The organism is Melioribacteraceae bacterium, assembly GCA_030584085.1.
GTDB lineage: Bacteria > Bacteroidota > Ignavibacteria > Ignavibacteriales > Melioribacteraceae > SURF-28.
This window is the reverse complement of the sequence record CP129490.1, coordinates 1557130-1614800: the sequence shown is the minus strand read 5'-3', so window position 1 is coordinate 1614800 and position 57671 is coordinate 1557130. Positions and strand designations below refer to the sequence as shown.

General features: G+C 35.1%; 60 protein-coding genes (2 of these 60 only partly in view). 16 read left to right on the top strand and 44 right to left on the bottom strand.

What is annotated here, in order from left to right:
* The 22 genes from QY331_07335 to rfbB form a co-directional block, all read right to left on the bottom strand.
* Positions 1-312, bottom strand: the 5' portion of a protein-coding gene (locus tag QY331_07335; GenBank protein ID WKZ71063.1) for an L-2-amino-thiazoline-4-carboxylic acid hydrolase. It extends 153 nt beyond the left edge of the window; the window shows 312 of its 465 coding nt (coding positions 1-312); the start codon lies at positions 310-312; its stop codon lies off the left edge, out of view.
* Between the two features lie 42 nt (positions 313-354).
* A complete protein-coding gene (locus tag QY331_07330) occupies positions 355-1467 on the bottom strand; it encodes an N-acetyl sugar amidotransferase (GenBank protein WKZ71062.1) in 1113 nt (370 codons plus the stop codon).
* Positions 1468-1525: 58 nt separating this feature from the next.
* Positions 1526-2716 carry an N-acetyl sugar amidotransferase gene (locus tag QY331_07325; protein ID WKZ71061.1) on the bottom strand — a complete coding sequence of 397 codons (1191 nt, stop codon included), beginning with the start codon at positions 2714-2716 and terminating at the stop codon, positions 1526-1528.
* Between the two features lie 3 nt (positions 2717-2719).
* Positions 2720-3385 (bottom strand): imidazole glycerol phosphate synthase subunit HisH, encoded by a 666-nt coding sequence (gene hisH / locus QY331_07320; protein ID WKZ71060.1) that lies wholly within the window; start codon positions 3383-3385, stop codon positions 2720-2722.
* Positions 3382-4236, bottom strand: coding sequence for an imidazole glycerol phosphate synthase cyclase subunit (locus tag QY331_07315; GenBank protein ID WKZ71059.1), 855 nt, complete (start codon positions 4234-4236; stop codon positions 3382-3384). Before QY331_07315 ends, hisH begins: the two co-directional genes overlap by 4 nt.
* Positions 4237-4258: 22 nt before the next feature.
* Complete coding sequence (locus QY331_07310) at positions 4259-5320, bottom strand: nucleotidyltransferase family protein (GenBank protein WKZ71058.1); 1062 nt, start codon at positions 5318-5320, stop codon at positions 4259-4261.
* On the bottom strand, positions 5317-6450 hold the full coding sequence (gene neuC / locus QY331_07305) for a UDP-N-acetylglucosamine 2-epimerase (GenBank protein WKZ71057.1): 1134 nt from the start codon (positions 6448-6450) through the stop codon (positions 5317-5319). The genes QY331_07310 and neuC overlap by 4 nt, the downstream gene beginning before the upstream one ends.
* Before the next feature lie 153 nt (positions 6451-6603).
* A complete protein-coding gene (gene neuB / locus QY331_07300; GenBank protein ID WKZ71056.1) occupies positions 6604-7608 on the bottom strand; it encodes an N-acetylneuraminate synthase in 1005 nt (334 codons plus the stop codon).
* A 2-nt stretch (positions 7609-7610) separates the two neighbouring features.
* A complete protein-coding gene (locus tag QY331_07295; protein WKZ71055.1) occupies positions 7611-8249 on the bottom strand; it encodes an acetyltransferase in 639 nt (212 codons plus the stop codon).
* Positions 8246-9424 carry a LegC family aminotransferase gene (locus QY331_07290; GenBank protein ID WKZ71054.1) on the bottom strand — a complete coding sequence of 393 codons (1179 nt, stop codon included), beginning with the start codon at positions 9422-9424 and terminating at the stop codon, positions 8246-8248. The genes QY331_07295 and QY331_07290 overlap by 4 nt, the downstream gene beginning before the upstream one ends.
* On the bottom strand, positions 9417-10388 hold the full coding sequence (locus QY331_07285) for an NAD-dependent 4,6-dehydratase LegB (GenBank protein ID WKZ71053.1): 972 nt from the start codon (positions 10386-10388) through the stop codon (positions 9417-9419). Before QY331_07285 ends, QY331_07290 begins: the two co-directional genes overlap by 8 nt.
* 1713 nt (positions 10389-12101) lie before the next feature.
* Positions 12102-12320, bottom strand: a complete 219-nt coding sequence (locus QY331_07280; GenBank protein ID WKZ71052.1) for a DUF2283 domain-containing protein — start codon at positions 12318-12320, stop codon at positions 12102-12104.
* A 2-nt stretch (positions 12321-12322) separates the two neighbouring features.
* Positions 12323-12550, bottom strand: a complete 228-nt coding sequence (locus QY331_07275) for a DUF4258 domain-containing protein (GenBank protein ID WKZ71051.1) — start codon at positions 12548-12550, stop codon at positions 12323-12325.
* 1383 nt (positions 12551-13933) lie between these two features.
* Positions 13934-14407, bottom strand: a complete 474-nt coding sequence (locus QY331_07270) for a Cthe_2314 family HEPN domain-containing protein (protein WKZ71050.1) — start codon at positions 14405-14407, stop codon at positions 13934-13936.
* Positions 14404-14697: a nucleotidyltransferase domain-containing protein gene (locus tag QY331_07265; protein ID WKZ71049.1), complete on the bottom strand. Its 294-nt coding sequence runs from the start codon at positions 14695-14697 to the stop codon at positions 14404-14406. The genes QY331_07270 and QY331_07265 overlap by 4 nt, the downstream gene beginning before the upstream one ends.
* A 731-nt stretch (positions 14698-15428) precedes the next feature.
* A complete protein-coding gene (locus QY331_07260; GenBank protein ID WKZ71048.1) occupies positions 15429-15722 on the bottom strand; it encodes a hypothetical protein in 294 nt (97 codons plus the stop codon).
* Positions 15722-15937: an addiction module protein gene (locus QY331_07255; protein ID WKZ71047.1), complete on the bottom strand. Its 216-nt coding sequence runs from the start codon at positions 15935-15937 to the stop codon at positions 15722-15724. Before QY331_07255 ends, QY331_07260 begins: the two co-directional genes overlap by 1 nt.
* A gap of 311 nt (positions 15938-16248) precedes the next feature.
* Positions 16249-16695 carry a hypothetical protein gene (locus QY331_07250; GenBank protein ID WKZ71046.1) on the bottom strand — a complete coding sequence of 149 codons (447 nt, stop codon included), beginning with the start codon at positions 16693-16695 and terminating at the stop codon, positions 16249-16251.
* Complete coding sequence (locus QY331_07245; protein ID WKZ71045.1) at positions 16643-16846, bottom strand: hypothetical protein; 204 nt, start codon at positions 16844-16846, stop codon at positions 16643-16645. Before QY331_07245 ends, QY331_07250 begins: the two co-directional genes overlap by 53 nt.
* A 261-nt stretch (positions 16847-17107) precedes the next feature.
* Complete coding sequence (locus tag QY331_07240) at positions 17108-18082, bottom strand: sugar phosphate nucleotidyltransferase (GenBank protein WKZ71044.1); 975 nt, start codon at positions 18080-18082, stop codon at positions 17108-17110.
* Positions 18083-18586: 504 nt separating this feature from the next.
* Entirely contained in the window at positions 18587-19159 is a 573-nt protein-coding gene (locus QY331_07235; protein WKZ71043.1) for a hypothetical protein, read from the bottom strand.
* A gap of 525 nt (positions 19160-19684) precedes the next feature.
* Positions 19685-20737 (bottom strand): dTDP-glucose 4,6-dehydratase, encoded by a 1053-nt coding sequence (gene rfbB / locus QY331_07230; GenBank protein ID WKZ71042.1) that lies wholly within the window; start codon positions 20735-20737, stop codon positions 19685-19687.
* A 116-nt stretch (positions 20738-20853) separates the two neighbouring features.
* On the opposite strand from rfbB, the gene QY331_07225 reads away from it, so the two are divergent.
* A complete protein-coding gene (locus QY331_07225; GenBank protein ID WKZ71041.1) occupies positions 20854-20982 on the top strand; it encodes a hypothetical protein in 129 nt (42 codons plus the stop codon).
* Between the two features lie 116 nt (positions 20983-21098).
* Here QY331_07225 and QY331_07220 read toward each other — a convergent pair whose 3' ends face one another.
* The 9 genes from QY331_07220 to glgP all read right to left on the bottom strand — a co-directional run bounded on the left by QY331_07220 (position 21099) and on the right by glgP (position 31940).
* Complete coding sequence (locus tag QY331_07220) at positions 21099-21506, bottom strand: four helix bundle protein (GenBank protein WKZ71040.1); 408 nt, start codon at positions 21504-21506, stop codon at positions 21099-21101.
* Positions 21507-21661: 155 nt separating this feature from the next.
* Positions 21662-22210: a dTDP-4-dehydrorhamnose 3,5-epimerase gene (gene rfbC, locus QY331_07215; protein ID WKZ71039.1), complete on the bottom strand. Its 549-nt coding sequence runs from the start codon at positions 22208-22210 to the stop codon at positions 21662-21664.
* 196 nt (positions 22211-22406) lie between these two features.
* On the bottom strand, positions 22407-22778 hold the full coding sequence (locus QY331_07210; protein WKZ71038.1) for a GxxExxY protein: 372 nt from the start codon (positions 22776-22778) through the stop codon (positions 22407-22409).
* Positions 22779-22933: 155 nt separating this feature from the next.
* Positions 22934-23524: a DapH/DapD/GlmU-related protein gene (locus QY331_07205; protein WKZ71037.1), complete on the bottom strand. Its 591-nt coding sequence runs from the start codon at positions 23522-23524 to the stop codon at positions 22934-22936.
* A 174-nt stretch (positions 23525-23698) separates the two neighbouring features.
* Positions 23699-24649 (bottom strand): Gfo/Idh/MocA family oxidoreductase, encoded by a 951-nt coding sequence (locus tag QY331_07200; protein ID WKZ71036.1) that lies wholly within the window; start codon positions 24647-24649, stop codon positions 23699-23701.
* A 167-nt stretch (positions 24650-24816) separates the two neighbouring features.
* Positions 24817-26199, bottom strand: a complete 1383-nt coding sequence (locus QY331_07195) for a nucleotide sugar dehydrogenase (GenBank protein ID WKZ71035.1) — start codon at positions 26197-26199, stop codon at positions 24817-24819.
* A 362-nt stretch (positions 26200-26561) separates the two neighbouring features.
* Entirely contained in the window at positions 26562-27731 is a 1170-nt protein-coding gene (locus tag QY331_07190) for a DegT/DnrJ/EryC1/StrS family aminotransferase (GenBank protein WKZ71034.1), read from the bottom strand.
* Between the two features lie 740 nt (positions 27732-28471).
* Entirely contained in the window at positions 28472-29368 is an 897-nt protein-coding gene (locus tag QY331_07185) for a hypothetical protein (GenBank protein WKZ71033.1), read from the bottom strand.
* A 4-nt stretch (positions 29369-29372) separates the two neighbouring features.
* The gene (gene glgP, locus QY331_07180) at positions 29373-31940 is read right to left on the bottom strand and encodes an alpha-glucan family phosphorylase (GenBank protein WKZ71032.1); all 2568 of its coding nucleotides are present in this window, start codon (positions 31938-31940) and stop codon (positions 29373-29375) included.
* Positions 31941-32447: 507 nt separating this feature from the next.
* Here glgP and QY331_07175 point away from each other — a divergent pair.
* From QY331_07175 to groL, 5 genes are all read left to right on the top strand, one after another.
* Positions 32448-33104: a glycerol-3-phosphate acyltransferase gene (locus QY331_07175; GenBank protein ID WKZ71031.1), complete on the top strand. Its 657-nt coding sequence runs from the start codon at positions 32448-32450 to the stop codon at positions 33102-33104.
* Positions 33091-34272, top strand: coding sequence for a trypsin-like peptidase domain-containing protein (locus QY331_07170; protein WKZ71030.1), 1182 nt, complete (start codon positions 33091-33093; stop codon positions 34270-34272). The genes QY331_07175 and QY331_07170 overlap by 14 nt, the downstream gene beginning before the upstream one ends.
* Positions 34265-35569: an adenylosuccinate lyase gene (gene purB, locus QY331_07165; GenBank protein WKZ71029.1), complete on the top strand. Its 1305-nt coding sequence runs from the start codon at positions 34265-34267 to the stop codon at positions 35567-35569. Before QY331_07170 ends, purB begins: the two co-directional genes overlap by 8 nt.
* Before the next feature lie 658 nt (positions 35570-36227).
* A complete protein-coding gene (groES, locus tag QY331_07160) occupies positions 36228-36524 on the top strand; it encodes a co-chaperone GroES (GenBank protein ID WKZ71028.1) in 297 nt (98 codons plus the stop codon).
* A gap of 65 nt (positions 36525-36589) precedes the next feature.
* Positions 36590-38227, top strand: coding sequence for a chaperonin GroEL (gene groL, locus QY331_07155; protein WKZ71027.1), 1638 nt, complete (start codon positions 36590-36592; stop codon positions 38225-38227).
* A 130-nt stretch (positions 38228-38357) separates the two neighbouring features.
* Here groL and QY331_07150 read toward each other — a convergent pair whose 3' ends face one another.
* The 8 genes from QY331_07150 to QY331_07115 form a co-directional block, all read right to left on the bottom strand.
* Positions 38358-40622, bottom strand: coding sequence for a polysaccharide biosynthesis tyrosine autokinase (locus tag QY331_07150; GenBank protein WKZ71026.1), 2265 nt, complete (start codon positions 40620-40622; stop codon positions 38358-38360).
* A 16-nt stretch (positions 40623-40638) separates the two neighbouring features.
* The gene (locus QY331_07145) at positions 40639-41157 is read right to left on the bottom strand and encodes an SLBB domain-containing protein (protein WKZ71025.1); all 519 of its coding nucleotides are present in this window, start codon (positions 41155-41157) and stop codon (positions 40639-40641) included.
* Between the two features lie 18 nt (positions 41158-41175).
* Positions 41176-42048 carry a permease-like cell division protein FtsX gene (locus tag QY331_07140; GenBank protein WKZ71024.1) on the bottom strand — a complete coding sequence of 291 codons (873 nt, stop codon included), beginning with the start codon at positions 42046-42048 and terminating at the stop codon, positions 41176-41178.
* A 6-nt stretch (positions 42049-42054) separates the two neighbouring features.
* On the bottom strand, positions 42055-42480 hold the full coding sequence (locus QY331_07135) for a hypothetical protein (protein ID WKZ71023.1): 426 nt from the start codon (positions 42478-42480) through the stop codon (positions 42055-42057).
* A gap of 70 nt (positions 42481-42550) precedes the next feature.
* Positions 42551-43123 (bottom strand): hypothetical protein, encoded by a 573-nt coding sequence (locus tag QY331_07130; GenBank protein ID WKZ71022.1) that lies wholly within the window; start codon positions 43121-43123, stop codon positions 42551-42553.
* Positions 43120-43854 carry a class I SAM-dependent methyltransferase gene (locus QY331_07125; GenBank protein ID WKZ71021.1) on the bottom strand — a complete coding sequence of 245 codons (735 nt, stop codon included), beginning with the start codon at positions 43852-43854 and terminating at the stop codon, positions 43120-43122. The genes QY331_07130 and QY331_07125 overlap by 4 nt, the downstream gene beginning before the upstream one ends.
* On the bottom strand, positions 43854-44450 hold the full coding sequence (recR, locus tag QY331_07120) for a recombination mediator RecR (GenBank protein ID WKZ71020.1): 597 nt from the start codon (positions 44448-44450) through the stop codon (positions 43854-43856). The genes QY331_07125 and recR overlap by 1 nt, the downstream gene beginning before the upstream one ends.
* Before the next feature lies 1 nt (position 44451).
* On the bottom strand, positions 44452-44778 hold the full coding sequence (locus tag QY331_07115; GenBank protein WKZ71019.1) for a YbaB/EbfC family nucleoid-associated protein: 327 nt from the start codon (positions 44776-44778) through the stop codon (positions 44452-44454).
* 139 nt (positions 44779-44917) lie between these two features.
* Here QY331_07115 and QY331_07110 point away from each other — a divergent pair, with 139 nt between their 5' ends.
* The 10 genes from QY331_07110 (at position 44918) to QY331_07065 (ending at position 52869) form a co-directional block, all read left to right on the top strand.
* Entirely contained in the window at positions 44918-45565 is a 648-nt protein-coding gene (locus QY331_07110) for a phosphatidylserine decarboxylase family protein (protein ID WKZ71018.1), read from the top strand.
* On the top strand, positions 45566-46318 hold the full coding sequence (pssA, locus tag QY331_07105) for a CDP-diacylglycerol--serine O-phosphatidyltransferase (protein ID WKZ71017.1): 753 nt from the start codon (positions 45566-45568) through the stop codon (positions 46316-46318).
* A gap of 11 nt (positions 46319-46329) precedes the next feature.
* Positions 46330-46581, top strand: coding sequence for a phosphoribosylformylglycinamidine synthase subunit PurS (gene purS, locus QY331_07100; GenBank protein WKZ71016.1), 252 nt, complete (start codon positions 46330-46332; stop codon positions 46579-46581).
* Positions 46578-47273, top strand: coding sequence for a phosphoribosylformylglycinamidine synthase subunit PurQ (gene purQ, locus QY331_07095; GenBank protein WKZ71015.1), 696 nt, complete (start codon positions 46578-46580; stop codon positions 47271-47273). The genes purS and purQ overlap by 4 nt, the downstream gene beginning before the upstream one ends.
* An 11-nt stretch (positions 47274-47284) precedes the next feature.
* Positions 47285-47488, top strand: a complete 204-nt coding sequence (gene tatA / locus QY331_07090; GenBank protein ID WKZ71014.1) for a twin-arginine translocase TatA/TatE family subunit — start codon at positions 47285-47287, stop codon at positions 47486-47488.
* A 7-nt stretch (positions 47489-47495) separates the two neighbouring features.
* Positions 47496-48902 carry an Asp-tRNA(Asn)/Glu-tRNA(Gln) amidotransferase subunit GatA gene (gene gatA, locus QY331_07085; GenBank protein WKZ71013.1) on the top strand — a complete coding sequence of 469 codons (1407 nt, stop codon included), beginning with the start codon at positions 47496-47498 and terminating at the stop codon, positions 48900-48902.
* A 155-nt stretch (positions 48903-49057) separates the two neighbouring features.
* The gene (sucD, locus tag QY331_07080; protein WKZ71012.1) at positions 49058-49984 is read left to right on the top strand and encodes a succinate--CoA ligase subunit alpha; all 927 of its coding nucleotides are present in this window, start codon (positions 49058-49060) and stop codon (positions 49982-49984) included.
* Between the two features lie 147 nt (positions 49985-50131).
* Entirely contained in the window at positions 50132-50563 is a 432-nt protein-coding gene (gene ndk / locus QY331_07075) for a nucleoside-diphosphate kinase (protein ID WKZ71011.1), read from the top strand.
* A 19-nt stretch (positions 50564-50582) separates the two neighbouring features.
* Positions 50583-51800, top strand: a complete 1218-nt coding sequence (locus tag QY331_07070; protein WKZ71010.1) for a DUF1343 domain-containing protein — start codon at positions 50583-50585, stop codon at positions 51798-51800.
* A 10-nt stretch (positions 51801-51810) separates the two neighbouring features.
* Entirely contained in the window at positions 51811-52869 is a 1059-nt protein-coding gene (locus tag QY331_07065) for a DUF6263 family protein (GenBank protein WKZ71009.1), read from the top strand.
* 30 nt (positions 52870-52899) lie between these two features.
* Here QY331_07065 and QY331_07060 read toward each other — a convergent pair whose 3' ends face one another.
* The 5 genes from QY331_07060 to QY331_07040 form a co-directional block, all read right to left on the bottom strand.
* Entirely contained in the window at positions 52900-54213 is a 1314-nt protein-coding gene (locus QY331_07060) for an NfeD family protein (GenBank protein WKZ71008.1), read from the bottom strand.
* 11 nt (positions 54214-54224) lie between these two features.
* Positions 54225-55115, bottom strand: a complete 891-nt coding sequence (gene speB, locus QY331_07055) for an agmatinase (GenBank protein WKZ71007.1) — start codon at positions 55113-55115, stop codon at positions 54225-54227.
* A gap of 239 nt (positions 55116-55354) precedes the next feature.
* Positions 55355-55666: a preprotein translocase subunit YajC gene (gene yajC / locus QY331_07050; protein ID WKZ71006.1), complete on the bottom strand. Its 312-nt coding sequence runs from the start codon at positions 55664-55666 to the stop codon at positions 55355-55357.
* On the bottom strand, positions 55667-56815 hold the full coding sequence (tgt, locus tag QY331_07045; protein WKZ71005.1) for a tRNA guanosine(34) transglycosylase Tgt: 1149 nt from the start codon (positions 56813-56815) through the stop codon (positions 55667-55669).
* 153 nt (positions 56816-56968) lie between these two features.
* Positions 56969-57671: the 3' portion of an MATE family efflux transporter gene (locus QY331_07040; GenBank protein ID WKZ71004.1), read on the bottom strand. 740 nt of this gene lie beyond the right edge of the window; only the last 703 of its 1443 coding nucleotides appear in the window; its start codon lies beyond the right edge, outside the window; it ends in the stop codon at positions 56969-56971.

Below are 57671 nucleotides of genomic sequence, written 5' to 3'. Positions count from 1 at the left end.
TTCAACAAATGGACATCTCAGGAATTGAACCTTTAAATATGTTTCAGTGGACTCTATCACTTCACAATACGAACTTTTTAAAGAGTGTTGAAGATAATGCTCTCTAAACCTGTCAAAACGTTGTTGTGAAGCCGGCTCAGTACCATCAAAAACTTCTTCGTAATAAGTAATTAAATAGTTAGCAGCAGCATAATCGGCGATTTCAATAGCTTTTTGTAATGGCAAGTTTGAGTCTATTGCTTTAAGAAAACTTAAAGTAGAAAGCAAATTCTTTTTCTTCTCTAAATACACTTTGTCTCTGAATATTTTCATATTACTTTTCTTTTTTATTTTTAAAGGAAAAAGATATTTAGTTTAATGTGCAGGCACTTTTAATCTCCAAACACCATCCTTCTTCTCCACTATTTCCTTATTTGCAAATTTATCAACTGTATCCCAAAACTCCTTTTCAGTAATACCTGTAAAAGAAAGAAAATCATTAAGCATTTTTTTGTCCAGTTTATATTCTTCTGCATTGACATATTTAAGTGCTTCGTCACGAGTCATTTTGCCTTCTCTTATATAGAGCGAGGCATAATCAGTGGAAATCCAATGTCCAAACTTCACAAACTTCATCCAAGTGTGAACTAAATATCCGATTGTATCAATTTGATCATATTGATTTATAAAGCCATCGCGTATCCACTCGCCAGTATCTTCTAAAGATTTAAAACCCCTAGATTTAGCGAATTCATAATTGCCGTGACTACTCCAAGGTACGTAATAACTTAAAAACACTGGGTTAAGTTTTGCATTTGCGATCAGTTCTTTCGATGGATAGATTGCTGGTTGCACGTCCTTCAGTTGAATTTCGTTATCTAGCCATTCTTCCCAAGGTACAGGTTTTACCACGTCGTTATTAATCTGCTCTAATGCGCTCGGTGAATCGGTGTTGACAGCTCCGCCCCTCTCATAATTAGTATTTTCACCATAGATTATTAAAGGTATCCCTAATTTGATTGCAATTTGTAAAGGATAAGCGTATATAGCAAGATCAAAGTACCATGTGGGTGAACCAAGTTTGAAGAATGCTTTACGAAACATTTTTTTACAAACCTGAGGATTGAGTGACATAACATGAGCATCCACTCCGAAAGTTGTCAACAAATTAGACCAATTTTTCCTTCCTGTTTCTGTCCATGAAAAATTATCAATTGACACTATTAATGGGTTCATTTTGAGTTTTTCTTTGAAAATATATGTTTGATAATGACTATCTTTTCCACCACTTGCTGTTATAATACAATCATAATAATTTCCATTACTACCTCTATAAGTATTAGCAAGTTCCTTAAGTTCAAACCACCTCTTATCCCAATCTATAGTCTGTTTTCTCTGATGGTTTTTACATGGGGCACAAATTCCATCTTCATGAAAGAAAATATTTGGTCTTGTATCGGGCATGATACAGTTTTTGCAATATTTCATATGAATCACCTAAGTTATTATTATAAAATTTATATTACTCAGTATTTGAGCATCCATATTATTCGTACTCAAATCTCAATTTCCATTCCCCATTTTCTTTTTTCCATATATGAGGAAGTCTCCAGCAATCAATTACTTCCCAAAAATGTTCTTCGGTTATCTCTAAATATTCTAAAAAATCATTAAAATATTTTTTGGGAAATTCACCTTCATACTTTTTTATCAAAGCGATACCCTCTTCACGGGTTAGATGCCCATCTCTAATTTCGTGAGCCGCATCTTCCATAGCTCTTCCTAACCCAAATTTTATATATCTTAAATAATAATGCATTCCATCCATCTTGTCATCAAGGCTAGCATATTTTGAGTAAGTTCCTTCGGTACGCACAGGATTTGCTTTAAAACCCATATTTTCAGTAACGTAATAATAGTTTTCTTGAGGGATCCATTTCTTGTAATATGAAAAAAAGTGTTTACCAACAATCCCAATCTTTTTCATATCTTCAATTTTGGGAGGTTCATAAAAAGTCAGGTCGGATTCATCAAAGTCATCCTTCGTCAAATAGTCTTTGTTTTTAACTCCGTATTCCAATAATTCCCTGAAAGTTACTCCCTTAAAAAAATGATCAACGAATTCTTCAACAGGTTTATATGGTTTATCAAAATATTTTGGATCTCCACCATATTCAGCCTCACCATTCTCTCCATAAAATATTAGATTTACTCCATGCTTAACAGCCATATGAAAAGGATATGAGATTTGACCAAGTACAAAAACATGGAAAGCATCACCTAACTCTTCAAAACATAATCTTGCGAGTTTGCGTTGAAATCTACCATTTGGAGTGCACAGAATATTCTGAAATCCTGCTTTAATAAAAGATTGAAGGTTTTGGAATCCAATTTCAGTATATTCAAGTGGACTCCATGTAACAGTAAGGGGATGCATACCATATTTATATTTTAACTGATGTGCAACATATCCTGAATCTTTACCTCCGCTACTTGGAACTATGACATCAAATGATCCATCGTTTTTTCTATGTTTGTCTAGAAGTTTGATTAACTCATTCTCTCTTTTATCCCAGTCAATTGTATTTTTATACTGATTGTTTTTACAACCACTACAAACACCGTCCTCGTCAAAAAGTATTCGTGGCCTTTGATTACTATAGCCACATAATTTGCATAATTTGACGACTTCCGGTAATTTTAGTAATTGCCTTTCAAGATTACCACGTTCAAACATTTATTAATCTCCTATTAGATTATTCATTTCTAAAAAATTATTTAAGAAACTTAGCCCAACTGATCCACTTTTTTCTGGATGAAATTGAGTCGCTATGACATTCTCATGCATTACGGCAGAACAAAATTTAAAATCATCGTAGAAAGTTTTTCCAAGAGAGATAGATTCTAATTGTGGTTTAACAAAAAATGAATGTACAAAATAAAAAAAATCTTCTGATGCAAGTCTACGCAAAAATGAAGATTTTGAATCACTATTATTTTCAAAATAAACTTTATTCCAACCAATATGAGGTATTTTTTCCGTTATTATATTTTTTTTCAGTGACAATACTTCACCTTCGAAGACACCTAATCCTTTATAGAAACCAAACTCAAAACTTTCAGAAAACAAAAGTTGAAAACCAAGACAAATGCCTAAAAAAGGCTTCCGGCTATCGATAAAATCATGAATCGGAGAAATAAAATCAAGTCGATTTAGACTGTTCATTGCCTCTTTAAAAGCGCCTACACCAGGCAAAATTGCTGCATCAGCACTTGCCAAATCATGAAAATCACTTGAAATAATGACTTCAAGTGGGAATAATTTAAGAGCATTTTGAACACTATAAAGATTACTCATCTTATAATCAATTATAACTATTTTTTTCTTTTTGCTATTCCTTATCATGATCTACAATTAATACCTTTGTTGAACAAGTAGTTTTTAATCTCTAATAAATTAGTTGAGTCAATTCGTTGATTTTCTTTACCGCTTTTTAAAAAATCTATATTTCCTTCTTCATTAAATCTATCCATCTCTATATTATAATCTTTAATAAAATTATAATGTAGAATTGAAGAAATGGCTACTGCATCAGCTTTTCCAGCTATAATAACCTGGTAAATATGGTGAATATTTCCAGCTCCACCATGTGCGATAACTGGAATACCCACGGCTTCAGAAACTCTCTTTACCAATTCCAAATCAAACCCTTGCCCCGTCCCCTCTCTATCTACAGAAGTGATTACTATCTCCCCAGCTCCTAACTCTTCAACTCTTTTTGCCCAATGAACTACCTCAATTCCAGTATAATCTCTTCCATTGTCAGTAAAAGCTAAATAGTTGCCATCGGGTTGTTTGATAGCTTCGATGGAAATAACTATTGTTGAAGAGCCAAAATATTTAGAGGCAGATTGAATAATTTCGGGATTTTTTATTGCCGTAGTATTTATTGCTATTTTATCTGCTCCAGCAAGTAGGACTTTTTGCATATCATCGATAGTGCGTAACCCACCTCCAACCGTGAGTGGAATAAAGATTTCTTTAGCTATCTTTCTTATTAGATCATCAAGATGATTTCTCCCATAGAGACTTGCTACTGTATCTTGATAAAATAATTCGTCAGCTCCATTTTCATAATAAAATCTCCCCATTTCATCAGGTTTACCTAATACCCGAAGACCTTCTAGATGCACTCCCTTGACCACATTAGGTCCTTTTATATCTAATCTAGGAATAATTCTAATATTTTTTGACATATTTAGTCTACTGCTTCTTTAACTACAATAATTTGTTTAGAGCCTTTTTATATTCGGTCATCTCACCAATATCAATCCAGGAGTTTTCACTTATTGGATAAATACCAATCTTGTGAGTCGATTTTATTTTTTCTATCAAATGTGTTATGTGAAAGAACTCATCTTTTGGAATATGTTTTAGAACTTCAGGTTTGAGAACGTACATACCTGTATTAACCAGAAGGTCATATTCCGGTTTTTCTTTAATGTCAATAAGTATTCCACCGTTCTCAATTTCACATATACCGTAAGGAATATTATAATGTTTTAATGAAGCAACAATTGTTATATCATTTTTTTCTTTAATATGATGCTCTAAAATATCCGTATAATCTGCTTCTATAATTATGTCACAATTAGTTAGAATCATATTCTTTTTGATTTCGCCATCAATTTTTTTAAGAGCACCGATTGTTCCTAAAGGTTTTTCCTCATCAATATATTTGATTTTATAGCTTGGTTGTATTTCTTCAAAATAGGATTTTATTATTTTGGCTTTGTGGTTAACTGATATATAGAATTCATCTTGTTGATAAGCTGTGAACTTTTCAATTATTACTTCAAGTATTGTTTTATCGCCAATGGGAATAAGTGGTTTAGGAAGAATTTTAGTGAATGGATCCAATCTTGTCCCCTTACCACCAGCCATGATAACAACTGCGGCATCAATTTTATTTTTTATTTTACGAATAATTTTCTTGTCAAACAAATTATCCCACGTTAGAAATTCGACTATTATGTGATCATCATTAACTACCGGTACATAAGAAATTTCTCTCTTGCGTATTTCTCTCTTAATGTTATCTATGTTATAATCATGCTGGACAAAGAATGTACCTTTGAAACAAACCTTGTCCACTTCAATTGATAAATCACCATCTTTAAGAATCCAGCGTCTTATATCACCATCTGTAACAGAACCGATAAGTTTATTGCTCTCATCAACGACAAAAAGAATTTTTTCTAAATTTCTATCAAGCTGCTTAATAGCATCTTTTGCAGTCGCTGTTTTGTCAATTAAAATATTTTTGAATTGCTTTTTCATACCAATTGGTTTCCAGGTGAGAAATAAAATCTTTTTACTATTGAAATAATTTTATCAGCTGTATTACCCTCACCGTAGATATTTTTTTTATCTAAATCCGGCATTTTTTTTATTTCTTCAATTTTCTTTTTTATTTGATTTGCGTCAATTGGAGTATCAATTATGTTTTCCCCTCGGTCACGACCTTTCTGACGATCACCGATATTTATTACGTATTTTCCAAAAGATGCTGCTTCAATAATACCACTTGATGAATTACCAATCACTGCATAACAATGCTTCATACAAGAGTAATATTTTAAAGGTCCAAGTGCATCAAAGGCGAAAACATTTTTATTAGTTTCACTAAATTTCAGCAATTCTTTACGAATATATTGATTAGAAGTATCATTGTTTGGAAGCGTAATCAAGATTTGGTAGCCAGATAGCTCAATTGCTTTAATAAATTCTTCTACCAACTTTGAGTTTACATTTAAATTAATGGTTTCAGGATGAATCGTTGCTAGCAGTGTTGGTTTTGTAAAATCTATCTCAAGTTCTTTTTTCAATTCATCTATTGATAATAACTGCATTTCCGTAATATTATCTAACGCAAGTGCACCCACATTATAAACAAACTCATCAGAATCAATTAATATAGCTACTTTCTTAGCATGATTTTCAGTTGAAGTAAAATGATACTTTGACATCAATGTAATAGAATGCCTAAATTTATCATCAATTGCACCTAACGTACTTTCACCGCCGTGAATATGAGCTACAGGAATGTTAAATGGAACTGATGCAGATACTGCTGCAAACATTTCAAATCTATCTCCTAAAGCGAAAATCAAATCATAATTTTCTTTTTCATAAATATGAGCAAATTCTTTTATTGTATTAGCCATACTTATTGCTATTGATTCCGGTGAAAAATCGGATTCAAGAGCGCTTACAATGTATTTAGCTTTAAAACCATCTTTTTCAATAAAATCTACTGTTCTGCCAAATTCTTTATAAGGATGGGAGCCAAAGGCAATAATATTAAGGTTTAAATGCTTTTCAGAAACTAACTTTTTCATAAGGGGTAGATAAATACTGTAATCTGATCTACCCGCAGTTAATAATGCGATTTTTATTTGTCGTTCCAATTTAGTTAATCTTATTTTAGGAAGAAATTTTAAGAATCAATGAAATAACCATTGTATTCATTGTGTGACTTTGTGTTTCCTCTGTGATACTTGGTGAAACAAAAAAGAAGCGTCACAAAGTTACACTAAGTTTTTCACAAAGTTTCGCGAAGTTTATAATTCAATCAAATCATCTAGTTCAAAATCTCTTCGGGCAGTTTTTCCTATTACCTCTTCCCATCTCATCGGTGATATTCCATTACCGGGTCTTTTTATACCGACATTCTCTTCAGTAAATTTTTCACCATTTTTAATATCTTTAATAGCAACCAGACTTTTTCTGGCAATTGGCTTATTTTTTAATTCGGAATTAGAAGGTTTTTTGATACCGCTACCTAAAGCATTTTCGATGTTTCCAATAGCCGAAACCATCTGTTTTAACTCATTAGGTTCCAGTGATGCCTTGTGATCCGGTCCTTTCATACTTCTATCTAAAGTAAAATGTTTTTCAATTACTTCGGCACCAAGAGCAGCAGCTACTAATGGTATCTCTATTCCATTCGTGTGGTCTGAATAACCTACTTTTACTTTAAAGGCGTTCTTTATTGTCAACATTGCTTTGAGGTTTACATCTTCAAACGGTGTGGGATATTCAGTATTACAATGAAGAACGGTAATATTTTTTAGATTTGTTCCGCTTTCGGTAAGAACATCAATTGCATCTTCAATTTCACCCAGATCTGCCATACCGGTTGATAGAATAATATTTTTATCAAGTTTTCCAATTTTTTTCAAATAAGGTAAGTTTGTAATCTCACCGGACGGAATCTTAAAAATACCTAAACCAAGTTCAATTAATAAATCGATGCTTTCAAGATCGAAAGGAGAAGATAGAAATTGAATACCTATTTTATTGCAATATTCAAGTAGCTTTTTATGATCATCAACCGATAATTCCAACTTTTTGATCATCTCATATTGTGATTCAGATGCGTCAGTGGTCTGTTTTTGATATTCAGCTTTATCAGCTTTTGTGGATACTAACTTATCAGCTTTAAATGACTGAAACTTTACAGCATCAGCACCTGCTTCTTTAGCGGCATCAATTAACTTAAAAGCCAATTCGATAGAACCATTATGATTTACACCGGCTTCCGCTATAATAAATGTTTTGTTCATAATTAAATCTCTTTTATTAAACTAGCAGGGTTGCCCCTGTAAATTCCATTTTTAATAATAGATTTTAATACAGTACTACCCGCAGAAATTATTGTATTATCCGGAATACTTATTTGTTGAATTATGTTTGAACCCGTTCCAATTAAAACATCGTTACCAACATTTACTTCACCCGATAAAGTTACTCCAGGTGCAATATGTGTGAAATCACCAATCGAACAATCGTGATCAATTGAAGCATTGGTATTAACTATTGAGTATTCACCTATTGTCGAACCGCTATTTATTGTTACACCATCCATAACTACAGTCCCAATTCCTATACTAACATCTTCATTTATTATGGCATTTGGTGATACAATCGCCGGTAAGTTAAAACCAATTCTTTTACACCTATCTACTAATTTTCTTCGAAGAGCAGCAGATTTAATTTGACCTAAACCAATTACTGCATTTATCACTCCATCACTATAAAGAGAGTTTAGTCTATCATCATTTCCTAAATATGGAATACCTAGAATTTCACCTTTGTTTTCCAGATCAGTATAGCCCACGATATCATATTTATATAATTTCTTGAGAATTGAAATAATAACTTTCGCGTGTCCACCGCCACCAATAACAACAATTTTATCTTTCATTGATTTCTGTATCCACTCGGTATATTAACAATCCTATCTTCAAGCCATTCTGAATTATTAATATTTCCTTTTTGACAATCTTTGTACATATCCAACTTATTCATCAATCGCCAAATAGGTCGTGTCATTACTCCGTTTGAGTTTGTTTCTTCGAGGAATTTATCGCGTAGCTCTCTATTTTCTAATTGAACACAGTTTAGCCAATAATTGGAGAGAGAGTTTGCAGGCTCGGAGATGAATTTAATTGTCGAATTGTCGAATTGTCGAATTGTCGAAAAAAACTTTTTATAGTGCTCTGCTGTTTGGCGTTTATTTTCTAATATTTTATCTAGGATTTCCATTTGTGCTACGCCTATTGCTGCTGTTACATTTGTCATACGATAATTGTAGCCGACTTCATCGTGGATGTATTCCCATTTATGCGGTACTTTGGCGGTTGTTGTAATATGTTTTGCTTTCTTAGCGAATTCTTCATTGTCAGTAATAATCATTCCCCCGCCGCCGGTGGTTATGGTTTTATTTCCGTTATAGCTTAGGACTCCGGCTAAACCAAAAGTTCCGGTATGCTTATTCTTATAATAGCTACCTAACGATTCTGCTGAATCTTCGATAACTGGTATATTGTATTTATTTGCTATTTCAACTATTTCGTCAATTCTGCAAGGGTAACCGAAAGTGTGCATGGGGACGATGGCGCTAACGCGCTGCATTGTTGCATTGTTGCATGGCTGCATGGTTGAAAAACCAGAGACTTGTTTAAATACAATATTTTTGGAAAGCCAGTCTTCTAATTTTTCTGGGGACATTCCCATTGTGTCTTTATCAACATCAATGAAAACCGGTTTTGCACCGCAGTGTGAAATTGCGTTTGCGGTTGCAACGAATGTTAATGGTTGCGTTATTACTTCATCTCCAGGTTTAACTCCAGCAACTTGTAAAGTAATTTGAAGAGCTGCCGTTCCATTTACAACTGCAACAGCGTATTTAGAACCGGTATATTTCGCTGTCATTTCTTCAAACTGTGTTACATATTTTCCAACGTAAGATACAAAAGTGGAATCGATGCAGTCATTGAGAAATTTTTTCTCATTACCAAAGAAAACAGGTTCATGCAGTGGAACGGGATTCTTATGAGGATATAAAGATTTAATAAAATCTATTACTTCGTTATACATTGTAGATATCGTGTTTATAACTTGTCAAATTATTCTTTAGCCATTCAATTGTCTCGGATAAACCTTTATCCAAGTCGTAATCAGGTTTCCAATTGGTATTTTCGATTAGTTTTTTGTTGTTGCAATATAATCTTTCTACTTCACTTTTATCAGGTCTCACTCTTTCTTCTTCGGTGATGATCTCAACTTGTTTTCCGACTAAGGATGCAATTTTATTTACTAAATCTCCGATAGATATTTCACTGCTCATACCAATATTTGTAATTTCTCCAAATAATTTATCAGATTTAAATATTTCATAAAATCCTTTGCATGTATCTTTAACAAAAGTTAGATCGCGCGTTGGTGAAAGATTACCAAGTTTAATTTGGTCTTTGCCGTTTAGCAGTTGTGTTATTACAGTCGGTATTATTGCTCTAGCGGATTGTCGTGGACCGTATGTATTAAAAGGGCGAACAATTTTAACAGGCAATTCAAAAGAACGATAATAACTTATTGCAATTTGATCAGCAGCAATTTTTGATGCAGAATAAGGTGACTGTCCAACCATTGGATGGACCTCATCTATTGGTACATATTGTGCGGTACCGTAAGTCTCACTGGTAGAAGTAGTTAACAACTGCTGAACATTAAGTTCTCGACACGACTGTAATATATTGTAGGTACCGGTTATATTCGTCTCGATATATGCTTTTGGTGAAACATAAGAATAAGGTATGCCAATTAATGCTGCTAAATGAAAAACTGCATCGGTTCCTTTAACAGCATTGTAGACTGAATCATAATCACGGATATCACCGGTTATAACTTCAATGCTCTTTTTTACATCGGATCCTTCAAGCCAACCCCAGTTATTTTGGGAGTTGTAATGTATAAATGCTTTTGCCTCGAAGCCTTGCGAGACAAGGTATTCGGTTAAATGTGAGCCGATGAAGCCGGCAGCGCCCGTTATTAATATTCGCATGTTATTACTTAGTTTTTTGTTAATAGGTATTTATTTGGTATCGAATAGAAATTTCAAAGGATGAGAAAAGTTGCTCAACTCTCAATAGTAAATACTTACTTGTAAATATCAATTATGAATTACAGATTAAGTTACAGCTTCGCCCGGTCAGTCACATTGCTGAGAACAATTGTCATTTTTGGTGACAAAATTGAGTCGGATTTTTAATAATGTTCTAATTTGGTTGTAAAAAAACGAAGTCATAAATTTAATCAAAGTCCATTAAGATCAAAAATATATTTTGTGATTATTGTAACTTATTATTTTTAATAATATGTTAATATCTGAAAGGAATAAAGAATTGAGGGAGTTGTTTTTTTTTCTTGTAAAAGGTTTCTCGCAGCTATCTTGATACATAAATAAATCTACTTCTCTTTACTTTTGTCTTGATACAAAAGTAACAAAAAATCAAGGCTTGAAAAGAATCGTCTAAAATTCAATTCCGCTTCACTAAAGAAAATAAACTCCCCCGATAAATCGGGGTCAAACCCACCTTCGTCTTTGAAACGACTACGGCGGGCAGGCAGAATTTTCTTTTTAACGTTTCGCTCCATTGAATTTCTTAACGCCGATTCTTTTTAGGCCGTATTTTTTTAAAAGATTTAAAAAACTTTATAGCTAAAAACGATTCCGCCAGTTACTAAAATTTTCATAATAGTTTGCTTACCTGTTCTTTTCTCTTGAAAGAAAAGAACCAAAAGTTCAAGACTCCAAAAAAAATCCTAAAATTATTCTACATTTCGCTACAGAAAAATAACTCTCTTCGTTCAAACAGATTTTTCTGTTTAACGCTTCATTTCGAATAATTTCTAAACGGATTTTTTTTGAGGTCGTTTATTTAATTCCTTTAAGTTAACTAAATAATTCCAAACAATTTCTTAAGGAAAATTCTTTTTAGGCCGTTTGTTTTTATGTTTTTTAAAAAAATACTTCCTCTCTTTTTAAGAGAGGATTTAGGTGAGTTGGTTTATATTTTTCTTCAAAAAGATTTCTTGCTTTGGTTATTATATCCAAGCTAAATGAGTTCCTTGTACTTTTCTCTTGATAGAATCCCGATATAAATCACCGGGATGCAGAAAACGCAAAGTAACAAAAAATTCCCGCTTAAAAGCAGCCGGGACAGGCAAGGCTGGAAAAGAATCGTCTAAAATTCAATTACGCTTCACTAAAGAAAATAAACTCCCCCGATAAATCGGGGTCAAACCCACCTTCGTCTTTGAAACGACTACGGCGGGCAAGCAGAATTTTCTTTTTAACGTTTCGCTCCATTGAATTTCTTAACGCCGATTCTTTTTAGGCCGTTTGTTTTTATGTTTTTTTTTAAAAAATACTTCCTCTCTTTACAAGTTGAAAAACCCGCTTGCGGGGAGAGGATTGAGGTGAGTTGGCTTTATTTAGTATCGAGATGTAAGTATCGAAATAAATTTAGCGAATTTGCGAATTGCCGTATTACCGAATTTATAAATTAGCAATTTGGTAATTGAGCAATGTAGCCATCTTTTTAGTATAAAGTATCGAGACACAAGTATCGAGATTAAAAACAAGGACAAAGAATAAATTTCAAATGATAGAGGGCAACCACGCCAGAGGCGGGCAAGAGTTCAAAGTCGTGTTTTGTTATTTGGTTATTTAGTTATTGAGTTATTAATTTATAACAGAAAGCTAATTTGAAAACTAGATTGCCTTATTTAGAAAATCCGGTGTAAATTCGTAAGAAAGAAAAGATTTAAGCGGGATTTTCTTTCCGGCATTTAGTAGTTCAATGCCAACAATTATACCATCTTCTGTTACATCGAGGTTAACACCCTCTTTAACTTCTATAACACCTTCCGGCTTCTTATCCGAGAGTTCTATATAGACCGCATCTGCTTCTTGATCGTATGATACTTTCATTTTCAGATTCCTTTCTTTAGCGGGTAACATGTAATAATAAGATAATCATTATCTACTATTTTACAAACAACTTTGAGGGGGAGTTTCCTATCATTAACATTATGCACAAATTCTAATTTCCCTTCGCTGGCTTTAGTCTTTTTACCAAGTTCAATAGCTGCCTTAGTTTCAGCGTCGGTAATTTTATATAACTTCATTCTGCGTTTAGCGTGACGAGTGTATTTTATCATAAGAAACTTTAAGTATTAAGCTCAAAGTCGTGTTTTGTTATTTGGTTATTTAGTTATTGGGTTATTCTTATTTAGTATCAAGTATCGAGTATCGAGATTAAAAACAACCTCGCCAGAGGTCGGGCAAGTTCGTTACGGAAAATGAACAAGTTACTCTTACTTTTGTCCCCGCTAAATGGAAGCGGGGTCTTCACTTCGTTTCGACTTGACATCCCGCAAAAAGTTTGCGGGACAGGCTCCAGTAAGCAAAAAATCAAGGCTGGAAAAGAATCGTCTAAAATTCAACTACGCTTCACTAAAGAAAATAAACTCGACCCGTGAAAACAACGGGTCTCAGACCCGCCTTCATCCTAGCGGATTACGGACGGGCAGGCAGAATTTACTTTTTAACCCGTCAGAGCCGGGCAGGCGTTTCGCTCCATTGAATTTTTATACGTCGATTCTTTTAAGGCCGTATGTCGTTATAGTAATTCAAATTATTTTTTCAAATAATGTGAGTAAAGTAATTTTATTCAATATTTATGTACTTTTCTCTTGATAGAAAAGTACCAAAAGATCAAGACTGCAAAAAAAATAGCTAAAAATTATCTCCGTTTCGTTACGGAAAATGAATTCGTTCCGATATAATACATCGTCACTCAGACAGCATTTTCCGTTTAACACTTCACTTTGATAATTTTCTTGACGCAATTTTTTTGAGGTCGTATGTATTTATTTGTTTTTATGTTTTTTTAAAAAATACTTCCTCTCTTTCTAAGAGAGGATTTAGGTGAGTTGGTTTATATTTTTCTTAAAAAAGAATCCTCACTTCGGACATTAAATCCATGTTAAATCTGTTCCCTTTACTTTTTGCTTGATCAAAAAGTAACAAAAAATCAAGGCTGCAAAAAAATCGTCTAAAACTGTTCACACTTTCGGTGAAAATTAAACTCCTCATCCCGAAAAGCTTTTAAATAATATATGGCGGGATTCGTCAAACAGTAATTTTCACTTTCTCGAAAGCTTAGAACATTTTTTTTACGCCGATTTTTTTGAGGCCGAATATTTAATTCCTTTGTGCTAACTAATTATTGCTAATCAAATTCTTAAGATCGATTCTTTTAAGGTCGTTTGTTTTTATGTTTTTTTAAAAAATACTTCCTCTCTTTTTAAGACCTGCCCGCCGCTTCGCTTTGGTATGGCGGGGAGGATTTAGGTGAGTTGGTTTTTAGTATTCTTCAAAAAGATTAATGCTTCAGTGATTATCTACAAGCTCAATGAACACAGAATTCAGAAATCAGTAGTCAGAAGACAGAATAAAAACAAAGGATAAAGTCAAAGGGTAAAAGGAAAACGTCAAAAGTGAAAGACGCAGTAAAAAGTATTTTTTTTATTGTCCAATTTCTAGATTAATTCCCTAGCCGTTAGATATTTTAAAATGTTATTGAAGTAGTCTTCTAAATCTGATTTTCTTTTCATTAAAGAATTTAATTTCTCTGCAGTCTCACTAAGATCCTCTTCATACTCATGTGCCAATTGGTTTCTAAGTTCACGTAATTCTTTCCATTTTTCAAAATCTTCGATTATACCAAGTTGTTCTAATCTATTAAATATATCAATTGCCGGCTTATCGGTAACTTGTTCACCTAAAGAAAATAAAACTGATTTAAATAGCTTCTGTGCAATTGCATCTTGTAATTTTGTAAATCGGTAAATTAACTGGTCGACATGAGCAATATTTTCATTATTAAGTCTTTCAATCCTATCTTTTGTGATCGGAGCGAGTAAACTTATCTTATTATAAGCATAATTCATCCGGCTTAAGTGTTTTGCACATTCATCAACAATAGCTTTTAATATATATTCATTCTTTTTCAAAGCATAATTCCATCTTGCTTAGCAATTTCATAAATATATTTTTGGTTTGAATAATTATTAATAACAATATCTATTTTCTGTTCACCAAGATAATCATGTAGCAGTTTTAACATTTCAATTTTCTTTTCAAAAATATTTGTCTTTTGGTTTGTTTCGATATAGATATCAATATCCCCACCCCTTTTGTTATCATCAACCCTTGATCCGAAAAGATAAACTTGTGAATTTTCTCCAAATAACTCTTTAGCTGTTCTTTTTATAAAGTCGATATGTGTTTTTTTTAGTCTCACGCTATATTATTTCTATTTGGTTCAAAATAAAAATTTAGTTATTAAGAAAAAAGTACAAAGGACAAAGTAGGAATAAGAAGCCAGAATTAAGTAGTAAGAATTAAGAATAGGAGCAAAGGACAAGACAAAGGACAAAGTTCAAAATTTATGTATAGCTTTAACTGAAAATTCGCTAATCCGTTAATTCGAGAATTCGCAAATTATTTAATTGGTTTCAACCAGTAATCTTTGTAATTATTTTTGTATTCATTAGCAAAACAGTAATGAGTAATCTGTGATCAGTGAGCTGTGATCAGTAATCTGTCATGAGTTAACAGTATTAAATTGATTTAATTAATCCAATTAACAGTTTCGGAAACAGAATTAAGAAGCAAGGAGCAAGAATTAAGAACAAATACTCAATGATGAATTTTTCCCCGCCAGGGCGGGATTTTCGCCCCGCTGTGGATCGCGGTATGCAAAAGTCGCACTTCGCTACGAAATTATGAATTTTGAGCCCTCTTTAATAACTGGCGGGCAGGATTTGAATTGTTAATTAATATTTTTTATTCGACTTTTAATTTGTGCATTGGTGGCGAAAAACTTTAGCCACGAATTCACGAATAATTATAAAAAACAGTGAACTGTGATCAGTAATGAGTAAACAATCGGAATTAAGAAGTAAGTTGTAAGAATTAATAATATAACGAGTGCTCAACCGCGCCAGTGGCGGGCAAGAGTTCAAATGGAAATCAATAATCAAGTCGCTTTTTAATCCAACTCGGGTTTCTTCGGCAATCTAATACTGCATTGACTAGTATATCATTTTCATTGACAAGATAGTAAATTGCAAAGGGAAATCTTTTTGAAAGTAATCTATAATGACCAAATACTTTGTAATGCATTCCGGCGTAAAGCTTCAATGAATCAATATCTGAAAAGAGAGAATCCAGAAAGAAACTGCCTAATCCTTGTAATTGACTTTCATAAAATTCAAAACCGGCAGACAGATCATCGATCGCCGAGGGAAGAATTTTAATATTCATTAAAAGTTATCTCTTAGTTCCTTTTTAGCAGATTCCCAATCCTTGTAATTTTCTTTACCTTCTTTAATTCTAGTTGCTCGCAGTTCCAATACATCTTTATGCCAATCGGGTGAAGGGTAAGAATTTTCATCACTTGTTAAATCTGCCCATATATCTTCCATAATTTTCAGTTTATCTTCGAGAGTCATATCAGTTAAAGGTAAATTAACGTGCATAGCTACCTCGTTTTTTCTTACTAGTATGTTGATTTACAAAGTTAAAATCAAGGATAAAGGATAAAAAACAAAAGCAGAATACAGAATACAGAATACAGAATACAGAATTCAGAAGTTAGGAGTCAGAATAAAAACAAAAGCAATAACACAGAGTTTCACAGAGTAAAAGCAGAATACAGAATTCAGAATACAGTACAAGGGCAAAGGATAAAGGACAAAGCCCTCCTTCGCTACAAAGCAGCTACGGAGGGTAAATTCAAAGGAAAAAGTACAAAGTATAAAGTATGTAGCAGGCTACTTTAGTTCGTGAATCAAGAATTTAGCAATGATTCTAGATCGGCGATGTCCTTTTTACGGGATGATGCTTTTTTGTTTTTTATCAGATGATCTTTTGAAATAAAATCAGCTGTTGTATTGCCAAATTTATTGGAGTATTTATCTTTATAGGCATCATTAAAATCGACACCAGAAATGGAAGTTAATATATCAATTCTTACAGGCGGAACTCCGAGTTGAATAACGTTATTTTCGGTTTTAAAATCTGATTTTGTTAAACCCAATCCTTCAAAACCGAAATCGGCTAATACTTTTAGTATGCTATTAACATTTTCATCGGTTCTATTAATAAATATATCAATGTCGCCCGTATTTCTTGGTTCAGCATAAAGAGCCAATGCATAGGCACCAACTATCAAGTATTCTACTTTATGATTGTTTAATAACTTTATAAAATCTGCGAAGTCTTTTTCGACTTTCATTGTATTCTTTTTGTTTATTAAATAAAGTAATGTATTGCTCTCTTATTCTCTGCATTGCATCGAGTTTTTCGTCACTAGTTTTGGAGTTCCAATATTTTAGATTATTCTCTGTCTCTTCGCGTTGATTTATTATTTTTACTGTTTTTTGCATTGTTTTTTTTAGTATCAAGTTATGAGATATGAGCTTGTCCGCAATCAGTTGATATCGAGACTAAATCATGGATAAAGGATAAAAACAGAAAACAGAATTCAGAATACAGTAGTCAGAAGATAGAATAAAAGCAAGGACAAAGCCCTCCTTCGCTACAAAGCAGCTACGGAGGGTAAATTCAAAGGATAAAGGACAAAGTTCAAAAATAATGTATATCTTAATTCGGTAATCCGTCAATCCGAGAATTCGTCAATTCGAAAATTATTTAATTAATTTCAGTAAATAGTCTCTATAATTATTCTTGTATTCGTTAGCCAGCTTAGTAAGCTGTTCTTTGTCGATGAATTTTTTGTAGTAAGCAATTTCTTCGAGGCATGCGACTTTGAGTCCCTGCCGGCGTTCGATAGTTTCAATGAAGCTGGAGGCTTCGAGTAATGATTCGTGAGTACCGGTATCGAGCCAGGCGTAACCGCGACCCATTAATTGTACGGTTAATTTATCTCGTTTAAGATATTCATTATTGACTGATGTGATTTCTAATTCTCCTCTTGCTGAGGGTTTAATATTTTTTGCGATATTTACGACGTCGTTCGGGTAGAAATAGAGTCCGACTACAGCGTAATTACTTTTGGGTACTTTAGGTTTTTCTTCTACCGAGATAACTTTACCGGTGGAGTCGAATTCTACGACACCGTATCGTTCGGGGTCGTTGACGTAATAGCCGAAGACTACTGCTTGGGCCCCCTCTAAATCTCCCCCCTTCTCACGGAAAGAGATTTCTGATTCCGGCTGCAAATTGGATTTCCCTCCTTCGCTGTCGCTGCGGCGGGCAAGTTGGAGTATTGGATTGTTCTCAACTTTTAACCTTGCACTTTCCAATAATTCAGTGAGTCCGTGGCCGTAGAATATGTTGTCGCCGAGAACGAGGCATACGTTGTCGTTGCCGATAAATTCTTCACCGAGGATGAAAGCTTGTGCGAGTCCGTCGGGTGAGGGTTGAATTTTGTATGATAATTTTAGACCTAATTCCGAACCGTCGCCGAGGAGCTGTTCAAATCTGCTTGTGTCTTCGGGAGTGGAGATGATTAGTATTTCTTTTATCCCCGCCAACATAAGGGTTGACAGCGGGTAGAAGATCATGGGTTTGTCGTAAATGGGCAGGAGCTGTTTACAGATAGTTCTGGTAACCGGGTACAATCTAGTTCCCGATCCTCCTGCTAATATTATACCTTTCATATTTTTAGACCTGAGATATGAGACATGAGATTTGAGACTATATTTTTCATTAAGCTAAAGAACTTAGCGATACTTTGTGTGTACTTAGAGTAACTTTGTGAAACGATTTCTTACTACTATGAAAGCTTTTGGTCACAATGTTTCACAAAGTTTTCCACGAAGTTTCACAACGAAAGTCAAGAATTACTTTGTGTGTGCTTGGAGTAACTTTGTGAAACTATTTCATATTACTATGAAAGCTTTTGGTCACAAAGTCTCACAAAGGATTCACAAAGTCGCACAATGTTAATTAATTCTTTGGATTCCGGATCAGCACTTCGACTCCCCTCCAACGAAAAGGCTGGCAAGTGAACCAAGGACAAAGGATAAAGCCCTCCTTCGCTACAAAGCAGCTACGGAGGGTAAATTCAAAGGACAAAGTGTTTTTTAATGTTAGATGCTCAATGATGAATGTTCAATTTAGAACTTACTAACTACTGTCTCGTTAATTCTGCCTTTTACTTTTCAATTTGCTTGCGGGTCGATATTAATGTTATTGTAAATATCTTCGACGTTATATTCAATTAAAAAATCTTTCAGGATTGCGTGATCAATTAAGTCAAAAGATTCGTTGAGTATCCCTTTTATATCTGTTAAATGTTTTTCGGATCTTCCCTCTTTGTAAAAAAGTAATTTCTTTACGATTATATATTCGGGAGGCGCAACAGGTAAAATCAGGTTGTCAAACTCAATTTCTTTTTTATTATCAAAAGCCCATGTCTGGAGATTATCGTTACCGACAAAATAAATATCAGCTTTGAATCCGGTTGAATGATGAATAATATTAAAATGTCCTTCAGCCCCTCTTTTTAATTCAGTATGAATAACATCTTCAGGCGGAGAGTAAAATTCGTCAATAGGAAAATTTTCTATTAATGATTTGACTTCATCTTTATTGAGAAATAAAACGAGATCAATATCATGCGTTAATCTGGGTTCACCATAAACGATGGAAGCGACTGAACCACCGATGAAGAATTTAATTTCTGCATTATTAAGTCTATCGACGAAAATGGAAAAGAGATTAATTTCGTGCATTGCCAAAGACTGCTTTTAGTTTAATTTCTATTTCTTCCGAGCTTAATTGAGGATAAAACTTTTTTAGAGACGATTTTTTTAATTCTTTAGCCAAGAAGTAGAGTTTAATCGACTGATGCAATTTTTCCGAAGGTGTTATGTTTTTGTAACGAGAAATCATTTTAAGAGTAATCTTTAATGATGAATTTTTAATTAGAGGTTTAAAAAGCTTTTGGTCACAATGTTTCACAAAGTTTTCCACAAAGTTTCACAACGAAAGCTAAGAATTACTTTGTGTGTGCTTGGAGTAACTTTGCGAAATTATTTCTTACTACTTATGAAAGCTTTTGGTCACAATGTTTCACAAAGTTTTCCACAAAGTTTCACAACGAAAGCTAAGAATTACTTTGTGTGTGCTTGGAGTAACTTTGCGAAATTATTTCTTACTACTTATGAAAGCTTTTGGTCACAAAGTCTCACAAAGGACTCACTAAGTTGCACGACGATAATTAAAAAATGGGCAATCAAAATTCATAATTGCCTTTTTTAGCTCAGTTTTCCAAGGCGTTCTAGTTTGTATTTGTTTTGCATAACTGCTTCGCACCAGTCGAGATTTTCGAGGTACCATTGGACTGTTTTGCGGATGCCTTCTTGGAAGTTATGAGCCGGTTTGAAGTTCAGTTTATTTTCAATTTTTGTCGGGTCTATTGCATAGCGTTTATCATGTCCGGGTCTATCCGTTACAAATTTAATTTGATCTTTATATGAGTCGGAACCTTTAGGTTTTAGTTCATCCAGAATATCACAGATAATGTTTACTATGTCGATATTTTTAATTTCGTTTTTACCGCCGATGTTGTAGGTCTCCCCCACTTCGCCTTCGCTCAGAACTAAGTAAAGAGCTGCGGCGTGGTCTTCCACGTAGAGCCAGTCGCGTACGTTATCACCTTTACCGTAGATTGGGATATCTTTTCCGTTGATTGCATTGAGGATAACAACGGGAATAAGTTTTTCGGGAAATTGATACGGTCCGTAATTGTTTGAACAGTTTGTAATCATTGCAGGCAGACCGAATGTGTGCTGCCATGCTCTAACTAAGTGATCGGAAGATGCTTTGCTAGCAGAGTATGGTGACTTTGGATCGTAAGGAGTAGTTTCGGTAAAGAATCCGGTTTCTCCGAGTGAGCCGAAGACTTCGTCGGTTGAGACGTGAAGGAAGCGGAAATTATTTTTTCTATCTCCTTCCATTGATTTCCAATAGTTGAAGGAAATCTGTAATAGGTTATACGTCCCGACAATATTTGTTTGAATAAATTCTCCGGGTCCATCAATTGATCGATCTACATGCGATTCTGCTGCGAGGTGCATTACTGCATCGGGTGAATGTCTGGTGAATAGTTCTCGGACATTGTCATAATCGCAAATATCAACTTGTTCGAATGTGTAGCGGTCGTTGTCTTCGATATCTTTTAGTGAAACTAAGTTGCCGGCGTAGGTTAGTTTGTCGACATTAACAATCTCGTGGTTGGTATTTTCGATTAGGTAGTGAATGAGGTTGCTGCCGATGAAGCCGGCTCCGCCTGTTAGTAATATAGTCATTTTATATTCTTGTTTGTTTATAGATCATAAAAAGTAAAAGCGTTGCACAAAGTTCAAAGGATAAAGGACAAAGGACAAAGTTCAAAGGAAAGGTCACAGAGTTACACAGAGGAATAATGGGAAAAAGGAACAATGGAATAATGGGAAAAAGGAACAATGGAATAATGGGAAAAAGGAACAATGGAATAATGGGAAAAAGGAACAATGGAATATTGGAATATTGGAAGAAAGGAATAATGGAATAATGGAAAAATGGAAAAATGGAATATTGGAAAAAAGGGAAACTGGAATATTGGGAAAATGGGAAAAAGGAATATTGGAATTAAGGAAAAATGGAATAATGGAATATTGGAAAAGCAAATTAGAATTCTGTTTCCCATTCCTTGGTTTTTTGTTTCCGCTGTAGTGATTTAATCAATTGTAATAATTCATTTTCAACTTGATAGTGTAACTCATCGAATTTTTCAAAATCGTTTTCAGATATTTTTTCAATTTCTTTCAAACAATATATTCCAGAAAATAATTCACCAATCGAGCCTAAAGCTATGTTAAGAAAATTCAAATATTCTTTGAGATTTCTTCTACAATACCCTTCTGATATATTTCTATGTATTGAATGAGCAGCATCAATTAAATTACTTTTTGTTTTTGATAGTTCATAAGGTAATTCTTTTAATAACTCGTAAACTAATTTGAATAAGGTTATTGAATTTTTCCAAACTCTAAGTCTTGTATAACCACGATTTATATTTTTTCTTTTTAAATCCATCGATGCATATTAATCATATAGAAAATTTTATGTGGAATAATGGATTTGTGGAGTGTTGGATTATTACCCCGATAAAATACATCGGGATTTCGCTCTAAAACGCTCAAGATTAACACCATATTTCCACTCTTCCAACTTTCCAGTATTCCTATTCTTTATTCAAACAGTTCTGCATTTTGCAACTTTGGTAAATTTTTGTCTTTGTTTGAGATGATTAGTTTAGAATCATCTATGGGTAAATTTATGTTTAGTGCCGGATCGTTGTAAATTATTCCTCTATCATGTTGAGGTGAATAGTAGTTATCTACTTTGTATTGGAATATTGCTTCGTCGCTTAATACAAGGTATGCGTGAGCGAATCCTTGCGGGATGAACATTTGCAATTTATTTTCTTCGGATAATTCAACCGCAACATATTTACCGAAATATTCTGATGATTTACGAATATCGACTGCTATGTCGAGTACCTTACCCTTGATTACACGAACCAGTTTTGATTGTGCGAATGGGGGCAGCTGGTAATGGAGTCCGCGTAAAACTCCAAATGAAGATTTTGATTCGTTATCTTGAACGAAGTTTATTTTTCCGATTTCTCTTTCGAACAGATCTTGGCGGAACGATTCGAAGAAGTAGCCGCGATCGTCGGAATGGACTTTGGGAGTTATTAGTTTTACATCAGGTATGTTGGTTGATTTAATAAGCATGAGAAAAGTAGGTCACAACGTTACACAAAGTACATCACAAAGTTTCACGAAGTTATTTATTTCATTAATATACATTGCAAAACGAAAAATCAAACAATTTACAAATGCTGGGTTACTAAGCTATTTATTTTACGTTGTGGGACTTTGATTACAAGAAAATAGGTCACAGAGTTACACAAAGTACACACAAAGTTGCTCAAAGTATTAAGCGTTTGATTCCATTCTTAAGAGATTTTACATTAAAATTTAGTAACAAGCCAAGCTTACAGTCGGAAAGCTTCATGTAGGTCAACGTTTGAGCGATATGAACTTCATTGAATGCATCAACTGACTTTAGTTCTACTACTACTTTTTTATCTACTAATAAATCAATTCTATATCCGCATTCAAGTTTAATTTCTTCGTAGATAAGTGGCATTGGTTTTTCTTTTTCAACTCGCAATCCAGTTTTAAGAAGTTCGTAAAGCAGGCATTCTTTGTAGGTATTTTCCAGTAAACCAGGACCAAGATTTGTGTGGACTTTAAACGCACAATCGAGAATTATTTTGCTGATTTGGTTTTCAGTCATTGGTTTAAGAACTTGGGTCACAAAGTTTCACTAAGTACACACAAAGTTACACAACAAAATTTAATTGGCTATATAGGTATTTACTCTGTGGTACTTTGTGTTTCCTTTGTGATACTTGGTGATACGCAAACTCAAACAATTCGTAAAATTAACTTTCATTCCAGTTCAGTTACTTTATTATTTTCCAGTTTGTAGGTTTTGTTGGATTTAGAACAATGGGCGATTCCATCTTTATCGAATGATAATCTTTTTCCGGCTTCGGAGACCCAGCCGATTTGTTTGGCAGGTATGCCGACCATTAAAGCGTAATCTGGTACATCTTTTGTCACGACACTCCCCGCTCCGATCATGCAATGTTTACCTAGTGTATTACCGCAAACTATTGTGGCATTGGCACCTATTGATGCTCCTTCTTTAACCAATGTCTTAACATAGAACTGCGCACCGACTTGGGGGTATTTGCATTTCGGATCGAGTATGTTGGTGAATACCATTGAGGGTCCGCAGAATACATAGTCCTCTAAAGTTACTCCTTCATAAACGGAAACGTTGTTTTGGATTTTGCAATAATTGCCGATGGAGACATTGTTGCCGACGTTTACATTTTGTCCGAGTACACATTTTTTACCTATTATTGTACCGGATTGTACGTGGCTGAAGTGCCAGATTTTAGTTCCTTCGCCGATGGAGACGTTTTCGTCGACTACGGCGTGTTTATCGATGTAGTAATTTTGGGGTTGATCCATTATTTTCTCAATCCATTAATTGAAAGTTTTTAGGTCACAAGGTTACACGAAGTACACCACGCCAGAGGCGGGCAGGCACAGAGTTTCACAAAGATAATAATTATGGTTTACATTGTGAGACTTTGAGATTACTTTGTGAAACGTTGTGATACAAAATCTCAAACAATACGAAAATTATTTAAGGTTTGGATGCAGATTTTCTTTTTCTGACTTTACTAGAACTTTGGCGTTTCTAATATTGTGTACAAGTTCTATTGAGGGGCGGGCGTGTTCGATTCCGAAGCCGCTGCCGTTTAAAACATTTTGATAGATTAGTGTATGTAAATCCGTGAAGCCTTGTGTGAATTCGACTTCATTATCATCAATTAGAATCGATCGATAAGTTCTTTGTTTTGCATCAATAGCTGACTTTGGTAAATCATTCCCATCGATTGAGAGGAACCATTTTACATTTGCATTAGGGAGTTCTATGAATCCCCCCATTTTATCATCTTGATTAATATGCACTTCTGAATGAACCGGTTTACCGAAGAACCACATAAGAAGATCGAAGAAATGGATACCGATGTTAGTCGCCACCCCACCCGATTTTCTCACATCACCTTTCCACGAAAAGTTGTACCAGTTACCTCTTGAAGTTATGTAAGTCAAGACAACTTCTTTTTTCTTATCACTGTTATCTGCATCAATTTTATTTTTCAATTCAATTAAAGCAGGATGCACACGTAACTGCAGAACAGTATAAATTTTTTGTTTGAATTCATTTTGAAGATTTTCAAGAATATCGAGATTCCACGGATTAAGAACTAGGGGTTTCTCACAGATTACATCGGCACCTAAGCGGAGTCCAAGACGAATATGTGCATCGTGAAGATGATTGGGAGAACAGATAGAAAGATAATCTAGTTTATTTTCAGGCTCCTCACGACGTAATTTTTCAAGGTGACGATCGAAGCGTTCGAATTCGGTGAAGAAGCTCGTCTCAGGGAAATATTGATCGAGAATGCCAACGGAATCATGTGGATCCATGGCAGCGATTAAGTTGTTGCCGGTTTCCTTGATTGCTTTAAGATGTCGTGGTGCGATATAGCCGGCAATGCCGGTGAGTGCGAAGTTTTTAGTCAATTTAGAATTTATAATTTGGTTATATAAAATTTTGGTTCACAAAGTCGCACTAAGTACACACAAAGTTTCGCAAAGATTTTTTACAATGTGAAACTTGGTGAATAACTTTAAGTTACTTAGTGGTACTGAATCTGAATCAAGTTACAAAACTATATTATTAATAAAGGTTAAGCATCGAAGAGTTTTTCGCTTTTGATGCTGTGTTTGGTGAATGCGTTTCTTGTATCGATTACTAATTTTGAATTTTGGATAATGAATTCATAATCATAATCATCGTGATCTGTGGATAATAATACTAAATCATATCTACCGAGATTCGGTTTAGTTAATTCGACCGAGTTCATATCATAATTATATTTACGAGTCGCAGGAAGTTTAGGAACGTAGGGATCGTTGTAATCAACTTCGGCACCTTTAGAGCGAAGGATTTCGATTAATTTCAGTGACGGTGATTCACGCATATCATCGATATTCTTTTTATAAGCCGCTCCGAGAATTAAAACTTTCGAATTTTTTAGAGACTTACCGTGGTCATTAAGAATGTCCATAGTACGGTTAACAACATAGTAAGGTTGAAAGGTATTAATCTCCCCTGCCAGTTCGATAAATTTAGTATTGACTTCATATTCGCGAGCTTTCCAAGTAAGATAGAAAGGGTCGATCGGGATACAATGTCCGCCCAGACCCGGTCCGGGATAAAACGGGTGATAACCAAATGGTTTTGTGGATGCCGCATTGATGACTTCCCATATATCAATATCCATACGATGGAAAACCATTTTAAGTTCGTTAACCAATGCAATATTAACCGATCGATAAATATTTTCTAAAAGTTTAGTTGCTTCTGCTGCGCGGGGTGAACTTACAGCGACAGTTTGATCGAGAACAGCGTCGTATAAAGCTTTAGAGACTTCGAGGCAGTCGGGTGTAACACCACCAATTACTTTCGGGATGGTTTTAGTCGTGTAACTGGGGTTGTTCGGGTCTTCGCGTTCGGGTGAGAATGCGAGGAAGAAATCTTGGCCCACCTTAAAACCCCCCTCTGTGTCTCCCCCCTTGGTAAGGGGGGAGATTTCTGATTCTTTCTGAACTTGTGGAGCGTTTTGGAATAGTGGGAGTAAAATTTCTTCGGTTGTACCGGGATAAGTTGTTGATTCGAGAGTTACAATTTGTCCTGGTCTCAAATACCGTTGAATTGTTTCCGCAGTATTTACGACGTATGACATATCCGGTTCGCGATGTTCGTCAAGCGGAGTCGGCACACAGATAATTATAGCATCAACTTCGGGTAAACGTGAGAAATCGGTAGTCGCATCGAATCTTCCGGTATCGACCGCTTTTTTGATTCTTTCGTGTTTGATATGTTTGATGTAGCTTTCCCCTTTTAAGAGAATGGGAATTTTTCTTTCATCAACATCAAAGCCGACAATTTTGAAACCACTTTCAATGAATTCGAGTCCGAGCGGAAGCCCGACATAACCGAGTCCAACAATGCCCACGACGGCTGATTTGTTGTTAATTTTTTGTAGAAGTAATTTTTTGTTTTCCATTTTTTATCATTGAGTTATTTGATTTAGAAATGGCCACAAGGTATCACAAAGGAAACACAAAGTAGCACCAAGATTAATTATTAATTATAAATTCTCAATTATAAATTGCCTTTAGATACAGCTTCGCCAAGTAAGTCACAATTTGGACTCAATCATGGTCGGAAGTAATTAGTGTATATGTTTATTTATAATCTCAGTCAGTGAGATTATTGCCCTAGAAAATAAGTACAATTAGAATTGTGTATCTCAAAAAAAATCAAGATTTAAGATAACACATCTTCGATTCTAAAAAAAGTTTAATGTTATTGGTATGACCTATCTCAATGCGCAAAGAAAGCATTTGCAATTGAATGTCCAACTCCTCATTTCTTTGACAAAAACTCATGAATTTTTTGAACGACAAATTCAATTTGTTCATAAGAAAGTTCCGGATAAATCGGAAGAGCCAAGGATGAATCAGCACAGAATTCGGAAACCGGGAAATCACCTTTTGCATAATTGAGATAAGAAAAACATTCCTGTAAATGGAAAGGAATAGGATAATAAATTTCCGTGCCGATTGAATTCTCGGTTAAAAAGGCTCTTAATTCATCTCTTTGTTGAACTCTTACAACATACTGGTTATAGATGTGGTAATTTTGCAACATATCAGATTTATAAACCGCAGCTGGTAGAAGAATTTTATTGTCGGCATCAAAATTTATCATTCCCTCTTGTTGCGCTAAACCTTTCTCAATAAAAAGTTTTGTATAAAGTTTTGCATTATTTCTTCTTCCCTCCGACCAAGAATTAAGATGAGGATGTTTTACACTAAGCACAGCAGCTTGAAGAGCATCAATTCTAAAATTACCACCGATTACTTTATGATAATATTTCGGATCGCCGCCATGCACACGCATAATTTTTAATTTATATGCAAGATCATCATCGTTGGTTGTAACGAGTCCACCGTCACCAAAACATCCTAAATTTTTACTCGGGAAAAATGAGTAGCAGCCAATATGTCCTATAGTTCCGACAGATCTGCCATCTTTATATTGTGTACTAATAGCTTGTGCGGCATCCTCGATTACGAATAAATTATATTTTTCAGCGATTGCCATAATAGGATTCATGTCGGCACTTTGTCCATACAGATGAACAGGAACGATAGCTTTAGTTTTATCCGTAATTCTTTTTTCTATATCGTTTGGATCAATATTGAAAGTAACCGGATCACATTCGGCTAGAACCGGAACCGCGTTTAATCTAGCGACAACACCTGCAGTCGCGAAGAACGAATATGTCGGAAGAATTACTTCATCACCGGGTTCAATTCCAATTGCCATCAATGCAAGTAAGAGTGCGTCTGTACCGGAGGAAACTCCATATGAATGTTTTGCTCCAAGGAATTCGCAGAATTCTTTTTCCATTTTTTCTACTTCGGGTCCGAGTATAAAGTACTGTGATTCGGCAACTCTTATTAGTGCTTCGTCTAGTTCTTTTTTAAGTGAATTGTATTGAGGTTTGAGGTCAAGTAAAGGGACTTTCATAAAATTCTCCGTAAACGAAAAATGATAAATTATAAGCTTTAAGTTACAGGTTTGGAGAGAAATATTCTAATTTCATTTTAAGAATTTTTTTTAAGTAGAAGAGGAAGAATTCAGGAAAGTCAAGTTCAAAGGATAATGGACAAAGGATAAAGTTCCGTCTTCGCCAAAAAACGGCTACGACGAGACAGGCAAATGTGAAACGTGAGACGTTAAAGGCAGAAATAAAACTCAAAGTGGAAAACCCAAATTGTAAAGGAAAAAGTGAAAGGCAAAGTCAAAAGCATTACACAGAGTTTCACGGAGAAGACACAGAGTAAAAGCAGAAGTCAGAATTCAGAAGTCAGGAGTCAGAATAAATAAAAGCAAAGGCAGTGGAGTCAAGTTCAAAGGACAAGGGATAAAGGACAAGGGACGAGGGACAAAGTTTTTAAAACAGAAGACAGAAGTCAGATAAAGCAAAGGCAAAGGGCAAAAGGAAAACGTCAAATGTGAGAAAGCAGAAGTCAGGATTCAGAAGTCAGAACTCAGAATTCAGAAGTCAGAAGTCAGAAAAAGCAAAGGCAGTGGAGTCAAGTTCAAAGGACAAGGGATAAAGGACAAAGTTATTAAAGCAGAATTCAGAAGACAGAAGTAAGGAGTTAGAATAAAAGACAAAGTTCAAAGGAAAAAACAAATATGAAATTCGTGAATTCGTAAATCCGAGAATTCGCTAATTCATGCTATTAATGATTAAGGGCGACTCACTTGTTTTTTTCGAGTTTTAGTATGAAGGATTGATTTTTACGTGATTCTAGATCGGAGAATTTAGCAGTACTTTTAAATAGATCGAAGAGTGATTCGTTTGGAGTTGATGAAGATTTTTTTTGTTCCTCAACTTCATCGTCAAGGACTTGCGAATTCTTTGCTTGGTTTATGCCGAGCGCTTGCTTGAGTTTATCAATTTTCTCATCGCGTTTCAAATTACTATGATCCGCGTTTGCAAATTTGGCTTTGGAAAGTTTTTCTTTAATAATAGAATTCTCTTCGGAAATATTTTCGAGTCTGGTAATACCTTCACTCTTAAAATCTTTCGCTAAATCGACATGTAATTTTTGTTCAATTAAAAAATCATCATCAATATCTTCATCTTCATCAATATAAGAATCATCGAATGCAAAAATCGCATCGGCGAAAATTTTATCGTTTTGGTTTTGTGCTTCGTGAGCTTTTAAGTCAAAGGAAAATACTTCATCATAATCGGCTTCATTGCCTTGAACACGATTAGAAGAAAGTCCAAGCTGTTGAATTTTGAATCGGAATAAATCGGGATCGAAGTCAAACCTTAAATGTCTAATATCTTTAATAGCAAAAACCGGATCGAAGTAAATCAATTCCGGTTTGCCGTTAATTTTTATAAAGTAACCATACTTAGTTGAATAGCCGTCAAGTTCGGATACATTTGTAAGAAGTCGATACACAATTAAATTTTTTGGGATAGGATCTTTCACAATTTCGCATACATCGAAGTAGCTGATTTTTCTAGGACGTTTTATTTTATGTGATTTATTAATTATTCTAAAATTGTCATTAAAATCAAAACGATTTTGGGAGAAAATCATTACATCTTTTTTTCGTATGTCGAGTGTTTCAAGAAGCATAAAATTATTTAACCCACTTAATTACGCCAAGTTCAAACGGATTCACGAGCAATTTATGTTTCGGCAATATTCTTAAGGTGTAACCAAACTGGCCTGTATCCTTACAAGTAATTTCACCTTTGTAATTATGCACTTTTGTTTTCCCTTTTGCAACATGGCTCATTATTGAATAAGAATTATTTTGAGTATCTCCGTTGGCTACTAATTTACCGAAGTATATTTGAACTTCAACATCATCAGGCGAAAGGTCACCAAGATCGACTTCGGCAGTTACTGTAAACTTTGAACCGACTTTTATATCAGAAGAATCTTTTACATGTTCAACTTTCACAAAATTTAATTTACTCCAACCTTGCAATACATGAGATTTCCAAGCGGAAAACTCTTTTGCTGTTTTACAATTATCTTTTAGGAGTTGTGTTCTTTTTTCAAGAGAATTTACATAGAACTTGCTTGTATATTCTTCAACCATTCGATTGGTATTATAGACCGGACCAAGATTTTTCATAGAAGCTTTCATCATTTTAATCCAATCACGCGGGAGCTTGTCATCTCCTCTCTCATAAAACTTCGGTACAATTTCGTTTTCTAGAGTATCATATATCATTCTTGATTCAAGTTCATCTTGATAATCGAGATCATCATATTCTTCACCGTTGCCAATTTTCCAACCGACTTCATGAGTATAACCTTCATCCCACCAGCCATCCAGCACACTAAAATTGAGGCCACCATTTGCTATCACTTTCATACCGGATGTTCCGCTAGCCTCTAAAGGCCGGCGTGGGTTATTTAGCCAAATATCACAACCTTCAACCATATAGCGAGCTACGTTCATATCATAATTTTCAAGAAAGACAACGCGCTTACGGAGCATATCATCCTTTGCAAGATCAATAATTTCTTGGATTAACGCTTTACCCTCTTCATCTCTTGGGTGAGCTTTACCGGCAATGATCAATTGCACGGGGCGTTTTGCGTTATAGAGAATACTTGTTAGTCGTTCGATATCTTTAAATATTAGTGTCGCTCTTTTATAAGTAGCAAATCTTCTTGCAAATCCTATTGTGAGAGCGGATGCGTTAAGCACTTCGGAAGCTGATCTAATTTCGGAATCGGATCCTCCCCTATTAATGATCTGTTGTTTTAATCTCTTTCTCGCAAATGCAATTAATCTTTCTCTTCTTCTTTCATGAGTACGCCAAAGTTCTTCATCCGGAATTTCATTTATTGATTCCCATGCACTTTTATCTGCCGGATCGTAAATAAATTTATCACCCAGATAACGATAGAACAGTTCATTCATATCATACGATAGATGTGACATTGTATGAATACCGTTTGTAACATAATCAATTGGTATTTCATCGAATGGGATATCGGGATAACCGGCAACCCACATTTTTTTAGATACATGTCCGTGCAATTTACTAACACCATTTACAAAAGAAGCCATGTTCATCGCAAGATGAGCCATATTGAAGTTAGATGGTTCTTTATGTTTAATAATTGTACCGAGTTTATAGAACTGTTTATCGCCGATTCCAAGTTCTTTTCTATAATAGTCTCCGAAATATTTTTCAATAAGTTCATTCGGGAAGACATCGATTCCGGCAGGGACCGGAGTGTGGGTTGTAAATACGTTCGAGTACAAATTTATATCACGTGCTTGATCGAAGGTAAGATTATTTTTATTAATCAATGTTCTTATACGTTCAAGAGCGAGGAATGCCGAATGTCCTTCATTCATGTGGCAAACAACAGGAATCAGTTCCATTGCATGAAGAGCACGAATACCGCCGATACCAAGTACAATTTCCTGCTGAATTCTTGTCTCAACATTTCCGCCGTATAGTGATCTTGTAATGTTCTTATCTTCTTCGCTGTTTTCGTCAACATAAGTATCTAATAAGAATAAAGGAACACGACCGACTTGAATTTTCCAAATTTGGAAGAAGACTTTTCGGCCGGGAAATTGAAGATCAATTTTTATCGGATTACCATCTTTATCAGTAACAAGAGTCAACGGTTGATTATAAAAGTCAGTCATTTCATAACGTTCTTGCTGCCATCCATCGCTTGATAAATATTGCTGGAAATAACCTTCCCGGTAACCGAGTCCAACTCCGACTAGCGGGACACCCAAATCGCTAGCAGATTTTAAGTGATCACCGGCTAAAACTCCCAATCCACCCGAATAAATTTGCAGACATTCAGTTAGCCCAAATTCTGCTGAAAAGTAAGCAACGTATGGTTCTTTTTCTTTTTTGTAATTTTTTTGATACCAAGACTGTTCTTGAAGATAGGTTTTCAGGTCATTATCTACTCTGTTCAGGTGTGCCAAAAATCCGTCATCATTAGCGGCTTCGAGTAATCGTTCTTGATTGATCTTACCAAGCAGTAAAACGGGATTGTGATTTAACAAATCCCAGAGATCTCTGTCTAATCTACGAAAGAGTTCAACCGCATCTTGATTCCAAGTCCAATACAAATTATATGCTATATCTAATAGTGCTGATAATTTTTTAGGTAACGATGGGACGACGTTGAAGGTCCCAATAAAGTTAACCATGAATACTCCATAAGTTTAGTCAAAATAAATGACAAGCTATTTAGTATCAAAAAAAACTAATATCAATATTGATTTTTAGTGATTTCTTTTCTGTGAAAATAGTAAAGTGAAAAATATGAATCATTTTGGCAAAAGTCAGGAGGTGGGGAAAATTAAGAAGGTAAAAGACAAATGAAAAACGTCAAATGTGAGACGTGAAGTTTTAAAAGCCCGTCTTCATCTTGGGTAAAGATCAAACGAATGCTGGGTTTCAGAGTTGAATGGAATGAAATGGAGCAATGGAGTGATGGAGTGATGGAGTGTTGGAGTATTGGAAAAATGGGGAAGTTCAATAGCAGGAGTCAGCAGAAAAGCAAAGGTAAAGGATGAAACTAAATTAATAATTCGTGAATCCGGGAATTCGCAAATTCGCTAATATTGAGAATTATATAATATAGTTTAACGAGGTTCGAAACAAATGCATTATTAAATTCGGGGACAAAATGTTAAATTGGAATTTCAAATAAAATGAAAGTGGTAATGGAATTTTTAATTTCTATGATGATTGGAATTATATTCGGTTCTCTTCCTACAGCATATATACTTATGAAAAAGTTAAAGGGGGTCAACATTACCGAAGCGGGTTCGGGTAATGTAGGAGCGATGAACTCGTTTGAGGTCAGCAACTCGTATCTAATCGGCATTGTAGTTTTCATTATCGATTTTACTAAGGGATTCTTGGCTGTGTATTTAGTTCAAAATATTTTTGGTGATGATTTTCTGTATTCGTCACTTGCTATAACTGGCGCGGTCTTGTCTCATTGTTATTCACCATGGATTAATTTCAAGGGCGGAAGAGGTTTAGCAACTGCATTAGGAGGAAGTATTCTATTCGTATATGCGATTCCCGTGATATGGATTGCATTTTGGATTGTAGCATATTTATTCAGACGTCACATTCATTTTGCTAATATGGCCGCTACAATTTTAACCGGCGCAATTGCTCTTTCCAATTCCGATATATTAAATAAATATACAAATGAAAGTGCCGATGAAAATTGGATATTTGGGATATCGGTTGCATTTGTTATGGCAATAATAATGAGCAAACATATAGAACCTTTCAAGGAGTGGTTTTTAAATCAAAAGAGAAAATCTATTAAGGATACCAATGAAACAAATTAAAGTAGCTTTTCTTTCGTCGTTTATTACGATATTAATTTTATCAGGCATTTTTGCAATCTTTTATTACAATGAAGGATTTGCCGATGAAAATACACAAGTTAATGAAAGTGATTCTTCTTTAGTGATTGAGAAAGCTTCTATCACGGATTCGATTTCACGCGGCAGAGAAACAATCATAACGAAGACAATTAAGAATGTTAGTCCGGCTGTAGTAGGAATTAACGTTGTGGAAATCCGTGAAATACGATCGCCTTGGTACAACTTTTTTAGAGATGATCCATATTTCAGAGATTATTTCAGAAGGCAACAACGTGTTCAAGGTTTGGGAAGCGGTGTAATTATTTCGCCCGATGGATATATCGTAACCAACGATCACGTCGCGGGAAATGCGGTTGAAGTCATAGTAACCATGACAGACGGAATGCAGTACAAAGCCGAAGTAATTGGAAGTGATATGGTTTCGGATATTTGTTTATTAAAAATTGACGCAAAAAATCTTCCATATGTCCCCTTCGGCAAATCGGATGATTTACTAATCGGTGAATGGGTTGTAGCACTTGGAAATCCTTTCGGATTGTTTGACATTAACGATCAACCTACAGTTACGGTTGGAGTAATTAGTTCAACCGGAATGAATTTAGGTCAAGCTAATAACAGGTACTACGTTAACATGATTCAAACCGATGCGGCGATAAACGGGGGAAACAGCGGCGGTCCGCTTGTGAACAGCTTAGGTGAATTAATTGGAATGAATACATTGATATTCACAGCCGACGGCTCACGCGGGAATGTCGGAGTCGGTTTCGCAATTCCGGTCGAGAAAATTGAAAAGATCATTAATGAATTAAAACGTAACGGTAAAGTAGATAGAGATTTTTGGACTGGATTGAGAATCCAAGCGGTTGATGAAGGCATTGCAAAATATTACAACTTACAATCCACACGAGGTGTAATAGTAACAAATGTATCTCCGAATTCTCCGGCAGAAAAAGCTGATTTAAAGGTTGGTGATATAATATTGAGAGTCGGCAAATACAAAATCAATGACGACAATACGTTGATCGGAGTGCTTCAGGAATTCAAAACGGGTGATACTTTTACACTTACAATTATCAGAGAAAACAAAACAATTACAAAAACAATGAGATTAGAAAAGCGAAATGATTGAGAGATATACACGTCCCGAGATGGGCAAAATTTGGGGAGATGAATTCAAATATTCAACTTGGCTTAAAATTGAGATACTTGCATGTGAAGCACGAGCTAAATTTGGTGAAATCCCGGTAGAAGATGTTGACGTAATTAAATCAAAAGCAAAGTTTGACGTGAAGCGAGTTTTAGAAATTGAGGAAACAACAAAACATGATGTGATTGCTTTTTTAACGAATGTTGCAGAATATGTCGGACCGGAATCAAGACATATTCATTACGGGATGACATCTTCGGATATTTTAGATACAACACTCTCCTACCAATTAAAATCATCCGGTGAAATTTTATTAAAGCAATTAATTGAGTTAAAGAATGTTTTGAGGAAAAGAGCATATGAACATAAAAATACTGTATGTGTAGGAAGGAGTCACGGCATACACGCCGAACCGACTTCAATGGGATTAAAATTTGCACTTTGGTATGAAGAATGTAAAAGGAATATTAATCGTTTAGAAAATGCTATTGAATCAATAAGTGTGGGACAAATTTCAGGAGCGGTAGGAACATTCGAACACCTTTCCCCTAAAGTTGAAGAGTATGTTTGTGAAAAGATGGGATTAAAGCCGGCACCGGTTTCTACGCAAGTAATTCAACGTGACCGACATGCAGAATTTATCTCAACGCTTGCAATTGTTGCCGCATCGTTAGAAAAAATTTCGATTGAAATTCGTCACTTGCAGAGAACCGAAGTCCTAGAAGCCGAAGAGTTTTTCTCAAAAGGACAAAAAGGTTCATCCGCGATGCCGCATAAACGTAATCCGATAGTTTCCGAAAGGATTACCGGATTGGCAAGATTAATCAGATCCAATGCAATGGCGGCAATTGAGAATGTTGCCCTTTGGCATGAGAGAGATATTTCACATTCTTCTGTTGAACGAGTTATTATGCCGGATAGCTGCATATTGATGAATTATATGCTTGATTTGATGATAAAGCTTGTTGATAATTTGATAATATATCCGGATAAAATGTTAGAGAATTTAAATCTTACAAGAGGATTAGTATTCTCTCAAACTATTTTGTTGATGTTAGTAAATAAAGGTATTACCAGAGAAGAAGCATATAAACTAGTTCAAACATGCTCGATGGATGTATGGAATGATAAGTCCAAGAATTTAAGGGATGAACTTTTGAATAATAGTGATGTGAGTAAGCTTTTAACAAAAGAAGAAATCGATGAAGTGTTCGACAGCAAAAAAATGCTTAAGAATGTTGATTATATTTTTGCTCGTTCGGTTGAGAGAGAGTGGTAGTGCAGAAGTCAGGAGTCAGAATACAGGAGTCAGAATAAAAGCATAACACAGAGTTTCACGGAGTAAAAGCAGAAGTCAGAATACAGAAGTCAGAACTCAGAATAAAGCAAAGATCGAAAAATGAAACAAAATTAGTAATTCGTCAATCCGATAATTCATCAATTCACATATTCGTGCTATTAAGGTTTAGACAGATCAGAGAAAAATTTTAAGCAAAAGCATAACACAGAGTTTCACGGAGTAAAAGCAGAAGTCAGAATACAGGAGTCAGAATAAAGCAAAGGGCAAAAGGAAAACGTCAAATGTGAAAAAGCAGAAGACAGAAGTTAGGAGTCAGAATAAAATGTCTTGTCCTGAAATAGATTAAAAAAATCTTCCATGTCTAAAGGTGTAGTAATCCCATTTACTGATATTCGTATCACAAATTCCAAATCTTATCTAAAAAATCACATATTAATTTTTTAATAAAAGACATACATTTAATCTAAAAGAAGATCAGATATCTCAAGAAATATTTCGAATCTGCTTAATTTTCACAACTTTTCATCGAACCTACGCTTGACAAATCACAGCTTATGTTATATATTAGCACTCGTCAATAATGAGTGCTAATATTAATTTTTCAATTAAACAAACAACATAAACGGAGGAATAAACCATGGCAGATTTCAAAATTCAACCATTGGCAGACAGAGTAGTCGTAAAACCGATGGCAGCTGAAGAGAAGACCAAAGGTGGAATTATTCTACCTGACACAGCTAAAGAAAAACCGATTGAAGGAACTATTATAGCTGTTGGTCCCGGAAGAGTAACAGAAGAAGGTAAAGAAGTTAAAATGTCGGTAAAGAAAGGCGATAAAGTTCTTTACGGAAAATACTCGGGAACCGAAGTAAACATTGAAGGCGAAGAATATTTGATCATGCGTGAATCAGATATTTACGGAATCGTTAATTAACAAAGTGCATCATACACGAAATAAAAATTTTGCATTATTATAAATAAAAAACGGAGGACATTAATATGTCAGCTAAAATAATTGAATACGGCAGTGAAGCGAGAAATGCCTTAAAGCAGGGTGTTGATAAACTTGCTAATGCCGTTAAAGTAACACTCGGCCCAAAAGGGCGTAACGTTATCATCGATAAAAAATTTGGCGCACCAACAGTAACAAAGGACGGTGTAACAGTCGCAAAAGAAATTGAACTTGAGGACCCGAATGAAAATATGGGTGCACAGATGGTTCGTGAAGTTGCATCTAAAACAAGTGATGTTGCCGGTGACGGAACAACAACAGCAACAGTTTTAGCACAAGCAATTTACAGAGAAGGTTTAAAGAACGTAACAGCCGGTGCAAATCCAATGGATCTCAAAAGAGGTATAGATTTAGCTGTTATTAAAGTTGTCGAATATTTAAAATCACTAAGTCGTGATGTTGAAGGACGAGATGAAATAGCTCAAGTGGGTTCGATTTCAGCAAATAACGACAAGACAATCGGTAACTTAATTGCAGATGCAATGGAGAAAGTCGGCAAAGACGGTGTAATCACAGTTGAAGAAGCAAAAGGTACAGAAACCGGATTAGAAGTTGTTGAAGGAATGCAATTTGATCGAGGTTATTTATCCCCTTACTTCGTAACAAATTCAGAATCGATGGAAGCTGAATTAGAAAATCCATTTATATTAATTCACGACAAGAAAATCTCAGCGATGAAAGATTTACTACCTGTTCTTGAAAAAGTTGCTCAATCAGGTAAACCATTGTTGATAATTGCAGAAGATCTTGAAGGTGAAGCACTTGCAACATTAGTAGTGAACAAATTACGCGGAACATTAAAAGTATGTGCAGTAAAAGCTCCCGGATTCGGTGACAGAAGAAAAGCTATGTTGGAAGATATTGCAGTATTGACCGGCGGTACGGTGATCTCAGAAGAAAGAGGATTCAAATTAGAAAACGCTACCGTTGAATACTTAGGTACTGCTTCAAAAGTTAATATTGACAAAGACAACACAACAATTGTTGAAGGTGCAGGAAGTTCAGACGAAATCAAGAAAAGAATAAATGAAATTAAAGCTCAGATTGAAAACACGACTTCAGATTATGACAGAGAAAAACTACAAGAAAGATTAGCAAAACTTTCCGGTGGTGTTGCAGTGCTAAAAATCGGTGCATCAACAGAAATCGAAATGAAAGAAAAGAAAGCAAGAGTTGAAGACGCGCTTCATGCTACACGTGCAGCAGTCGAAGAAGGTATTGTACCCGGCGGTGGTGTTGCACTAGTAAGAGCAATTTCTACTTTAGCTAATCTAGAAGGCGAAAACTTAGACCAAACAACCGGTGTAAAGATAATTGAAAAAGCATTAGGCGAACCTCTAAGACAAATAGTAAGAAATGCCGGTTTAGAAGGTGCTGTTGTTTTCAATAAAGTTCTTGAAGGTAAAGATGATTTCGGATTTAACGCCGCCACCGAAGAATATGAAAACCTTTACAAAGCCGGTGTAATTGATCCGACTAAAGTAACAAGAACAGCATTGCAAAATGCAGCTTCTGTTTCAGCATTGTTACTTACAACCGAAGCAGTAGTATATGAAAAACCAGAAGATGAAAAAGCTCCAGCTATGCCTCCGGGCGGTATGGGCGGCATGGATGGAATGTACTAAGATAGATGTGAGATTTGAGATGTGAGTATAGAGATGTGAGAAATGAGTACAGAGATGTGAGACGTGAAATAAAAAAGGCAGTCAATAATTTGACTGCTTTTTTTATGTATCGAAAATTCAGATAAATCGATTATACTTTTGAGAGCTTTTTCCTATCCTCTTTACCATTACCGGTTGTATTGTAATAATAGTAATAATACTTGTAATAAGAACCGTAACCAGGTCTATATGCGAATCTGTTAAGGATAGTACCAAGGAATTGAGCTTTAGCCATTTTAAGCACATCTAGTGATTTGTATAGAATATCGTACTCGGTAATACCTGCTGCAATAACCAAAGCAACACCGTCAACACTTTGAGCTAAAATTTCAGAATCCGTCACAGCGATGATTGGTGGTGAGTCGATGATAATTAAATCAAATTGTGTTTCTAATTTTGCAAGGAATTCTTCCATCTTATGAGAGCCGAGAATTTCTGCGGGATTAGGAGGTATAGTGCCACCTGTTATATAATAAAGATTTGCCTGTTCAGTTTTTCTTATTAATTCATCAAATGTAGCTTGCCCGAAGAAATAATCAATAAATCCGGGATAACGTTCATCACCGAAAACCTTATGAACTCTGGGTTTACGCAAATCGCAGTCGAGTAATAAAACTTTTTGATTAGCCTGAGCAAAACTACCTGCTAGATTTACGGCGGTAGTAGTTTTCCCTTCACCTGCCGATGAAGACGTAACTAATAATTTCTTAGGTAAATTTCCTTCCGTTCCCGAATATCGAATTCTTGTACGAAGCGCTCTGTAAGCTTCACTAGCTGTGGAATCGGATTTTTTATTGACGATGAACTCACTTCCGGATGCCTTTTGTTTATCGGCGATAAACATTTCAGGAATCCATGCAAGTAAGCTAATATTTTTCTGCTGCAATTCTTCGGGAGTCTTAACGGTATTATCAAAATAATTTTTAATAAATGCAAAACCAAAACCTAAACCAAGTCCTAGGACTAAGCCAACGGCAATAATTAAAACTCTATTTGGTTTGGAAGGTTGATCAGCGACCCTAGCATCATCAACAATTAAAACGTTGCCGGGGGTTGACTGCTCGTTTATCTGAGCTTCTTGATATTTTTCTTCGACTAATAAATAAAGTTTCTCGTTTGCTTCTTTAATTCTTTGGAGCCGTGCTAGATCAAGAGTACGTTTCGGCATTTCATTAAATCTTGTTTCATATCTCTGAACAAGTTCATCTAATTCATTATATGATGAATATAATGATTGATAACGTACTTCCTCTTCCAAAACTTTTGCAGTAAGTTCTTGGATCTGCTCAGGGTTTGACGCAAAAATTCCAGCTTTATAAACTTGGATTTGATCATTTAGTTTATTTTTTAAGTCCTCAATCTTTTTATCATACTCGCGTGTAACCGGACTATTAGAAATACTTCCTTGTTCAATATTGGATAAAGCCAAGTCTCTCTGCGATTGTAATTGAGCTATCTGAGTCTGCAAACTCTTGATATATGGTTCTGCGGCAAAACTTTCCAAATAATCCTTAATCCTCGGATCTTGTTTTTCAAGTTCATTCTTGTATTGATCCAAACTTTTTTTAGAAATGGTCATATCAATACGTGTCGAATTTCTTTGCGACTCAAAGGTAGTCAACTGATCAATTAAAGCACGTGCTTGTTGAGTAATATCAACAACACCTCTTTCCTCCTGATATGTTTTTAACTGTTCTTCGGCAAATAAAAGTTCATCAAGTTTACCTTTTCGCTGCTCTTCAAGAAATTCTTTTACTACTACAAGTTGTTTTCTATTATAATTAAGATTTAGATTCAGATAGCTATCGGCATAGATGTTTGCTATTAAAGCTGCTTCTTTAGGGGAAGGTGATTCGACCGAAATTTCGACAATATCCAATCCCCTTTTTTGTTCAATAGTAACTACGCCGGCTGCAGAAGAAAACATTCCAGCCAAAGAATTTAAAGATTTTAATTCTCTTCGCTCATTGTTATCGAAAAATTTTTCCTGGTCATAAATTAAATGGAAATCTTCAGGATGATCTGAGATTCTAAAAGAATCTATAAGAGATTGTGCGACTTGATATCTTGTAGTGTAACTTTTTAAAATTTCTATTTCATTTGCAATAAAGCGATCACTTCCAAAATCTTGGAATTCTGGTAAAAGAGGTGCTTCCAAAATATTTCCGGAAGGTTTGTTCAACTTCATTGAAGTTGTACTGGTATAAATATTCGTAGCTGTGAGTGCATAGAAGATGGCAATACCAACAGCCGCTAAAGTAATAACGGTTATCGGAAGTAGATTCTGTCTTATTAAATTTATATAATCTTTTAATGTCGTTTCATTTTGTTCTTGCATAAAATCTTGATTCTTCACTTGTAATACCTCGGAATTATTTTCTAACAATATTTATAATTAAGATAGCCAGAGAAATCAGAGTAGAAACAACCGATAAGGTGATACTAAACCAATCCTTAAAGTACAAACGTGGAGCGCCTGGTACCAATAATATGTCACCACCTTTCAAAGATGGAATAAATTTTTTAGGTCTCTCGAGATGACTTTCCCATAGAAGGTCATTATAATTTATTTTCATCATAATCTGTGATGAATCTTCGAGCACACGATAGAGTCTAACATCCTCCAAATTTGCATCGTCGGTTGGTCCTCCTGCATAGGAAAGTAAATCGGCTACAGTTGTATTTATGGGAACGATATATCTACCCGGATAACGCATAAAACCCCAAACGGCTACTTTCATATTTACGGAGGAAGGATCGGAGTAATCATACAATCCGCCTTGCCTGGCAGTTCTATCAATAGCGGAGACGCCAATTTCATAATCTTTAACCTGTCCGATGACCGAAATAGTTGCAAAGAGCAGCAACAAAAGAAGATATTTTAGCTTCATAAAATTCCTCTGAAAAGCTTATTTGAGTTTATTAATTTTTAATGTAATACCACGCGATGTGATCATACTTCCAAGTATGCCATAAACAATACCAGAAAATAAGATAATTAATGTACCAAAATAAATATAATTAAGGAAATTAAAATTATAATAAAATTTTTGAATAAACTCACCGATGCCCAATATGAATGTGATAGAGATTACACCTGCAATTATTCCGAAGAAAATTCCGGTTAAATATATTGGTATTTTAAGTGTGCTTACCTTTGCTCCGACCAATTTCATGGTATTATATTTATCTAACTTATGCTCAATCTGTAATTTATTTGTGGAATATACTAAGTATATCGCAAGTAATACAAACACAAATGAGATACCGAATATTATATACTTACTTGAATTTATAAAATTAATTAGAGAAATGATTGTTGAGTAGTCATAAATTACTTCGTCTACAACTTTGTTTTTTTCAATTTCGGATACAAATTTTTGTATTGCGTTTTCGGCAACAACTTCAGATTTAAATTTCACTTTAAACGAAGACGGCAATGGATTTGCTTCCAAAATCGATTTGAAATCTTCTCCTGTCTCTTCAATAAAATTCTTTTCAGCTTGATCTTTAGAAATAAATCTGACGTACTGCAGACGTTGATCTTTTTTAAGCTGTGAACCGAATGAATCAATTTCTGATTGTGATAGTTCCGTTTTCAAGAAAATATCAAGTTCAACTCTTTCTTTCAACTCGCTGTCAATTTTATTAGAAAGCAATAAAAGCAAAACCGAAGTATTAGTAGCAAGGATTGCAATCGCGAGAGAAACAATAGTGATAAAGGATGCAAGTTTAGATTGCTTGATCGATCGGAAAGCTTCGGATAAATAAAATAGTATCATATAAATTTAGAAGTTGGATTCATCAAGCCAGTTAACAATTTGCCATTTACTGTTTTCATTTTTTCGAAGTGTTAAATTAACTCTTCCATCGACATCAATAATGTCTGTTGGATTAAAGGTAATAGTTAAATCAAAGCTTCTAATAATATTTGTTGAATCGGATGTTAGGGAAACAATTTCATTCCAAATAAGATCAAGACGTTGAACGTTTTGGAATAATCCATAAGTAACACGCATTTCTTCTTCCCTGCCCCAGGAAATATCAAAACCAAGATCATAATCTCGGTATGTAAATATAAAATCTTTCGCTAATAAATCCCCATAAATTGTAGTATCTCTGAAACTATAAGCGTATTGGAAATTTTGAAAAACACCGTTGATATTAGTCTGATCGGTGATTAGACCGTCGCCACCTGAGATGTTCTCATCCAATGCCGGTGCAAACGGATTTACACAGCTTACCGATATAAATATTAAAATAAATGATATAAAAAAAATCGACTTAATAAAATCTTCCTCTTAGTTCACTCCAGCTAGGTAAATTTTCTTTTTGAATATCACGCCAAGTTGTAATTACCCATTGATTTCGTGAATCGAGTTTGATAACAAATTCAACACTTCCGCCATAAACACTTGGTAATTCAGGATTGCTTAAAGGTACATTCAATGAGTAATCAAAAAAGTAAATTGAACTGTCACCTTGCGGAGTTGAATTTTCATTAATTAGTGAGAGAATAATTTTACCGTTTTGAACCGATGAAAATACATTGTTGATATAAATTCTTTCGGCCGATAAATCCCAATCGGCTAATGTTTGAAAAGTAGCTGCCGCACCGGATGCAGCTATATATTTAAATTTTGAATTGATAAATGCAGAATCGACGAACGAAGCTAAATAATTTTCGATAACTTTTTCAGAAAGAGAATTTTTAAGATTTTCAAATAAGAGTTGAGGTGTAGTCGGCGGTACGTATGTCGAACCAATATTTTTCGGTTCTTCTTCATCGCGCGTAGTGAATAAATCGCAAGAAAAAATAAATACAACTAATAGTAATATGGTGATCTTAATTTTCATTTTTGTAGAAAGAGTATAATCCTTTCAGAATTTTCACTATTATACTGATCGCCCTTATAATTACCAAAAACATTTATGACTTTATAACCGCTTTGTTGAAATACTTTTATCAGTTCATCTGAACTATATAGTCTTACCGATTCAGTGAAATTAAACTTCTTATTTTCTTTATGAATTTCGATATCCTTAATTACACGTTCGTTATATATTCTTCTCGTTTCTTTGATAATAAAGTCTTCGTCATTTCGCTCGGAATATGGTACAAGATTTTGAATCAATTGTTTCTTATTAATATAATCAAATACAAAATACCCATGTTCATTAAGAAAATTTATGGAATTATTAATAAACATGAAATTCTCTTCGTCAGTATCAAAGTATCCGAAACTTGTGAAGACATTTAATATCAACCCGAATTTCTTTTTTAGTTGAACCGAACGAATATCACCACGAAAGAAGATATTTTCATTAATAATTTTCTTAGAGTTTTTTTGTGCGTTTTTCAGTAAAGGTAAACTAAGATCAAAACCAATAACGTTGAATCCATTTTTTAACAACAAATTTGAATATCGACCCGCTCCGCAGGCTGCGTCCAGAATAAGATCATTTTTTGATACGGATAAGTTATTAGTTATTAATTTTAAGAGTTTTTGAGCATCTTCTACATTGCGATGCTTATACACGTCAAGATAAAGATCAGATGCGAACCAATCTTCGTACCATTGCCCCATTACAGATCACTTCTACCTAAAACTGCACGTCCGATTGTCGCATCATCTGCAAATTCAAGATCGCCGCCGATCGGTAATCCACGCGCAATTCTGGTGACTTTGATATTGAGTGGTTTAATAAGTTTTGCAAGATAGAGTGAAGTTGTGTCCCCTTCGGTATCGGGATTCAAGGCTAGTATAATTTCTTTAATTTCTTCGGAGTGAAGCCGCTTGATTAATTCATGTATGTGAAGATCGTCGACGCCAACACCACTAAGCGGAGATAACACACCTCCTATAACGTGGTATATTCCGTTAAACTCGTTAGTTCTTTCGATTGCAATTATATCGCTTGCTTCTTCAACGACACAAATTACCGATCGATCTCGTTTTTGACTCTTACAGATGTCACATGTTTCATCTACCGATAAATTAAAACAGATTGAGCAAAATCTAATTTTATCCTTTAGATCTGTAATTGCTTTAACAAGACTTTCAACATTTGCATGATCGGTTTTAAGAAGGTGAAGAGCAAGACGTTGAGCAGTCTTCCTCCCGATAGAAGGAAGTTTGCTCAATTCATCAATAGCTATTTGGAGTGGTTCCGCAATTTGCAATTTAGAACCCCGGAATATTTAATCCGGGAGGTATCATACCTCTCGTAACATTACCCATTTCTTCTTCGGCCATTTTCCCGGCACTTTCTAAAGCTTTATTTACTGCCGCGACAACTAAGTCTTCTAACATTTCGCGATCTTCACCTTTGATAATTTCTTCATCTATTTGGATAGAGATCAACTCTTTTTTTCCGTTGACGGTAGCTTTAACAACACCGCCGCCGCTTTCTTCAGTAACAGTTTTATTCCCAAGTTCATTCTGAACCCTTTCCATTTCGGCTTGCATCTTCTGGACTTGTTTCATCATCCCTTGCATTCCGCCTTTCATTTTTCCTCCTGATAATTCCTTAAATAAAAAAATTGCGTTTTTTAATTAAAATCAAAATTAACAAAAAATTGATACACAAAGAAATTGAAGAGTAAAAATGTTATTTTTCAATTCATTTTAAAGGGCAAAAAGTAAAATTATGTTTTTAACAAAATATGGGTATTCAACATTAGGCTGGGTATTTTTAGTCGTATTTATACTAATAGCAATTGCTGTTTTGGTCAATCACACATATTTAAGATATATTCTGGGTGCGATTAGTCTTTTCTTAATTGTATTCTCACTCAATTTTTTCCGCGATCCGGACAGAACTCCACCCAAAACAGAAAATGTAATTATTTCTCCGGCTGACGGGAAAATACTGATTATAAAGGATGTATTCGAAAAAAGATTCCTTAATTCCGAAGGAATTCAAGTTTCTATTTTTATGTCTCCGTTAAATGTTCATGTAAACAGAATCCCCATCAATGGTAAAGTTGACTTCTTGAACTATGTTGAAGGTGAATACCTTGTAGCTTATCACGACAAAGCAGATTCTGCAAATGAACGAAGTGAAATTGGCATAACTTCAGAACATGGTAAAGTACTATTTACACAAGTTGCCGGTTTTGTTGCAAGAAGAATTGTTTATGATCTGAAGCTTGGTGATGAGGTAAGAATCGGTGAACGTTTCGGTATGATAAAATTTGGAAGTCGAGTTGATGTTATTGTACCTAAAGGTTGGAAGATTAATGTTAAAGAAGGTGATATAGTTGCAGCCGGTGAAACAATTTTATTTGAGAGATAGATGAAGAAAAATTTCAGACTTTCCAAAGCAATCATACCAAATTCTTTTACGGCACTTAATGCGCTCTGCGGTTATATTTCGATTACATTGAGTGTTAACTCGCAATATGAAATGGCTTTTTTCTTTATTGTATTCGCGGGATTGTTTGATTTGTTTGACGGCATATTGGCGAGATTAGTAAAAACCAGCAGTGAATTCGGTGTTCAATTGGATTCACTTTCCGATGTGATTAGTTTCGGAGTCGCCCCGGCTTTTTTAATTTATCATACTTCACTTTATGAATTCGGTTGGTTAGGCATTTTAATCAGCGGTGCTTATGTCGTATTCGGTGCATTTCGATTAGCAAGATTTAATGTACAAGTCAGCGATTATTCAGTCAAAACGGATTTCAAAGGTTTACCGATTCCCATTGCTGCATTAACATTATCATCATTTGTTTGGAACTTTTATTCCGATGGTTCAATAATTTCTCCTTATGACAGTTTTGTGATTCCTTTGATAATTATCCTATCCATATTGATGGTAAGTACCGTAAAGTATAATGCTTTGCCAAAAATTTCTATTGATTCACTAAAAAGGAAACCGGTTTTTATCGGCTTTATTATTCTTTCGATTATCGCATTAATTTATTCGGAAGGTAATTTTCTTTTTTATGTATTTTTTGTGTTGGTTTTATTTGGTATTTTTCGAAAAGTATTTGAGCTTATCTCAAACTCTTCAAGTGATGATTCATTAACCGAAGAAACAAACTAAAAGGATAAATTTTGTATAAAGCCACGGTTATAGTAAAAAGAAGACCAAAAATTTTGGATCCGCAAGGTAAGGCCGCCGAACAAGGCGCAAAATTGCTTGGATTTAATAATGTTTCCGGAACTCGAATCGGGAAATATATTGAGTTCAACATCGATACAAATGATGAAAAATCCGCTGAAAAGGAAGTAAAAGAATACAGTGAGAAACTTCTTTCTAATCCCATCATGGAAGATTTTGAATTTCGCCTGGAAAAAGTAAAATGAAACCAAAATTCGGAGTAGTTACTTTTCCCGGTTCAAATTGTGATTATGATGCTTTCTATGCAATTAAAAAAGTTTTAGACTTTGATGCGGAATTCTTATGGCACAAGGATACTTCGTTCAATGGAATAGATGTGATAGTTTTACCTGGTGGATTTTCATACGGTGATTATCTCAGAACAGGTGCAATTGCGAAGTTCTCACCAATTATGGATCAAGTTACAGAATTTGCGGAAAAAGGTGGAATTGTTCTCGGTATATGCAACGGTTTTCAGATCTTACTTGAAGCAGGATTACTTCCCGGAACAATGCAAGTAAATGAATCACTAAAATTTGTTTGCAAGGATATTTATTTGAAAGTCGAGAATAAAAATACACCGTTTACCAACTCAATCGACAAAGATCCGATTAAGATTCCTATTAAACATGGCGAAGGAAACTATTACGCAGATGTAAAAACCGTGACCGAATTAGAGAAGAACGGGCAAATAATATTTAGATATTCTTCTAAAAACGGCAAAGTCAGCAATGAATATAATCCAAACGGATCAATTAGCAACATTGCCGGTATAATGAACAAGAAACAAAATGTAATGGGACTTATGCCCCATCCGGAAAATGCATGCGACCCGATATTGAGAAAGACAGACGGTCAGCTTATCTTTAAGTCGATTGCAAATAGTTTATTTAATTAATGAGGTGAATTATGTTTGGAAGTTTAGGCGCAACTGAAATAATATTAATCGTATTAGCAATTTTGATTTTATTCGGTGCTAAAAAAATTCCCGAACTCGCTCAAGGTATCGGAAAAGGGATGAAGGAATTCAAAAAGGCTGTCCGTGATGTTGAAGATGATATAAAAACAACGGATAAAGAAGTTAAAAAAGAAGTTAAAGACAAAAACGAATAATCAAAAAGTGCTGTTGTATAAAAATCACACTGAAAAACTTGAATTAATTCGAAAAGCTCAACTATCTCTCGTGGAGAATGTTGAGTTTTTTTTGAATCATATTTCTAATCAAAAGGATATAAACGCCTTTAACTTTGTATTTGAAGATGCGATTGAGAATGCAAAGTTAATCGAGCAGAAAATATTAAGCGGGAATCACGGCAAACTTGCCGGGATGGTAATAGCGGTTAAAGATTTACTAGCAATTAAAGACAAACCTCTCACCTGCTCATCAAAAATATTGAACGGATTTGAATCAGTTTACACAGCCACTTCAATTCAAAAATTGATCGATGAGGATGCAATAATAATCGGGAAAACAAATTGTGATGAATTCGCAATGGGTTCTACCAACGAAAATTCTGCATTCGGAGCTGTGTTAAATCCACTTGATAGAACTAGAGTCCCGGGTGGTTCAAGCGGTGGTTCGGCTGCAGCAGTCGCTGCAAATCTTTGCGATGCTGCAATCGGGACGGATACCGGCGGTTCAATTAGACAACCGGCGGCTTTTACCGGAACTTTTGGTTTGAAACCGACATACGGCAGAGTTTCACGTTACGGACTGACAGCATATGGATCATCATTTGATTGTGTTGGGCCGATTACAAAGAATCAGCAAGACTTAGAATTATTGCTCGATGTTTTAACCGGGAAAGATGATCTTGATTCTACATCCGTTGACATTGATTCTTACAGTGTTGAAAAAAATTCTTTAGATGGATATCTAAAAATTGGTGTTCCAAAGGAATATTTTGTCGAAGGACTTGACGAAAATGTTATAGCTGCAATTGATTCATCAATTGACAAGCTCAAAAATCTCGGGCATGAAATAGTTGATATTTCACTTCCCCACTCAGAATTTACGATTGCCACATATTATATTTTAGTCACTGCCGAAGCATCGGCAAATTTGGCAAGATTTGACGGTGTGCGTTATGGATTAAGAAGTAAAGAAATCAAATCATTCGACGAATTGTATGATAAGACAAAAACAGAAGGATTCGGGAAAGAAGTAAAACGAAGAATTATGTTGGGGACTTATGTGCTTTCATCGGGATATTATGATGCATATTATACAAAAGCTCAAAAAGTCCGGCGATTGATAAAAGAAGATTTCGATAGAGCATTTGAAAAAGTTGATTTGATAATATCTCCAACAGCGCCAACACCAGCATACAAAATTGGTGAAACTGTTAATAATCCGCTTCAAATGTATCTAGGTGATATTTATACTGTATCTGCAAATTTAACCGGTATTCCGGCAATCAGTATTCCATGGAAAGAGAAGGATTCTTTTCCGGTAGGAATACAATTTATGGCGCCGCATTTTATGGAAGAAAAACTACTAAAAATTGCAGAGCAAATGACAAAATGAAGTTTACCAAAGTAAAAGGTAAAAGCCCAACTTTTTGAAAAAGTTGGGCTTTTAAGATTCCTGACGAACTCAAATAGCGAAGTAAAATTTATCAATTTTTTATAACTTGCTTAGTTAATAATTCTAATTTTAGTAAAAAATAAACGGGAAATAATATGAGTATTCTACTCGACAAAAAAACAAGAGTTGTAGTTCAAGGAATCACCGGTGGTGAAGGTTCTTTTCATACCGGTCAAATGGTTGAATACGGGACAAATGTTGTTGCCGGTGTAACTCCCGGTAAAGGCGGAACCAAATTTCAAGGTATTCCAGTATTTAATACTGTTGCGGATGCGGTTGAAAAAAAGAAAGCTGAAGCATCGGTTATCTTTGTGCCACCCGGTTTTGCAGCCGATGCAATTTTAGAAGCAGCAAATGCCGGTGTAAAATTAATAATATGTATCACCGAAGGCATACCAGTAAAAGATATGACTAAGGTTTATAATTCAATTAAAAATATGGATGTGCGATTAATTGGTCCGAACTGTCCGGGTATAATATCACCCGGAAAAGCAAAGATCGGAATTATGCCGGGATTCATTCATCGTAAAGGTAAAGTCGGTGTTGTTTCAAGAAGCGGAACATTAACTTACGAAGCAGTAAAACAATTAAGTGATTTGAAAATCGGACAATCTACTTGCGTTGGTATTGGTGGTGATCCGATTATCGGTTCTCAATTTATAGATATTATAAAATTGTTCAATGAAGATCCGAATACCGAAGGAATAGTAATGATCGGTGAAATCGGCGGAAGTGCAGAAGAAGAAGCAGCAGCTTATGTTAAAAAATATGTTAACAAGCCTGTAGTTGGATTTATTGCCGGTAGAACGGCACCTCCCGGAAGAAGAATGGGTCATGCCGGTGCAATTATTTCCGGTGGTAAAGGAACAGCTGATGAAAAAATCAAAGCGATGAAAAAAGCAGGAATAAAAGTTGCGTTAAGTCCGGCTGAAATCGGTATTAAAATGAAAGAAGCACTTGATGAATTTTACGGTGATAAGAAAAAAAAGAGCAAAGCAAAAAAGAAAAATAAGAAGAAATAAATAAGTTAATTAATAATCATTCTGAGTTAAACATAGCGGAATGAATGTCGCGAGAATTTTATAAAAGATAAAGTGAGATTCTTCGTCGCGATAAAAATCATCACTCCTCAGAATGACAAAATAGATATAAACCAAAGGAGTTAGATAGTGAGTAACAGAACATTAGCAATATTGAAACCTGACTGTGTAAGAAAAAATCTGATCGGAAAAGTTGTATCGCACATACAAGATGCCGGATTCAAAGTATTAGGAATGAAGATGGTTAGATTGACAAAAGATTCAGCCGGCGGGTTCTATGAAATTCATAAAGAAAGACCTTTCTATAATGATTTGTTGGAGTATATGACAAGCGGACCATGTGTACCGATCGCATTGGAAAAAGAAAATGCAGTTGAGGAATTCAGAAAATTAATCGGTGCAACCGATCCATCAAAAGCTGCTGAAGGAACAATCAGAAAAATGTATGCTGAAAACATCGAACAAAATATAGTTCACGGATCGGATTCCGATGAAAACGCAGCTAAAGAAATTTCTCATTTCTTCACAAGAAAAGAATTGTTAGATATAAACGGATTTTAATTTTATTCGGATTTTTACTTTGATCAATAACAGATTTTTGAATTATGCGGCAATATTTTTTGCCGCATTTTCTTTTTTATACGCACAGAAGATTAAACTTGGTAACGATGTTCTGCTCACCGAGCACTTAGACCTGATTAAAGGAAAAAGAATCGGTGTGGTTACAAACACTGCTGCAACGTTATCAAGCGGAGAGCGATTTATAGATGCATTATTAGATTTGGATGGCATAACCATACAAAGTGTTTTTGCATTAGAACACGGCTTCGAATTACAAAAAGGTGCGGGGGTCGTCATCCCAAATTCCACAATTGAACAAATAAAAATTCACTCCCTTTACGGTTCAAACAAAAAACCGACACCGCAAATGATGGCTGATCTTGACATAATTATTTTCGATATTCAAGATATCGGAACGAGATTTTATACTTACATATCTTCATTGCTATATCTTTTAGAAGCATGTGGTGAAAACAATGTAGATATTATCGTATTAGACAGACCGAATCCTCTTGGCGGAATTTTAGTTGACGGTCCGATTCTCGAAGATAATTTTAAGTCATTTGTCGGTGTTGACAATATTCCGGTTATACATGGAATGACGATCGGTGAGCTTGCCTTATTTTTTAATGATAGAATAGCTCCAAAAGCTGATCTAAAAGTTATAAAAATGCAAAATTGGGATAGGTCAAAATTCTGGGATGAATTGGAATTGCCTTGGCGGGATCCATCACCGAATATTGTAAATTTTGAATCCGTTCTCCTCTACCCTATTACGGTATTTTTTGAAGGAACAAATATCTCTGAAGGAAGAGGAACATATACACCTTTTCATATTTTTGGTGCCCCGTTTATAGACAGCAAGAAGTTGAAAGATGAACTTACTCCAATATTAAGTGGTGATTTTATTTTGAGAGCAATTGAATTTGTTCCGGTATCAATTGAGGATAAAGCTTCTAATCCTAAATATAAAAACGAAATATGCGAAGGTATTCAATTAAAATTAGTTAGTAGAGAAAATTATAATCCATTAAAAACTGCTTTGACCTTGTTGACAACATTACAACAATTATATGGAGATAATTTTGAGTTTACTTCTCACTTTGATTTGCTTTGGGGAAATGCTAAAATAAAAGATTTTATTAATTCCAATAAATCTGTTAATGAAATTATAGATTCTTGGGGGAAAGACTTAGCAGAGTTTAAAGAGATTAGAAAAAACTATTTACTTTATTAAAGGAAAAGAAATGAAAAAACTATTTGTGTTATTGCTTTCGTTGATGATATTTATAAGCTGCGGAAGTGATGAGAAAAAAAATGAATCCGGCAATGACAATACTGAAAGTCAGTCTTCGATTGAAGCTCCGGGTGAATTTGAGGCGGCTTCCGGAATTGATCGTAACGAAGCTTTTGCATTAAACTATGAAATTCCGCAAGGTCAGAAAATGACCTACAAGTTGACTTCAGTCGCCACAACTAATCAAAAGATCATTGCCGATTCCACTATAACAAATGAAGTTTCACAGACACTAAATTATATTTTTAATTTAGAATCACTAGGTCAAGCAGATAACAATACTCGTGTCAAAATATCAATTGAGTCAGTTGAAATTTCCGCTAATTATAACGGTGAGGTTGTTTCATTTGATTCAAAAGCTATTAATGACGAGCAGACCAATTTAAAATTCGCCGAATACAGCTCACTTCCAAATCAATCATTTGATGTCGTTATTAACAATCAAGGAAGAATTGTCGAAGTAAATAATATCACCGGAATAGTTGATAGATATCTTGAGATTCAACAAGCCCCCGCAATTAAACCGGAAGAACGTGAGCAGATAAACTCACAGTTGAAAGAACAAGCATTGAAACCATTAGTTCAACAACTATTCAGATATTTACCTGAAAAAGAAACTAATATAGATTCTACTTGGGATCTAGTTTATGAATCGCCAATGGGACTTTATAATCTAACAAATACTGCAACAAGTACTCTGAGAGATGTGGTTCAAAAAGACGATAATTTAGTTGCAAAGATTACGACTGATTTGAATGTCACTTACGAAGGTGACGGATATATAAAACAAGGTGAAGCGGCATATCAATTTGAAGAACCAAAAATTGACGGTAACGCAATAACTTATTTTAACATAGAGAAAAATATTGTTATTAAATCAGAATTAACTACAACAACCGAAATGAATGTAGTAGTAACCGCAAAAAATCCAAGCGGCGTAACTGAAACGGCTAGAAGATCGGATCTTTCAGTTAATAGAAATTTTATTGAGCTTTTGAAAGTAAACTAATTTTTTACAGGGTTGGCCTTACCGTCAACCCTATTTCTTTTCTCTTACAACAACTTTTGATCCGGATTCTTTTATAACAACAAGCTTGGTACCTCTTGAAAGGAAAACTCCTTCCGTAACAACATCAATGCGTTTGTTGTCAATTAGTGCTGTACCGGAAGGACGTAAATCAGTAAGCGCTTCAGCATCTTTCCCAACTAACTCCTTTGCTTCAGGTTCGGTTGCATAACCGGATCTAGTAAGAATATTATCATGTAATATCAATCGGCTAAAAAATGATGTCTTGGGTAAAAGTTTTGATAAAAAATATGCTGCAATAAAAGTAACTACAAATGCAACGGCTAATTGTAATATTGCTGTCGAAAGCATTTCCCACGTAACAATTTCAAAATCTGCAAGCAGACCGAGGAATAAACTTCCAATAACCGCCACAATTCCGAGTAAGCCAAATATACCGAATCCCGGAACCACGAAAATTTCAATAAGAAGTAAAATTACCCCGACTATAAAAATTATAATCTCAAGCAGAGAGACTAAATCGAGAATTAAACCCGAGCCGAAGAAAAGGACGAGAGCAATTAATGCGGCAGTGCCGGGTAAACCCCAGCCGGGAGTTTTCATTTCGGTAAAAAGACCAATCATTGCAACCATAATTAGAATTGAAGAAACAATTGGATGTGATAAAAATCTAACTACGTCTTCGCCCCAATTCGTTTCTTCTTCGATAATTTCGGCGTTCTCTAGATTAAATGCGGCTAAAACTTCATCAAAGGTTGCAATAAGCGTATCTGCCATTCCATATTTTAGAGCTTCTTCCGAAGTTAAAGTCAAAAGTTGTGTTGAATCAACCAGACCTTCAATAACGACACGTTCATCAACCATTGCTTCCGCGATATCGGTTCGTCGTCCGTTTCTTTCGGCAGTCGCCCGCATTTCGGATCTCATATAAGATTGAACTTTTTCCGCTTGCTTAGCACCGGCTTGATCAACCACCGTCGTAGCTCCCATCGCACCGCCCGGGACCATTACAATTTTTTCGCATGAAAGCGCGATTAATGATCCGGCTGAGATCGCACGCTTATCAACAAATGCAATTGTAAGAACTTTACTGTTGAGTATAGCATCTTTGATTTGAGTTGCTGCATCAACTCTACCGCCGAAAGTATTTATTCTAAATATAACGGCATCGGCAAAATTTTTATTCGCATCATCAACTATTCGTTTAACATACGGGGCTAAACCTAGATCGATATCACCTTCAATGTTTCCGTAATAGACTTTTTTAGATTGACCAAAAATCGATACGCTTAAGAGAAGGAGTAATATTGTTAATAACCTTCTCATGTTTACCTCACTTACTTATTGAGAAAACTGTAGTTTAATAATTTGTAAACCAACTTAGCAGTCATAAAACTTGAACTTTCATGATATTTTGAAGGAGCGAGTTCTACAACATCAAATCCGACAATGTTTTTCTTCTCACCGATTTTCTTGAAAAGATTCATTGTTTCATCCCATAACAATCCACCGGGTTCCGGCGTTCCCGTCGCCGCGATTATTGAGGGATCAAGTCCGTCAACATCAAATGTAACATACACATTTTCTTTTAAATCGTTTACAACTTTATCTTGCCAATTTTCACCGTGTTTACCGTTTTTAATATCACGTGCATAATAGGTTTTAATGTTATTTTCTCTGATAAAGACCGATTCTTCAATACATTGAGCGCGGATACCGACTTGAACTATATCTTTTGTGAACTCGGCAACTCTTGCCATAACTGATGCATGTGAATATTTTGAACCATTATAAGAATCGCGCAAATCCGAATGGGCATCAATTTGAAGAACTGATAAATTTTCATAAGCTTCAAAATGTGCTTTTGCCGGAGCTGATGATAATGAATGTTCACCACCCAATGTCACAACAAATTTACCATCGGCGATAAGCTTTTTAACATTCTTATAAATTTTCTCGATTCCCTTTTTTACCGATTCATTTTTGAATTTCAATTCCGGTAAAGTTGCTATGCCCTTTTCAAATACTAATTCTCTGTCTAGTTCTTCATCATAAAACTCAACATAATGTGAAGCTTTTAGAATTTCTTTTGGTCCGGAAGCAGTACCTTTTCCGTAGCTTACTGTTTTTTCAAACGGTGCGGAGAGAATTACAATTTTAGATTTTTCGTACGACGAAACTTCCTTTTCAATTGCTAGAAAGTTCTTTTTTATTCCGAGTGTTTTCATTTGTGCCTTTCGACCTTTTTAATATTACTAATTTTTATATTTATCAAAAAACCGTTGAAACGGTTAATCATGTTAAATCTTTCTTATTAACCCACGACTTAAGTCGTGGGTTATCGAAATGCAAATTGATAGATGAACGTTTTGACGGCTTCCCAAATTAAGAACTTAGCTTCGGGTGCTTTAAAATAAAAAAAGAGACTCAAACAAGCCTCTTTTTTCTTTACATAACAAACTGAAATTTACTCTTTATTTTGGACAATACTTCCTATAGCAGAGCGTTCCATTTTAATTTTGACATTGTTACCAACATCAACTAAAACGGTTTTTTCATCGAGTCCGGCAACAGTACCATGGATACCGCCGCTTGTGACGATTTTGTCACCTTTAGCAACCGCGGATAACATTTTATCGCGTTCTTTGGCGCGCTTTTGCTGCGGACGAATAATCATAAAATAAAAAATAGCAAAAATAGCACCGAACATAATTAGCGTACTTATCATACTTCCGCCGCCATCGCCACCTTGAGGAGCCATTGCAAATATCAACTCCATTTAATCCTCCTTAATTGAATTTACATTTATAGATAACTTTTTAACAATTTCGTTCTTCCAATCCAAAAACGACCCTTCAATTATACGGCTTCTAGCCTCTTTTACCAAATTTAAATAAAACGTTAAGTTGTGTATAGTCCCAAGCGTAAGAGCAAGAATTTCGTTTGCAATATACAGATGACGCAAATAAGCCCGTGTAAAATTTGCACATGTATAACAATCACATGTTGCGTCCAAAGGTGTATGATCATTTTTATATGTCGCGTTTCTGATGGTAACAACTCCACCGGAAGTAAACAAATATGCGTTTCGTGCATTGCGAGTCGGCATTACGCAATCAAACATATCAACTCCACGAGCTATCGATTCTAAAATATTTTCGGGTCTGCCAACACCCATCAAATATCTCGGTTTTGTCTCGGGAATTATATCAGTTGTAAAGTCAGTAATTTCATACATTTTTTCGGCAGGTTCGCCAACTGCGAGTCCGCCGATTGAGTAACCGTCAAAATCTAATTTTATCAAATCATTTGCAGAATTTTCACGAAGATCTTTATACACACTTCCTTGAATTATTCCAAAAAGATACTGTTTATGTCCGTATAAAGGATCGGATTTATCGAAAGCTTCTTTATTAAGAATTGCCCAATCACTAGTTAATTTTTGAGATTTTTCTGCGTATTCATATTCGCAAGGGAAAGGAGTACATTCATCGAGAGGCATCATTATATCCGAACCAATGCTCCGTTGAATTCCGATTACTTTTTCCGGTGTAAAAAAATGCTTCGATCCATCCAAATGAGATTGAAATTCGACACCATCTTTTTTCAGTTTTCGTAATTCTGCCAGACTAAAAACTTGAAATCCGCCACTATCTGTAAGAATCGGTTTGTCCCAATTCATAAATTTATGTAATCCGCCGGCATTTTCAAGTACTTCAGTCCCGGGTCGAAGGTAGAGATGATAAGTATTTCCGAGAATTATCTGTGCTCCCACTTCGTTTTTAAGCTGCTCCGAGGTAATTGCTTTTACAGTTCCTTGAGTACCGACAGGCATAAAAATGGGAGTTTCAACCTTGCCGTGCTCCGTCTCAAAATACCCGGCTCTTGCTTTGCTATTAGAATCTTTTTGTTGAATTTCGAATTTCATGGAATGCAAATATAATCTATTTTTTGTTGATGTGGGTAATCGAACAAAAGGAACACAGATTTCTATGATTATTAAGATGAGTTATGATTGGATCATTACAGCATTATACTAATGATTGACGATAACTACCTTATTCAATCAGAATGCAAATGTCTAGACGACTACCTTTTTCCATTTTCCTTTTGTGAAAATCCAAAGCGTGAATAAACCGACGGAGGTTTCAGCGATAAAAATAGCCCAAAATATTCCTGTGTGTTCCAGACCAATTGTTTTAGCCATAAAATAAGCTAGCGGAATTTCAAGGAGCCAAAAGAAGAAAAAATTAATTTTAGTTGGTGTAGCTGTATCGCCAGCACCGTTAAATGCTTGAATTGCCACCATCCACCAACCGTAAACGAAATAGGAATAAGAAATTATTTTCATCCATTCAGCACCAATCGAGATAACCTTCAAATCGTTTGTAAAAATTGCAATCAATTCCTCATTGAAAAAGAAGAAAACAAATGAAATTCCCACTAAAAACACCATATTCCACAGACCGGTAATCCATACAGAACGTTCAGCCCGGTCAGGCATTTTAGCGCCGAGATTTTGTCCCACAAGAGTTGCGGCAGCATTAGACATTCCCCATGCCGGCATCATTGTAAACATCAATATACGAAGAGCAATTGTAGTTCCGGCGACAGCTTCACTTCCATAGTCGGCAATTATTCTAATAATGAAAACCCATGAAACCATAGCAATAATCATTTGTCCCACACCGCCTAAAGAAGTTTGAACAATTTTCTTAATTACATACCAATTAATTTTGATGTATGTCCCTAAGACTCGAATATGTTTACCACCCTTTAATAAA

What these genes read in the sequence shown, in the direction of transcription:
- QY331_07330 (WKZ71062.1), bottom strand. Translation starts at nt 1,467, where the DNA reads ATGAAATATTGCAAAAACTGTATCATGCCCGATACAAGACCAAATATT.
- QY331_07325 (WKZ71061.1), bottom strand. Translation starts at nt 2,716, where the DNA reads ATGTTTGAACGTGGTAATCTTGAAAGGCAATTACTAAAATTACCGGAA.
- hisH (WKZ71060.1), bottom strand. Translation starts at nt 3,385, where the DNA reads ATGATAAGGAATAGCAAAAAGAAAAAAATAGTTATAATTGATTATAAG.
- QY331_07315 (WKZ71059.1), bottom strand. Translation starts at nt 4,236, where the DNA reads ATGTCAAAAAATATTAGAATTATTCCTAGATTAGATATAAAAGGACCT.
- QY331_07310 (WKZ71058.1), bottom strand. Translation starts at nt 5,320, where the DNA reads ATGAAAAAGCAATTCAAAAATATTTTAATTGACAAAACAGCGACTGCA.
- neuB (WKZ71056.1), bottom strand. Translation starts at nt 7,608, where the DNA reads ATGAACAAAACATTTATTATAGCGGAAGCCGGTGTAAATCATAATGGT.
- QY331_07295 (WKZ71055.1), bottom strand. Translation starts at nt 8,249, where the DNA reads ATGAAAGATAAAATTGTTGTTATTGGTGGCGGTGGACACGCGAAAGTT.
- QY331_07290 (WKZ71054.1), bottom strand. Translation starts at nt 9,424, where the DNA reads ATGTATAACGAAGTAATAGATTTTATTAAATCTTTATATCCTCATAAG.
- QY331_07285 (WKZ71053.1), bottom strand. Translation starts at nt 10,388, where the DNA reads ATGCGAATATTAATAACGGGCGCTGCCGGCTTCATCGGCTCACATTTA.
- QY331_07280 (WKZ71052.1), bottom strand. Translation starts at nt 12,320, where the DNA reads ATGAAAGTATCATACGATCAAGAAGCAGATGCGGTCTATATAGAACTC.
- QY331_07275 (WKZ71051.1), bottom strand. Translation starts at nt 12,550, where the DNA reads ATGATAAAATACACTCGTCACGCTAAACGCAGAATGAAGTTATATAAA.
- QY331_07260 (WKZ71048.1), bottom strand. Translation starts at nt 15,722, where the DNA reads ATGAATATTAAAATTCTTCCCTCGGCGATCGATGATCTGTCTGCCGGT.
- QY331_07255 (WKZ71047.1), bottom strand. Translation starts at nt 15,937, where the DNA reads ATGCACGTTAATTTACCTTTAACTGATATGACTCTCGAAGATAAACTG.
- QY331_07250 (WKZ71046.1), bottom strand. Translation starts at nt 16,695, where the DNA reads ATGAAAGTCGAAAAAGACTTCGCAGATTTTATAAAGTTATTAAACAAT.
- QY331_07245 (WKZ71045.1), bottom strand. Translation starts at nt 16,846, where the DNA reads ATGCAAAAAACAGTAAAAATAATAAATCAACGCGAAGAGACAGAGAAT.
- QY331_07240 (WKZ71044.1), bottom strand. Translation starts at nt 18,082, where the DNA reads ATGAAAGGTATAATATTAGCAGGAGGATCGGGAACTAGATTGTACCCG.
- QY331_07235 (WKZ71043.1), bottom strand. Translation starts at nt 19,159, where the DNA reads ATGCACGAAATTAATCTCTTTTCCATTTTCGTCGATAGACTTAATAAT.
- rfbB (WKZ71042.1), bottom strand. Translation starts at nt 20,737, where the DNA reads ATGACTATATTACTAACAGGCGGAGCCGGCTTCATCGGCAGCAACCTC.
- QY331_07225 (WKZ71041.1), top strand. Translation starts at nt 20,854, where the DNA reads ATGGGAAAAAGGAACAATGGAATAATGGGAAAAAGGAACAATGGAATA.
- QY331_07220 (WKZ71040.1), bottom strand. Translation starts at nt 21,506, where the DNA reads ATGGATTTAAAAAGAAAAAATATAAATCGTGGTTATACAAGACTTAGA.
- rfbC (WKZ71039.1), bottom strand. Translation starts at nt 22,210, where the DNA reads ATGCTTATTAAATCAACCAACATACCTGATGTAAAACTAATAACTCCC.
- QY331_07210 (WKZ71038.1), bottom strand. Translation starts at nt 22,778, where the DNA reads ATGACTGAAAACCAAATCAGCAAAATAATTCTCGATTGTGCGTTTAAA.
- QY331_07205 (WKZ71037.1), bottom strand. Translation starts at nt 23,524, where the DNA reads ATGGATCAACCCCAAAATTACTACATCGATAAACACGCCGTAGTCGAC.
- QY331_07195 (WKZ71035.1), bottom strand. Translation starts at nt 26,199, where the DNA reads ATGGAAAACAAAAAATTACTTCTACAAAAAATTAACAACAAATCAGCC.
- QY331_07190 (WKZ71034.1), bottom strand. Translation starts at nt 27,731, where the DNA reads ATGAAAGTCCCTTTACTTGACCTCAAACCTCAATACAATTCACTTAAA.
- QY331_07185 (WKZ71033.1), bottom strand. Translation starts at nt 29,368, where the DNA reads ATGCTTCTTGAAACACTCGACATACGAAAAAAAGATGTAATGATTTTC.
- glgP (WKZ71032.1), bottom strand. Translation starts at nt 31,940, where the DNA reads ATGGTTAACTTTATTGGGACCTTCAACGTCGTCCCATCGTTACCTAAA.
- QY331_07175 (WKZ71031.1), top strand. Translation starts at nt 32,448, where the DNA reads ATGAAAGTGGTAATGGAATTTTTAATTTCTATGATGATTGGAATTATA.
- QY331_07170 (WKZ71030.1), top strand. Translation starts at nt 33,091, where the DNA reads ATGAAACAAATTAAAGTAGCTTTTCTTTCGTCGTTTATTACGATATTA.
- purB (WKZ71029.1), top strand. Translation starts at nt 34,265, where the DNA reads ATGATTGAGAGATATACACGTCCCGAGATGGGCAAAATTTGGGGAGAT.
- groES (WKZ71028.1), top strand. Translation starts at nt 36,228, where the DNA reads ATGGCAGATTTCAAAATTCAACCATTGGCAGACAGAGTAGTCGTAAAA.
- groL (WKZ71027.1), top strand. Translation starts at nt 36,590, where the DNA reads ATGTCAGCTAAAATAATTGAATACGGCAGTGAAGCGAGAAATGCCTTA.
- QY331_07145 (WKZ71025.1), bottom strand. Translation starts at nt 41,157, where the DNA reads ATGAAGCTAAAATATCTTCTTTTGTTGCTGCTCTTTGCAACTATTTCG.
- QY331_07140 (WKZ71024.1), bottom strand. Translation starts at nt 42,048, where the DNA reads ATGATACTATTTTATTTATCCGAAGCTTTCCGATCGATCAAGCAATCT.
- QY331_07130 (WKZ71022.1), bottom strand. Translation starts at nt 43,123, where the DNA reads ATGAAAATTAAGATCACCATATTACTATTAGTTGTATTTATTTTTTCT.
- QY331_07125 (WKZ71021.1), bottom strand. Translation starts at nt 43,854, where the DNA reads ATGGGGCAATGGTACGAAGATTGGTTCGCATCTGATCTTTATCTTGAC.
- QY331_07115 (WKZ71019.1), bottom strand. Translation starts at nt 44,778, where the DNA reads ATGAAAGGCGGAATGCAAGGGATGATGAAACAAGTCCAGAAGATGCAA.
- QY331_07110 (WKZ71018.1), top strand. Translation starts at nt 44,918, where the DNA reads ATGTTTTTAACAAAATATGGGTATTCAACATTAGGCTGGGTATTTTTA.
- pssA (WKZ71017.1), top strand. Translation starts at nt 45,566, where the DNA reads ATGAAGAAAAATTTCAGACTTTCCAAAGCAATCATACCAAATTCTTTT.
- purQ (WKZ71015.1), top strand. Translation starts at nt 46,578, where the DNA reads ATGAAACCAAAATTCGGAGTAGTTACTTTTCCCGGTTCAAATTGTGAT.
- tatA (WKZ71014.1), top strand. Translation starts at nt 47,285, where the DNA reads ATGTTTGGAAGTTTAGGCGCAACTGAAATAATATTAATCGTATTAGCA.
- sucD (WKZ71012.1), top strand. Translation starts at nt 49,058, where the DNA reads ATGAGTATTCTACTCGACAAAAAAACAAGAGTTGTAGTTCAAGGAATC.
- QY331_07065 (WKZ71009.1), top strand. Translation starts at nt 51,811, where the DNA reads ATGAAAAAACTATTTGTGTTATTGCTTTCGTTGATGATATTTATAAGC.
- QY331_07060 (WKZ71008.1), bottom strand. Translation starts at nt 54,213, where the DNA reads ATGAGAAGGTTATTAACAATATTACTCCTTCTCTTAAGCGTATCGATT.
- speB (WKZ71007.1), bottom strand. Translation starts at nt 55,115, where the DNA reads ATGAAAACACTCGGAATAAAAAAGAACTTTCTAGCAATTGAAAAGGAA.
- yajC (WKZ71006.1), bottom strand. Translation starts at nt 55,666, where the DNA reads ATGGAGTTGATATTTGCAATGGCTCCTCAAGGTGGCGATGGCGGCGGA.
- tgt (WKZ71005.1), bottom strand. Translation starts at nt 56,815, where the DNA reads ATGAAATTCGAAATTCAACAAAAAGATTCTAATAGCAAAGCAAGAGCC.